Raw genomic sequence first — 57,671 nt, forward strand, 5'->3', positions numbered from 1 at the left:
CTGCTGTAAACCAAAGCCAAGCCCCACGCCAAGTGCCGCGACTAACCACTGTAGTTTGGACCAATCGACACCAATCATTGAGAAAGCCACCATGCCGCCAATTAGCATCAGAATATATTTGGTGATGGTCGTAATGGCATAACCGGTGCCAGGAGCCAGATCTAAATGCTGAAGGATTGCCAGCTCCAGCAGTGCCGGTAAGTTACGTACTAGCTGGGCGGTAACAATAAATACCAATATGGCAATCAGCACAGAACCTAAGGTAATTGCCTGAATGCTCTCCGTTCCTTGTACTGACGAGGTGACATCCCATAACCGGATATTTTCAAGGAAGGCGAATGCTGAATGAATTTCTGACCAGAGAATGATCAAAGAAACCAGCGCAATCATGGTCAGAATGGAACGTACTAATTGTAGCGATTGGGCGCTAATGGCATCCAGATCGACCACCACGGAATCATCGTTATCCAATAGTCCTTCTGAGCTGGTGGGAAGGCTCTCTTCTTCACCTTTAGCTCGCTGTGCCAGCCGTTCTGCACGCCGCTGTTTAGCGCGATCGAACTCTATGCGACGTCGTTGAATCAGCATCCAACGGCGGATGATATGGTAAATAACCAACAGACCGAACCAAATGGCGACTGAAGCTTCCAGTCGTAATAGCAGCGCTTGTGCGGTAGCTAAATAGCCAAAGCAGGCTGACAAGGCAGCGGCAATAGGGGCGCAAATCAGAAAGGTCCACAGTGCTTGATTAACCATATTATCACCGGAACCTTTACGATCGAGATAGAGCGGTATACCGGCTCGCTTCAGGTTGGTGGTCATCATGACTAACGCGCCACATAGCAGAAGAAAACAAATGCGGCCCAATGTGCCGGAGAACTCACGATCGTTAAAGTTATCAAAACTGATTGACGCAATAATCAACGGTACGACCAGCCAAAGTGACAGGCGATAATAGCGCATCGCACGTGCGACTCGTGTTTGCGACCAGCGGAAGTGGGCGATAAATAGCCCTTGAGGTTGGGCAAAGCTGGCGCTGATCATAAATACCCACATCAGCGGTACAGTCGCGTTAACCCCTTCACCAATGGCTACGGCAATAGGATACTGCCAAGCATGTTGTAGGCCATAAGCCAGCGCCCACCAGAGCACAGGCAGAGGAACCGCAACAATCACTGACCAAAATACGGTACGAATGGTTGATGAAAATTGGTCTTGGGTAACCTTACCAATGCGTGATGCGACTCGTTCTAAAAATGCCTGATAGTGGCGACGGGAGCTAAAGCCAAAACCCACTAACATCAGTGCAGCCAAAATCAGCACAACGGATTCTTTAGTAATTAGCATGGTGCCAAAGGCACCGCTAAGTTCGGAAAGGGTATCCAGCGATACTAACTTGTTCAGGTCCTGTAGAACTTGAATTGGGGTGCTCAAGTTGAGTGAATTAACGTCAGCTACCCAGAATAGATAGCGGTGAGATGCATCTTTTATTTCTACCAGTGCATCTATTAGCTGATTATTCGAAACTTTCAGCTTAGTTATTTCAAGGATTAATGAGTCATCACCGGCGAGTAATGATGACAGAAGCTCTTGCTGCATTTTGGCCTGCTGCTTTGCGAGTTCTTGTTGCGAAGCGGTGAGCGGTTGTCCGTCATCCTGTAGCAGGAGGTCCATATGGGTCAATTTGTCACGTTGTTCGTCCAGACTTAGACGCTGTACCCGAATTTCAGCCATTTCGCTATCCAATGGCTGAGGTTTTGGCATTTCTGGCAGGCGAGAAACCTGCATTCTCAAACTTTCACCTAATGCGGTAGACATTCCTAGCCATTGGGCTTGTTCACTAAGGGAGGTTAGCGCCTGACGAACCTGTAAAATTTTAGAGATTGTGGCCCGTTGTTCAGTGGAGATCTCATCCAGACGTACTGCCTGCCGGCTCAAGCGTTCAGACAGTTCCTGATTTTCCTGTAATAACTTACGAATAGAAAGCGGCAGATCGCCATGCTGTTCAGCCAACTGAGTGGTGTGCTCCAGCGTTTGCTTGGTTTCCAACTGGCGTCGAGTATTTAACTGATGATTTATGAGCTGCAACAGGCTGTCAGTTTTAGCCTGCTTTTTCTTCACCACTTCAATTTGTAAGCGGGAAATTTCTTGTCGGTTGCTGGCGGATAGCTGTTCTAACTCCAGCTCATCGACTTTGGCTTTGTAGAAAGCTAGCTCGGCTTGAAATTGTAGTAACTTGGCCTGATTAAGCGGTGTATTTTGGTTATTTTGCTCTGGCAGGCGACGTTCAAGATCGCCAAGTGCTTTACGCGTCGATGCTTGTTGTAGCGGGAGTTGGGTTAGTGAATTGCTGATTTCACGTGCGCGATCCTGCTCTTGCTGAAGCTGACGGCTGAGTTCCAGCAGTTGGCTGTTGGTTTGAATTGACAGTTGTTCCAGTTCAGTCAACGTCAGATTTTCAGACGGTGGTTGTGCTTCACCATTGTCGGCTTCCAACTGAGAACGCAGATTTTTGGTGAGTTTAGGAAACTCATCAATCGCGTTGCGGTATTGTTGACCGCGTGAAAGAGACTCGGAACGTTCAGTTACCCAATTCAGGGCATTTTGATAGGCGTCCTGAATCTCTTTCTGATTTTGCATGTCCTTATCGGCTTCGACCAGTTTTATTTCTTGCTTGATCTGTTCGGCATCAAGCTGTGGTGCAGCCTGAAGTGGAGCCAGATACAGCAGGCTTATTAACAGTGCTAATAATAAACGGGTCAGCTTCATCATCTACTCAGCTATTGGTTAAGTTACAGTGGCTAGTGACGTTCACCTCTATTATTCACGGATTATTCACGGGCTTCCGCAAATAACTCCCCCATTCGGGTTGGCGTTTTGCACTGCAATGCCGGTGAAAAGGTGATGCTGTTTTCAGCAAATAGGTTAATAACCGTAGAGCCTAATTTAAATCGGCCCATTTCATCGCCTTTTTTCAGTATGACCGATCCTTCACCTTCAGTTGGATAAGTCCAGCGTTGCAGCACGCCCTGACGAGGCGGTGTAATGGTGCCGGCCCAAACGGTCTCAATACTGCCAACAATCGTGGCACCAACCAGAATTTGTACCATCGGGCCAAAATCTGTATCAAATAGACAAATGACCCGTTCGTTACGGGCAAACAGGTTAGGTACATTTTCTGCCGTTAGCGGATTTACCGAGAACAAATCGCCAGGAACATACAGCATTTCACGCAGCACGCCATTGCAGGGCATATGTACTCGGTGGTAGTCGCGAGGTGAAAGATAGATCGTGGCAAATTGACCATTGCGAAATTTTTCTACCATCGGCATGTTGCAGGCCAATAGGGCTTCTAGCGTGTAGTCATGGCCCTTGGCCTGAAGTAACTTACCTTCGGAGATAGGGCCTAACTGGCTGACTGCACCATCGGCAGGTAATGCCAGTTGATGTTCACCTTCAACAACAGGGCGCGCACCGTCTCGCAGTGGGCGAACGAAGAAATCATTAAATGTCGCATATGATTCAGGGTCTGGCTGTTGAGCTTCCTGCATATCGACACGGTAATATTTGGCAAACCCTTTTACCACCAGACGGGTCAGCCATCCAGCCTGCTTACTGGCTCCCCAACCCGCTAGTTGAGTAAGCCCCTGCTTGGGGAGTAAATATTGTAACTGTACTTTTATACGATCCAGCACGGGGTATCCTCTTTGCGTTATCTGTCTGACTATTAAATCAAAGTTGCGCATTGTAGCGGGGCTGAAATATAAAGTCATTCACCTGTCGCATGCGGCTATTAATTGTTGTTCATCTTGATTATGACCATCGCCAACTGGCAATGTTTCAGGCGATCAATTCCCAGATGCTACTAATAGGCTGATTCTGAGAATAATATGTCATTAATCTTTGGTTTCTAATGTGTTTTTACGAACTTTCACATCCGCCATACTATCCAGAATTCTCATATAGTTATCATAGCGTTCTTCGGCAATTTTTCCCTGTTCTACGGCTTGGCGAATAGCACAACCGGGATCGTCAATATGCTTACAGTCGCGGAATTTGCAGTGGCCGAGATAGTCGCGAAATTCAATATATCCTTCTGTCACCTGCACGGGTTCGAGGTGCCAAAGCCCAAATTCACGCACGCCGGGTGAGTCAATAATGTCACCACCATCAGGCAGGTGATACAGACGAGATGCGGTAGTCGTATGTTGCCCAAGACCCGAGTTATCAGATACTTCACCCACATGAATATTGGCTTTGTCAATTGGCAGCAGCGCGTTTAGCAGGCTGGATTTCCCCACCCCAGACTGACCGGCAAAAATGCTAATGTGGTTATCGAGGTGAGACTTTAATTCAGCCATTCCTTCACCGGTATAGCTGGAAACCTGAAGTACGGTATAGCCGATATGCTGATAAATTTGCATGGTTTGATTAATAAACTCACGGCCCTCTTCATCCAGTAAGTCGACTTTATTCAACACAATGATCGGTTCAACGGACAGGGTTTCGCAAGCTACCAAGTAGCGATCGATAATATTCAGGGAAAGTTCAGGCAAGATTGCTGAAACAATAATAATTTGGTCGATATTGGCAGCGATGGGTTTAACGCCATCATAAAAATCAGGTCGAGTAAGTACCGAAATGCGCTCGTGTACCGCTTCTATAATACCTTTAGCCTGTGCAGTGACGGCCGCTCGCCATACCACACGATCGCCAGTGACCAGTGAGCCAATAGTACGGCGAATATTACAGCGGTGTAGGCTGGCATCCGGTGCTTCAACATCGGCGTGTTTACCAAAGCGGCTAATGACGATGCCTTCCTGAGACTCGCCAAACAGCGAATCGTCAGGCTCTGGTCTTTGATTCGTTGTCTGTAAACGTCGCTGATGGTTTTCAGCAACGCGCCGTTGTTGACCTTTAGACAGTTTATTCTTACTCACAAAAATACCTTTTAGCAGCAGTGACAGTCGCCGGAAACGCGTCAAACGGCTATGATACACTGATGTTCAGTTAATCACGCAGGAAACATCATGTCCGGGAATGAGAATAACCTGATTTGGATCGATCTGGAAATGACCGGTTTAAATCCTGAAATCAATCGCATCATCGAAATCGCCACTATTGTGACCGATGCTAACTTGAATATTCTGGCGGAAGGGCCGGTTTTTGCGATTCATCAAACGGATGAACATATGGCATTGATGGATGAGTGGAACACCACTACTCATACCGCAAGTGGGCTGGTGACGCGGGTAAAGCAGAGTGCTTTTGATGAACAGGCCGCCGAGCAAAAAACCATTGAATTTTTACAGCAATGGGTGCCCCAAGGGTGTTCACCTATTTGTGGTAACAGTATCGGTCAGGATCGCCGCTTTCTTTATCGTTATATGCCAGAGCTGGAACGTTATTTCCACTATCGCTATTTGGATGTCAGTACGTTGAAAGAGCTGGCTCGTCGCTGGAAGCCGGAGATATTGTCTGGTATTACCAAGCAGAGTACTCACCAAGCGCTGGATGATATACGCGATTCAATTGCGGAGCTGGCTTACTACCGTGAGAACTTTATTAAGCTGTAATATTGGCGAAAGTTCGGGCGGGATCTGGATAGTTAATGTCTGCTGCTTATTAGTGCATTTTGTTGCTTTAATAAGCAGACGAAAAATAATGTGCAATTTTTTCAGCAGCAGGTCTTGCAGGGGCGATTAGTTTTCGTATAATGCGCTCCCGTTACATTGTTATATGTACAATGTAACGACCTTCCAAATGCGGGAATAGCTCAGTTGGTAGAGCACGACCTTGCCAAGGTCGGGGTCGCGAGTTCGAGTCTCGTTTCCCGCTCCAAGTTTTTCTAATTGCTTAGTCATTAATCTTTTTTACTTCTGCTTTTTAAACGTTGAACTACCTCTTCTATAGGTGTTAGCCGATTGGCTTCAACTTGCTGCTGGCTGAGGGCGAGTATCTTTAATAACGTTGATACTTCCTGCTTTTGCCTATAAGAAGCCATATCATGTATTACCACCTTGGCTTTCTCGTTTTGGGTGGTAACCGCTGGTAAGTGTGATTCTTTAGGTTTTATCATTACTTCAGTCTCGTTAGATTTCAGACAGGGCATCAGTCTGCATTTTTTGAAAAAAATAAAGCCTATATATGTTAATTGGAATAGAGGGCATAAACGGTGATGTACTACTTTCAGGCAAAGTAGCATCAGTTGGGCAATTAAAACAACGGATGATGATAGTGTTAGGTGAAGTTAGCGAAAATGACTTTGTCTCCGTTTTTTGTGCTCGTTATGGCTATGATATTTATACTTATGATCAAAATATTAAAGTGGATTATGTTATTGATTTAGGTGCTTCCATCGTTTATAAGCCAGTCTATTAGCAATGAATTTCCAACACAGGTTAAACTTAGTGAAGAGTTAAAGCGTCAGCCAGTGTACATACCTGAGTAGTGATGACTTACCAATACAAATGATGCGATGGCGCTTTTGGTCTATCCTGTAATAGTTAGGGAAAACGAGGTCTAAACTCAGATAGCCTTTATGGGCCGATTTTGACCAATTGATGAAAAAATCGTCTGCATTGGTTGCTACAGTGGGCTTTGCGGTTATTTTGACCAGTAAATTTTTTCGTTAAAAGTCTTGCCAGCGTTATGAGTTTAGTACATAATGCAGCGCATCCAAACGCAGGGTTTAGTTATTTTGTTTTTATAATCATAACGTTATAATAACAAGCTGCTTTGCGTAAGGGGTTATCTGCATAGCGATGCGGGAATAGCTCAGTTGGTAGAGCACGACCTTGCCAAGGTCGGGGTCGCGAGTTCGAGTCTCGTTTCCCGCTCCAAATTTCAGATAACAGCAGTAGAAGTATCAGATTTACCTCTCTAATGCGGGAATAGCTCAGTTGGTAGAGCACGACCTTGCCAAGGTCGGGGTCGCGAGTTCGAGTCTCGTTTCCCGCTCCAAGTTTTTTGTCAGACAATCCTCAAAATTTACCGTCCACACAACAATTTCTGTTGATGTTTCGTCATACCTAATTCGCTATATATTTCATATTTCCCAGATCAAACTGATTGGCGAAGGAATATTACGTGCCCTAATTGCTCCCGACATCCCTCATAACCAGAATCTAACGCCCATCCTTGTCATGGAAGGATTTCTTTTATCAGCGATTCAGCCTGATACAGAAATGAGAGATAAATCGATTTATAGCAAGACAGGTTTTTTCGAATAAAATATTTTGATAGATATTAAGAATAATAATCGTAAGATAATGATTAATATAAAATTTGTTATTTTTGGGATTTACTATTTTATTGGCATAGAAGTACAGGAATGGTATAACATCCGGCAGTTCAGATTGCTGACATGGTACTGGGAAACTCGCTCCGATAATGTACTGAAAGGGATACTTCGGGGAGCAGTCGTAAAAACACATACTGTTAGCGTACTTATATCGCACTAAAGCAAGGATAACCTGATGACTTCTATCGTTTCATATACTGACCGCGCGGTTCAAAAGCTTAAACAATTAGGCATTGTTGTTGCCGGCGAGCCAGAAGCACCGGTCATGACGCTGTTGGATGCTATTTCCAACCTTGATAATAATCGCGTTGTAGCCATTGCCCGTACCCTGCAGCAACAAAGCAGCTTCAACGCCATCGTGCGTGACAATATTATGGGAATGGATATTGCTAACCGTCAGGGCACGATTGTGTCGGCATTCGATTCGATTCGCACCGATGCACAAAATATGGTGACCTGGCTGGATGACGGTAAACTGGATCTGTTGGAACGGGTTAAAAATGGCTGGGTGGTATTAGTCAGAGGCTCAATTCCGGATCGTTTCAACAAAATTAAAGAAACCTATATGGAGGTTGCGAAAGCTTCATCCGAACAGATTACCCGTGAACGTACCATTCTGGATGCTTATCAGGATTTCCGTTTTGGTTTGAAACAGGCTCAGATTGACGCTCAGGAACTGCTGGTTTTGGCGGACAAGAATCTGGAACAGTGTAAGACCCAGCTTCAAACTGCCCATGAGGCCAGAGAGAAGGCGACCACCACTGATGCAGTAGAGCTGGCTCGTTTAGAGCTGAGCCGCGATGAAGCGCTGCGCGTGATGCAAAAAGAAGATGAACGCTACCAGATCGTTAAAGATCTTACTGAAAACTTATTGGTAGCTTATAACTCGGCAGAAGCGGTATTCGCCCGTTTACAGCAAACTTCATCAGTAAAAGAGCGTGTTTATCGCCAGAGCGTGGTGTTTTTCTCCACCAATGAAATCGTATTTACTGCACTGTCAGCCTCGATGACCTCATTAAGCGGCCTGTCTGAAAGCACCAAAACGCTGGAAGCCATGAAAGACGGTATCAATAAAGGCCTAGAAACCATTGCTGAAGCCGGTAACAAGCATCTGGAAGCGGGTCTGCGTGCTGGCTACGGCTCCACTATTAAAGCGGAATCTATTCGTTCACTGGTTAACGCCATCACTAGCTATCAGGAATCCAGCCATAAGCTAATTGAAGAGTTGAGGGTTGAGTCAACCAACAATTCTAAAGAGCTGGAAAATATCGTAGAAGACGGAAAACGTCGCTTCTCTGAAATTGTGTTAAAGGCTGCCGTTGAATGAGTGAAGTAAAGCTTAGCGATCAGTTAGGTGCAATGGCGATTATTGATGACCTTTATCAGCAGCAGATCGCGTTAGAAGAGCAGCTTAATCCTGCCGGATTACGCCGCAAAATTGCCGGAAAAATCAAAGAGTATTACCAGTCGAAAGGCATGGACATTCAAGACGAACTGATAGAGCAGGGCGTGAATGAATGGTTCTCCGATCGATTGCGTTTTCAGATGATTAAGCCTGCATGGCATCAGCGCCTACTGGCTAAGCTTTACCTTAAGCGTCGAATATTTATCTACCTGTTTATCGCCGCATTAATTGCGGCGGGTGTTTATTTCAGCGCCAATTACATGATGACCAAGGTAGTAAAAGATTCGATTGTTAAACAGCGAGAAGCCGAAGCGCAACTTGTCAAGAATGCTGCGGGCTATCAGCGTGAGTTCGATACACTGAGCCAGAAGCCATTGCGTTATGCGATACCTGAAGGTCAATCCCTGAAGGATGAGAGCACTAAACTGCTTGCGCAACTGCATGAGAAGCAGGGCGCTTTTGATCGCACGCTGAATCTGAGCGAGTATTCTCGCCCTGCGCTACAGGATCAGAAAGAGTTTCTAACCTCCATTTACCAGATGATGGAGAAAGACTATCGCTCACTGGGCGATATACTGACTCGTTATCAATTGGTTGCGAATAACGATTGGCGTATTCAGCAGGTTGCCGATACTAAGAATTTCGAGCAACTATATCAAAAATATCAGCCAGTTCGTAAAGCGTTTGATACCGCAACCTATGCGGTAGCCAACAACTCACCAACCCTCAGCAGTGATATAACTGCACTGGAAGTCAGTTATAGGGATGCGCTCGATATTCATAAAATAGCGTTACAGGCCGATAGTCTGGTTAACGCATTGAACAGTCTGGTTAAGCCGCAGCAGGATAAAGCAATCGTTAAAGACTATGCGGATACGATTCAGAACGATCTGAGCCTGTTCCACGTTACGCAAGCTAAAGAAGCGCTGCAACAGTTAGAGTATTTGAAGCAGCTAGCTCAGACTAACCTGACCCTAACCATTGTTGATCGCGTTGGTGAAAAATCCGGCGTGGAAAGAACCTATGACGACAGCGGTGGTAAAACTTGGTATGTGGTGGTTGAAGCATTGACTCCGCAGGGAAGAGCATTCCCTTTATGGCTGACAGATTCTGAAACGGGCAAACTCCGGCAAGTGACCATTTTTGGGCTACAGGTACCACAAAGTGAATATTTGAAAGTCAGAAAAGATAAGACGGATGACGGCCATATTCAAAATAATTTGGCAGGTAAAAAAGCAGTTGGTTCTCTGAGTTTCAGCTATGCTCGTTCCAGTAACGGCAAAATCATCATGGAGTGGTAAGTTATGAAAGCTTCTGAAGTATCAAGCCTTATATATGACCGTGAGATTGCGCTGGAAAGACGAGCTCGTAAGTTGAATACTGACATCATGTCCAGCCGCGAAAAGATCGTAGAGTTGAAAAAAGAACAGATGCGTATCTACCAGCAGATGGCTAAAGTACTGCTGCTGGAGAGCCCGAATGTTCAGGACCTGAGTCAGATTAATCAATTGATTGATCAACTTAAAAGCCAAATCGCAGACTTGAATAATCGGCTGAGTACCTTAAAACAAAAAGCCGAAAAAGATCGGCAGAAATATGACGAGCTGACAGCCGAAGCCGGGGCGTTAGAAAAACGCCGCGACGATCTACTATCTCAAAATCCGGCCTTTGTGTCCCTAAACGAGAAATATATCCAGCTTGATAATGAAGCCTTATCGATTGATGAACTGAACCATCAAATACAGGAAGAGGCCAACAGCAAGCTGGCTGACTATGAGACAAACTCTTCCTTTCATTATTTAATTCAGCGCAAGTTTGGTCAGCCTGATTATCGGGGAAGATGGATTTTCCGCAATCTTGATAGCTGGCTGGCCCGTCAGGTTGATTTTCCGCGTAATTTCCGTAACTACAATATGCTGCATGCGATGAAACAGGAGATTGTTAAACGCCAATTGGCTGTGAATCAGCAATTAAACGTGTTATCTGCCGAACGTGACTCGATGATTGCCGGTGCTGAGCAAAGGGTAGGATTGACGGAGCTAAACCGGCAGTTGGCTCGGTTAGAAAAAGTGCTTGATGAAGATAATATTAATATTAAAAATCTGCATGAAGAGCTGCGTAAAAATATCACCGGAGACGGTGTGCTATTTGAATCTGTCACCGCTAAAATTGCGGAGGTTATGCAGACACTGCCGCTTGATAAATTAAATGAGTTGACCTTAAAAACAGAATCATCTTTAGATGATGAATTGTTGCAAAGAGCATTGGCAACTAAGAATAGTATTGCTTCGTTTGAAAATGATATTGCTACGCTCTATCCAGAATGGGTAAGGGTGGGTACGGAATACGATCGTATTCATGCTATGGCGCAGAGTTTTATTAACAGCGATTTGAATCGTAGCCAATATCGCTATGATATCGGTATGAATCAAATCGAAACTATTTTGGTTTCAATTTTTAGCGGTGATTTTGGTTCCCGTCATCTGTTAGAAATATTAAAAAGCGTCAGATATATACCGAGCAATAATAGCTCCAGTTCTTCCAGTTACGGCTCGAGTTCAAGCTCCAGCTCTTCTGGTGGTTTTTGGTCTACATCCAGCTCCAGCTCAAGTTCAAGCTCTGGTAGTTCATCCTCTTACCGAAGCAGCTCCAGTAGTTCGTCTTCATCTCGTAGTGGGGGATATAGTTCCTCTTCTTCATCCGGTGGTGGGAGTTTTAGTTCTTCCTCCTCAAGCGGTGGTGGTAAATTCACTACAACCGATAGTTTTTAAATTAAAGTCGGCAGAGAATAATTCTATCTTTTGGCTTTAATATTATTATCGATCTTTTCTTCGCGATTAGCAGGGGTATTTAAAATACCTCTGTGAGTCTTTATTTATATGCTTCTTAATTATTGTCAACAGAGTTATCCACAGATTGATTCTCTCAGGGGATAAAACTATTACGTAATAATCTAAAAATGCCAGAAGGTTTATAATATGAAATTAAAAGGGTTTTTAATTTTAAATTTGTCGTTTTGATCGCTTGACGTTTTTTTCGCGATTGATAGATAAAGCCTTTTGAATTTTTTATGCACAAACCACTGAGGTTTTATATTATGCTATTTTCTCTCTTTTATGAGGTTGATTATGCATCTCTGGGTAACCCTTTTTCTACGGAGCGAATAAGTCTTAGCTGTTTCGGTGCCCGTACTTCTACACCTCGCTGTTCTCGCTTTTCCCACTGACGAGTAAGTGCCCACTCTATGTGTTCATCAACGATGGCGTAGAGGTTTTTTCTTTGCTCTAAAGCTTCAATAATTTCAGCCTGATAAGGTGCATTTCCCAGCGCAACGCTGATGTTTCTTAGCCAACGAAAGTAGCCAATTCTGCGAACAGGAGAACCCTCTGTTTTAGATAGAAAAGTGGCCTCATCCCAGGCATATAGTTCTAAAAGTGCTGTGTGGTGTAGCGTCGATCGTGGCAGAAAATCTTGCTCTTCGGTGAGTGGCGCTATCCGATTCCAAGGGCATCCCATTTGGCAATCATCACAACCATATATTCGATTGCCCATCAGTGGGCGTAACTCCTCGGGAATCGATCCTTCCAGCTCTATGGTCAGATAAGATATACAGCGTCGGGCATCAACAATATAGGGTTCAACAATTGCGCCAGTTGGACATAGTGTCATACAGGCAATACAGCGCCCACATTCTTCTTCTACCGGCTGGTCAACGGGCAGCGGAATGTCTACCAGTAATTCCCCAAGAAAAAACCAAGAGCCGGCTTCGCGGTTAATAATCAGTGAGTGCTTACCTGTCCAGCCAATACCCGCTTTGGCTGCTAATGGGCGTTCCATCATCGGGGCTGAATCGACAAAAGGGCGGAAATGTAAGTTTTCGCAATGTTGCTGAATTTTCTCACCCAGATTTTTTAATCGTTGGCGTAATACTTTATGATAATCGCGGCCTAATGCGTAGCGGCTGATATAGCCAATATTGGGGTCGGCGAGGGATTTTGCGAACGATGCATGGGGTGGAAGATAATTCATGCGTACGCTGATGACGCGCAGTGTTCCTGGTTCCAGTTCATGGGGTCTGGCCCGCATCATGCCATAGCGAGCCATCCACGCCATATCACCGTGGTATTGCTTATCAAGCCACGCCTGCAATCTAGGTTCTTCCAACGACAGGTCAGTGTCGCAGATACCCACCTGTTGAAAACCTAGTGCTTGCCCCCATTGCTTGATATGTTGGGCTAATAGATTGAGATCGAGAGGATGTGACATGACAGACCATCAGCAGAAACGGAACATCATAAGTTTACCACATTCTGTCTTCAGCGCCGACTGGGTTCGTGAAAATGAAAAACAAGGTGCTCGTCAGATTGGCGTATCGCTCTATCAACTCATGGAACGAGCGGGTGAATCTGCATTTCTTTTATGTCGAAAACTCTATCCGGATGCCCGACATTGGCTGATTTTATGCGGGCACGGCAATAATGGTGGTGATGGCTATGTTATCGGGTGCTATGCCAGACAGTGTGGCATCGAGGTGACGTTGGTGGGTTGTGGTGACGAATTTACCTTGCCGCCAGAAGCGCGTCAGGCGAGGGAACATTGGAGCAATAACTATGGTCCCGTGTTGCCGGAGAATACCGCATGGCCAGAGCATTGCGATTTGATTGTTGATGGGTTGCTGGGTCCCGGAATTCAATCTGAACCGCGCGAACCTTATGCTTCTTTAATTCATAAAGCGAATCAGTATTCGGCTCCCATTGTTGCACTGGATATTCCTTCTGGTTTGAATGCCAATACTGGATCGGCAAGTGGGGCGGTTATTCAAGCCAGTCAAACATTAACTTTTGTTGCGCTAAAATCAGGATTACTGACCGGGCACGCCAGAAATGTGACCGGCACATTGTATTATGATGCTTTAGGACTATCTGACTGGGTTATGGAACAAAACTCATCGATTCAACGTGTTACCGTGACCAATCTTAAACAGTGGATTAAGCCCCGCAGCCCCTGTTCTCACAAAGGCGATCATGGCAAGTTACTGGTTATTGGTGGTGATATTGGAACGGGTGGTGCTATTCGAATGGCGGCCGAGGCTGCATTACGTACTGGTTCTGGATTAGTCCGGGTGTTGACCCGCGCAGAGCATATTGCGCCGATTCTAGCGGCTCGCCCTGAGTTGATGGTTCAGGAACTGACGGCAGAGCACTTGGATACCGGTATTGCTTGGGCGGATGCGATTGCTATCGGGCCAGGTTTAGGGACATCTGAATGGGCTAAAGCGGCAATAAAGCAAGTAAGTGCCAGTGAAAAGATAATGCTTTGGGATGCCGATGCGCTTAACTTGCTGGCAATCAGTCCGGATAAACGGCAAAATCGCATTATTACGCCCCATCCAGGGGAGGCCGCCCGCCTCTTGCAGTGTCAGATTCAACAAATTGAAAATGACCGCTTACTTTCAGCGCGAAAACTGGCTGAACGCTATGGCGGCGTGGTGGTACTAAAAGGGGCAGGAACGGTCATTGCTGATGAAAACCATCATCTGGCGATTGCTGATGTAGGTAATGCGGGTATGGCATCCGGCGGTATGGGGGATGTATTGTCCGGTATTATCGCCAGCCTGTGCGGACAAGGCCTTTCTCCATTTGATGCTGCCTGTGCTGGCTGTGTTATTCATGGCGGTGCAGCAGATATTGTCGCATGGCGGCAGGGGGAAAGAGGTATGATAGCCACGGATTTACTGCGGGAAATACCAACACTGGTGAACCCTTGATTAATTGAATGGTATTCAGGAATACATGAAAGAATTGGTTTTAACATTAGCCGACGAAGCAGCTACGGTTGCTTTTGGTGCCGCACTGGCGGGTGCCTGTGATAAATCAGGTGTGATTTTTTTACAGGGCGATCTTGGTGCAGGAAAAACGACCTTCAGCCGTGGTTTTCTACAGGCTTTAGGTCATAAGGGGAATGTGAAAAGCCCTACTTATACGTTGGTAGAACCTTATTGCTTAGGTGATTTCAACGTTTATCACTTTGACCTATATCGTCTGGCCGATCCGGAAGAACTCGAATTTATGGGGATCCGTGACTATTTTCAGTTAGACAGCCTGTGTCTGGTTGAATGGCCGCAGCGAGGAAGTGGCATGTTTCCTCAGCCCGATCTGGATTTGCATTTCAGTTATTATGATGAAGGCAGACGGGTTGTACTGTCAGCGGGTACTGCACAAGGTGAGCTGATATTGGCGCGTCTTAATGATATTCCCCCGTCTGGGTTACAGGGAAAGTAAAACAATGAAAAAAATCTGGATTGGGTTGATTTCTCTGCTGTGGTTAGCGATTGCTTGGCCTGCTGGAGCCGCATCTTTAATTGACGTACAGGTTAATAACAGCGCTTCACAGGCGAAAGTAACGCTGGCATTTGATAGCCAGCCGGTATATGCCTATACCAGTCAGAAAAGTCCAGCTCGAGTTGTGATTGATGTGCGCCAAAGCGGGCGAGCAGTTCAAGGATTGCCACTGAAGTTTAGCGGTCAAAATATTGTGAATCGTATTAGCGCCGGTACTCCAAAAGATAACGACAGTATTCAACTGATTTTTGAACTGAAACAAAATGCCACGGTAAAAGCCAGCTCGAGTAAGCAGGGGGCTCAATATTTGGTGGTGTTCACTATTCAGGCCGAAAAACAGGCGGCGCCAAAAACAGCGGCTACCAATAGCAGCAATAAGACGACAGCCACAACGGTTAAAGCGTCTACAACTAAAACCAACCAGTCTAAAACGACCAGTAGTACCACCGGTCGTAACCCTTTCTCTGGGGAGGCGGCCGCATCGCAAGATGATGTGATTGTTAAAACCGAGCGTCGCTCTGCACGGGCTAAAAACAGCAGCAGCGAAAAAATAGTGATTGCTATTGATGCCGGTCACGGTGGGAAAGATTCAGGGGCTATTGGTTTGAATGGTTTGCAGGAAAAAACCGTTACGCTGGCCGTTGCCCGTAAGCTAAAGGTGTTGCTTGATAACGATCCTGAGTACAAAGCGGTGTTAACCCGCGATGGTGATTATTTTATTTCTGTTATGGGGCGTTCCGACGTTGCTCGTAATAAAAATGCCCATTTGCTGGTTTCTATTCACGCAGATGCTGCGCCTAACCGTAATGCAACCGGGGCCTCCGTTTGGGTGCTGTCTAATCGTCGGGCCAATACCGAACTGGGCCGCTGGTTGGAGCAGCATGAGAAACAATCAGAGTTATTGGGTGGCGCAGGGGATGTATTGGCAAACAGCGAAGATAACCCGTATTTAAGCCAAGCAGTACTGGATTTACAATTTGGTCATTCACAGCGCGTAGGTTATGACGTAGCGGTAAAAGTACTGTCCGAGATGAGGCGTATCGGCGCATTACATAAACGTAGCCCTGAACATGCCAGCTTAGGGGTATTGCGCTCGCCGGATATTCCTTCTCTGTTGGTGGAAACTGGCTTTATCTCTAATACTGGTGAAGAAAGTTTGTTAGGTAGTGCCGATTTTCAGAATAAGTTGGCCCAAGCTATTTATAAAGGTATTCGCAGCTATTTTGAGGCGCATCCATTTGATTCTGTCACGCCATCGAAAAAGACCAGCGCTTTCCAGAAAGGTAAAGTGCCCGATGAGCAGACAAAAGTGCTGGTAAGCAACGGAAATAAGAGCAAAACATCAGTTCATCAGGTTAAACGTGGCGAGACGTTATCACAAATTGCAGTAAGCTATGGTTCAACCACGAAAACGCTGACAGCGCTAAATGCATTGAAAAAAGAAGGTATTTGGGTTGGTCAGCGCTTGAAAGTACCTACAATGGCCCCCATAACTAATCAACTAACGACTGCCGTGGGTAAAAAAGAGAGCAAACCGGTTAAAAATGCTGCTGATAACCGCAAGCATAAAGTGGTTCTCGGAGATACTCTGTCAGGAATCAGTAGTCGATATGGCGTTAGCATCGCAGAATTGAAGCAGAATAATAAAATGATGTCAGATGAGGTTCGTTTAGGGCAGGTTCTGACGATATCACGTTCATAAATACCGGATTTATTATCAGGAGTCGTCATGCCGATCCAGGTCTTGCCACCGCAGCTAGCAAACCAAATTGCCGCCGGAGAAGTTGTCGAGCGGCCGGCGTCCGTGGTGAAAGAACTGGTGGAAAACAGCTTGGATGCAGGGGCAACTCGCATTGATATCGATATTGAGAAAGGTGGCGCGAAACTTATTCGCATCCGCGATAACGGCTGTGGAATCAATAAAGATGAGCTTGCTTTGGCACTGGCTCGCCATGCGACCAGCAAAATTGCGACCCTTGATGATTTAGAGGCGATTATCAGCCTCGGGTTTCGTGGTGAAGCGCTGGCCAGTATCAGCTCGGTTTCTCGTTTAACGCTGACCTCCCGTATCGCAGAACAAAATGAAGCTTGGCAAGCCTACGCAGAAGGCCGGGATATGGAGGTTGCGCTAAAACCAGCCGCCCATCCTGTAGGGACTACGCTTGAAGTCCTCGATCTTTTTTATAATACGCCCGCACGCCGCAAATTTTTACGCACTGAAAAAACAGAATTCAACCATATTGACGAAATTATTCGTCGTATTGCACTGGCGCGTTTTGATGTCAGTATTAACCTGCAGCACAATGGCAAAATGGTGCGTCAATATCGGGCAATAAAAGAGAATGAGCCACGTGAACGCAGGTTGGGCAGCATTTGTGGTACCCAGTTCTTACAACATGCATTAGCCATATCATGGCAGCACGGCGACCTGAAAATTGACGGATGGGTTGTCGACCCGGTTGGCGCTCGGGCACTGACCGATATGCAATATTGTTATGTTAATGGCCGTATGATGCGGGATCGTTTATTGAACCATGCGATACGTCAGGCATATCAGACTCAGTTGGCAGATGATCAGGCTCCTGCCTATGTTTTATATCTGGAAGTTGACCCGCATCAGGTGGATGTTAACGTTCATCCCGCTAAACATGAAGTTAGGTTCCATCAATCCCGACTGGTGCATGATTTTATCTATCAGGCCGTTGTGACGGTTTTACAGCAGTCAGGTGCTCCGGTTTTGCCGCTCAATGATGGTCCCGCCGAGGATGGGCGAGAAATCCACTGGCAGCCAGAGAATCGCTCCTCTGCCGGAGAGAATCAATTTAACCGTCCGGCAAGCGATCGCGTTTCACAGAATGAAGCTAAACGTTCATCGGTGGATAAGCCTTCTGCGGGGCATGGTGACGGGAGTGGGGGGGCGGCTTATACTCCGGGAGCGACGCGCGCTCCTACGCTGGTGGCGCGCGAGAATGAGCTTTATCGTCGCTTGTTGCAAACCGATATTACCTCTGATGGCAACGTATCTGACGCGGGTTCTGGCCCGGCTAAACCGTCACTGTTTCCGGAAAAAAGTGAGCCACTACCTGATGTGACGACGGTACTGAAAACGCCACAGTTTTCTTCTCGTCCACAATCAACATCACCGATTCCTGCTTCCATGCTGGATAAAGGGGCTACTCATAGCTTTGGAAGAGTGCTGTCAATATGGCAATCCTGTCATGCTATCGTCGAACGAGGCACGGTACTGGCTTTACTGTCACTGCCGGTAGCCGAGCATTATTTGCGACAGTCTCAGCTACTTCCATCGTCCGAACCGCTTAAACCACAGCCTCTGCTGATTCCACTGGCACTAACCGTCGGTGATAAAGAGAAGCAGGGAATGACCAATCATAAAGTATTACTGAATTATTTTGGTATCGATCTGTCTCTTGAACGTAATCGTCTTCAGGTTCATGGCGTGCCTTTGCCGCTACGCCAACAGAATTTGCAACAGTTGCTGCCAGCGTTGTTAGGTTATCTGGGGGAAAATGAGGCGGTAGATAAGCAAATGTTAACGCACTGGCTGGCGGATAAACTCACCAGTGAGAATACCCAGTGGACGCAGGCCCATGCGATACAGTTATTGGCCGATCTGGAACGGTTGTGCCCCGCGTTGATTGCTAATCCTCCGACAAATATGTTGCAACCGATTAACTTGCTGTCCGCCCTAGAGGCCTTACAGGGTGAATAGTGATATGAATATATTACCTACAGCGCTCTTTCTAATGGGGCCAACGGCGTCGGGAAAAACCGCTTTAGCAGCAGAGCTTTACAGACATTTACCCGTCGAAGTCGTCAGCGTTGACTCAGCGTTGATATATCGTGGTATGGATATTGGCACTGCCAAACCGACCCGACAAGAGCTGGGTGAGACACCACATCGGTTGATTGATATTCGCGATCCATCGGAAGCTTATTCCGCAGCAGATTTTCGTGCTGATGCGTTAAAAGAGATGGCTGATATTGTTAGTCGCGGACGTATTCCCCTGTTGGTTGGTGGAACGATGTTGTATTTTAAGGCACTGTTGGAAGGATTATCGCCTTTGCCCTCTGCCGATCCTGAAGTGCGTGAACGCATAGAAAGTGAAGCGGTACAACTGGGGTGGGCGAGTTTGCACCAACGATTACAACAGATTGATCCGATAGCGGCAGCCAGAATACATCAAAATGACCCGCAACGATTAAGTCGAGCACTGGAAGTTTTTTACATTTCAGGTAAAACTTTAACAGAGTTAACGCAAATTGCTGGTGAAACGTTACCATATCGTGTACACCAATTTGCTATAGCACCCGCATCCCGTGAATTGCTACATCAGAGAATTGAAGCACGTTTTCATCAGATGATTGCGGTGGGTTTTGAAGATGAAGTCCGACAATTAATGTTGCGTGGCGACTTACATACTGACCTTCCCTCCATGCGCTGCGTGGGTTACAGGCAGATGTGGATGTACCTGAATGGAGAGATAGACCACGACGAAATGGTCTATCGGGGAATTTGCGCAACTCGACAACTTTCTAAACGGCAAATGACATGGTTGCGGGGTTGGGAAAGCGTTGATTGGTTGGATAGTGAGCAACTGAAAAATGCGATGGAAAGAGTTATACGTGCTATTAGTGTATAGGCTAATGATTGTGTACAATTAATAGGTTATATACTTTAATGTACTCAATGGCTTTATTTTGTACGAAATGTATCATTTTTATGCAGTTTATTTTAGGGCCTCTGGCTCTTGGTAACAAACAACAAATACATACAAAGAGATAAGGAAAAGAAAAATGGCTAAGGGGCAATCTTTACAAGACCCGTTTTTAAACGCACTTCGGCGTGAACGTGTTCCAGTTTCTATTTATCTGGTAAACGGTATTAAGTTACAAGGCCAAATCGAATCTTTCGATCAATTCGTTATCCTGTTGAAAAATACGGTTAGCCAAATGGTATATAAGCACGCTATCTCCACTGTGGTTCCTTCTCGTCCAGTTTCGCATCATAGTAATGCACCAACTGGAAGTGTGGGTAACTACCAAGGTGGTATGCCATCACAACAGGAAGATGATGTATCTGAATAAGTTACTCAGTTATTTCTTTTTGAGGAGTCATGCACTTGTTTGACCGATATGAGGCTGGTGAGCAAGCGGTACTGGTGCATGTTTATTTCTCCCAGGAAAAAGATACGGAAGATCTCAGTGAGTTTGAATCTCTGGTTTCTTCTGCGGGAGTGGAGGCGTTGCTGGTCGTTACCGGTAGCCGTAAAGCCCCACAAGCCAAATACTTTGTTGGCGAAGGTAAAGCGCAGGAAATTGCTGATGCTGTACGGGCCTCAGGGGCTTCGGTAGTGCTGTTTAACCACTCCCTTTCACCTGCTCAGGAACGTAACCTTGAGCGGCTTTGTGAGTGTCGGGTAATTGACCGTACCGGGTTGATTCTCGATATTTTTGCTCAACGGGCAAGAACGCATGAAGGTAAGTTGCAGGTTGAGTTGGCGCAGTTACGCCATTTGGCAACCCGCTTAGTCCGTGGCTGGACTCACCTTGAGCGTCAAAAAGGTGGGATAGGCTTACGTGGCCCGGGGGAAACGCAGTTAGAAACTGACCGTCGTTTGCTTCGAGACCGGATACGCCAGATTCTTGCTCGACTTGAAAAAGTTGAAAAGCAGCGTGAGCAAGGAAGGCGGGCTCGCATGCGAGCCGATATTCCAACCGTATCGCTGGTGGGCTATACCAACGCAGGGAAATCTACCCTTTTCAATCGTATTACGACTGCCGGTGTTTATGCAGCCGATCAGCTATTTGCGACACTGGATCCAACCTTACGCCGTATTGAGGTGGATGATGTAGGCGCAACCGTTTTGGCTGATACCGTTGGTTTTATTCGCCATTTGCCCCACGATTTAGTGGCAGCGTTTAAAGCAACTCTGCAGGAAACACGTCAGGCTTCTTTATTGTTGCATGTGATTGATGCAGCAGATAGTCGGGTCGATGAGAATATTGAAGCGGTCAATGAAGTTTTAACTGAAATTGAAGCCCATGAAATACCGGTTCTGCTGGTAATGAATAAGATTGATATGCTGGAGGATTTTGCTCCGCGTATTGATAGAGATGAAAACAATTTACCCGTCCGGGTTTGGCTTTCTGCCGAGTCTGGTGATGGTATTGAATTATTGTTCCGTGCATTGACGGAACGTCTTTCCGGTGAGATTGCGCAATACAAACTGAGATTGCCTGTAGAACAGGGTCGGTTACGCAGTCGTTTTTATCAACTTCAGGCCATTGTTAAAGAGTGGATTGAAGAGGATGGAAGCATCGGTTTGGTGATTAGGATGCCAATTGTTGACTGGCGTCGCCTTTGTAAACAAGAGCAGGCTCTGGAAAACTTTATTGTTGAATGAGACCTGTTAGATTGTGCCCGATAAAACGATCGTAAATGAGTGGAGCAAAAACATGGCGTGGAATCAGCCCGGTAATAATGGCCAGGACCGCGATCCGTGGGGGAGTGGTAACAACAACCCCGGGGGCAACAACAGCGGTGGATCGAATAAAGGTCGCGGTCAGCAGTCGCTGAATCTGGACAATATTTTTAGTAAATTAGGTGGGTTACTGGGTAAATCCGGTAGCGGTGGTGGTAATAGCAGCAATTCTGGCGCACCGGTTATCGGTGGTCGTCTGTTCAGCATTCTTGCTGTCGTTGTCGTTATTATCTGGGCCGCGACTGGTTTCTATACCATTAAAGAAGGTGAACTGGGTGTAATCACCCGTTTTGGTCAGGTGCAACCAACCATGGTTGGGCCTGGTCTGAACTGGAAACCAACGTTTATCGACTCAGTTAAGCCTGTAAATACCAAGGCGGTTCGTGGGTTGGCGGCATCAGGCATTATGCTGACTTCTGACGAAAACGTAGTACGTGCCGAGATGAACGTACAGTATCAGGTTTCCGATCCGATTAAATATTTGTACCGCGTGACTGATGCTGATGACAGCTTGAGTCAGGCAACCGACAGCGCATTGCGTTCTGTTATTGGTAAGTACACCATGGACCGTATTCTGACTCAGGGTCGTACCATTGTTCGTGATGACACCAAACAAGAGCTGGAAAAAACCATTCAGATTTATGATATGGGTCTGAAAGTGCTGGACGTTAACTTCCAGGCAGCGCGCCCGCCGGAAGAGGTAAAAGCCGCGTTTGATGATGTGATTAACGCTCGTGAAGATGAACAGCGTTATATCCGTGAGGCGGAAGCCTATGCTAACGCAGCACAGCCAATCGCTAACGGTAAAGCTCAGCGTCTGATTGAAGATGCAAAAGCTTATGAGGCCCGTACCGTACTGGAAGCAGAAGGTGAAGTCTCTCGTTTTGCCAAGCTATTACCTGAATATAAGGCCGCCCCGGATATCACCCGTGAACGTCTGTATATTGAAACCATGGAAAAAGTATTGGGTAAAACCAACAAAGTATTGGTGGATGATAAGAGTAATAACCTGATGGTTTTACCGCTAGACCAACTGATGCGTGGTAAAGGCGGCGCAGTACAACAACCTGTAGCTCCACAGGCAAGTACTGAAACGCCACCTGAAGCACCTCAGGCAGTTACGGTGACTGACAGTAAGCCAGAAACGACGAAGCGTTCAACGGCATCACAAAGCACCAATAAAGTTACGCAAGAGCGTAACGATGCTTACAACGAGCGTCTTAATTCATTTGGCTTAGGAAGAGGATAATCACCGATGCGTAAATTACTTATTCCTATTATCGTTATTGTTATTGTCGGTATCTTTACTTCCCTGTTCGTGGTGGAGGAAGGGAGCCGCGGTATCGTGCTGCGTTTCGGTAAAGTGTTACGTGATTCTCAGGATAATCCAAAGGTTTACCAACCCGGTCTGCATTTTAAAATGCCTCTGATTGACTCGGTAAAACTGCTGGATGCGCGTATTCAAACGATGAACAATCAGGCCGATCGCTTTGTAACCAAAGAGACCAAAGACCTGATCGTTGACTCATACGTTAAGTGGAAAATCATTGATTTCAGCCGCTACTATCTGGCAACGGGTGATGGTAACCGTGCCAATGCGGAGCGTATTCTGAATAGTAAGCTGAGTGACCGCTTACGTTCTGAAATTGGTCAGCGTGATATTAAAGATTTGGTAACTGACTCTCGTGGTCAATTAATGCAAGACGTTCGTAATGCATTAAACAACGGATATGAAGATAAGCCATCTGAAGTTGCGCCAGCGGCTACTCAAGCTTCTGTTTCTTCGCAAGAGGAAAGAAAAGTGCCAGCAACTGCGGACACATTACCGGCAGATAATAAGTTGCCTTTAGTTAATGCTAACAGTATGGCTGAACTGGGTATTCAGGTTATCGACGTGCGAATCAAACAAATCAACCTGCCAACGGAAGTGTCGGACGCGATTTATCAGCGTATGCGCGCAGAGCGTGAAGCTGTTGCCCGCCGTCATCGTTCACAAGGTCAGGAAGAAGCTGAAAAGATCCGCGCTCTGGCTGACTATCGTGTTACCAAGACTATTGCGGAAGCAGAACGTGAAGCTCGTATGACTCGGGGTTCGGGTGATGCTATTGCGGCTAAGTTGTTTGCTGATGCTTTCAGTCAGAATCCTGACTTCTACGCTTTCATTCGTAGTTTACGTGCGTATGAGACTAGCTTTAATAGCGGCAATGATGTGATGGTACTTCGTCCGGATAGCGAGTTTTTCCGGTATATGAAGTCACCGTCGGTTGGATTGAAGCAGTAAGTTTTGTTTTTGGATTGAGAAGGGCCCGGGGGAACTCCGGGCCCTTTTTGTTGTTGGGGGGGGTATTGGGCTTTGTGCCAGTTTCGTTGCTTTAAATATTTGGTCCAGTGTAGGTTTCGCCGCCTCAGGTACTGAGCCTGACCCAGCATCGGTGTTTGCGTCGAGCAAAGGGGCGTGGGGCGAACGCCCCTCTGCACTCCCCGCGCCTGCGCAGCCGACTGTTGACCGCCGCTTTGCGGCGGCAACCTCAGTCAGCAAAAAAATGACGCACCGGCGCAGAGCCGCTCCCGACGTCGCTGCGCCTCAACCCGCATCCTTGCGGGTCGTGCTATTTTTTTGCTTCCTTCGGCAACATTCGGATGCTTTAACCTAAAAAGACAAAAGACAAAAGACAAAAGACAAAAGACAAAAGACAAAAGACAAAAGACAAAGTTTTTTTAATACTTCTCAGAAAAGCAAACTAAAGCACAAGTCGCCACCTCGAATCACTGTGGCCCATATAGGCAGTGACTAATGTACTGACACAGAACCAGTCTGCGAACGCAGCGGCGATTAAAAAGGGCGGGGGGTTGTCAGGGGTGTTCGCCCCTCAACACCCCTGACTCGACGCGTACTGCGGGGGCAAGTTGTGCTCAGTACTTGAGGCGGTGAAATGTGTACCGAACTAAAAAGAACCCATCTCAGAAAAGCACAAGTCGACACCTCGAAACACCGCAGCCCATATAGGCAGTGACTAATGTATTGACACAGAACCAGTCTGCGAACGCAGCGGTGATTAAAAAGGGCGTGGGGTTGTCAGGGGTGTTAGCCCTGTAACATCCCCTACTCGACGCGTGCTGCGGGGGCAAGTTGTGCTCAGTACTTGAGGCGGCGAAATGTGTACCGAACTAAAAAGAACCCATCTCAGAAAAGCAAACTAAAGCACAAGTCGACACCTCGAAACACCGCAGCCCATATAGGCAGTGACCAATGTACTGACACAGAACCAGTCTGCGAATGCAGCGGTGATTAAAAAGGGCGCGGGGTTGTCAGGGGTGTTCGCCCCTCAACACCCCTGACTCGACGCGTGCTGCGGGTGTAGTGGTCAAGTATTCCCGGACTCCAACTTAAGTTGTTCTGCAATCATTGGCGGTAATCCACCATTAAAAGCATGTGGTCGCCTTTGATTATAATATTCTAACAAGTAACGGCTTATATCTGATTTCGCTTGCATCAGATTGTGATAACCCGTTTCCGGAACCCATTCTGTTTTTAAACTTCTGAATAAGCGTTCTGTCGGCGCATTATCCCAACAGTTACCCCGACGACTCATACTTTGCGTTATCTGATAACGCCACAACCTTTGTCTGAAGGCCCGTGCTGTGTACTGGCAACCCTGATCTGAGTGGAGCATCACTCCTTTAGGTTTGCCACGATGTTGCCAGGCCATATCCAGAGCTTTAATCGCTAACCCTGCATCCGCTTTATCTGATAAAGCATAACCAATAACCTTTCGGGCATATAAATCAAGTACCACTGCAAGGTAAATCCAGCACCCAGACCAGATATAAGTAATGTCGCTCGTCCATACCTGATTAGGTCTGGACGGGATAAAATCACGACCCAGTATATTACTTATCTCCGGACGTTCTATTGTCACAGGCTTATAGCGATGTGAACCCGGCTGTTTACTTTGTAACTGCGCTTCTGCCATCAGTCGTCTCACTTTAAAGCGACCAATCACTATCTTTTCCTGACGCAGCATGCCAACAATAGTTCGACTACCGGCTGAGCCCCGACTCTGTTTAAAAAGACTGACAACATGCTGACGAAGCCGCCCCCGCTCCTTATTCACCGTTCTGGATTGGGTGTCATAGAAAGTCGATTTGGAGATATCAAATAATGAGCAGAGCAGCCGGGTTGAGTAACGCTCACTTAATTGGGCTGTCAGCTCATATTTTTGAATTCGTCCGACATTAAGAGAGCGGTAGCCTTTTTTAAGATTTCCTTTTCTAATTCAAGGTGTTTTATTCGTTTCTCCAGAGCCTGAATACGTTGTTGCTCCGCGGTTAAGGCTTGGGTAGTTGGAGTGGCACCTTGCTGCTCATATTTCAGTTGTCTTACCCAGCGACGCATCGCTGTTTCACCAACCCCCATTGCTCTGCAAGCTTCAGTCGTGCTATAGCCATGCTCAACAACCAGTGCAGCTGCTTCACGTTTAAACTCTGGGGTAAAATGTCGACGTTCTTTTATCATTATTCACCTCTCTTGATGGTTTGAGTTTACCACCTTAATTGGTGTCCGAGTTTATTAGACCACTACAGGGGGCAAGTTGTGCTCAGCATTTGAGACGGCAAAATGTGTACCGAACTAAAAAGAACCCATCACAGAAAAGCACAAGTCGCCACCTCGAATCACTGTGGCCCATATAGGCAGTGACTAATGTACTGACACAGAACCAGTCTGCGAATGCAGCGGTGATTAAAAAGGGCGCGGGGTTGTCAGGGGTGTTCGCCCCTCAACGCCCCTGACTACCTCAAAAACGAATCAGCTACGCTGCCTGAATCACCCCTTCCGACACTACAACATCCCGACGTTTTATCACCGCATACGTGACACCCGTTACCACCGCTCCAGAGATAATCGCTATCAGGTAACCCACGACAGGATGAACCGCACCAGGAATTAGCAGTACAAACAGGCCACCATGCGGTGCAGTTAGCTCGGCACCGAACATCATCGATAGAGCGCCAGTCAGAGCTCCGCCTGCCATACAACAAGGGATAACGCGCATTGGGTCTTTGGCTGCAAAAGGGATTGCGCCTTCAGTGATAAAGCTCAACCCCAATACCAGAGCGGCTTTACCACCATCCTGTTCATTTTTAGTAAATTTGTGAGCGGCTAACAGCGTTGCTAATCCCATGGCCAATGGTGGAACCATTCCAGCAGCCATAATCGCTGCCATAGGCGCATAAATTTTGGTGCTTAAGAGAGTAACGCCAAAAGCATAAGAGGCTTTATTGATTGGGCCTCCCATGTCGGTACACATCATGGCACCCAGAATGGCACCTAACATAACGGCGTCAGCGGTTCCTAAATCTTTCAGCCATTGGGTTAAGGCGGCCAGCACTTTTGCTACTGGCGTACCCACCACATAAATCATCACCAAACCCGTCACTAGGCTGGCGACCAGTGGAATAATCAGAATCGGTTTCAGTGCTGACAAACTTTTCGGTAGATATAGCTTGTTGCTGATAAATAGGGCGACATAGCCTGCAAGAAAGCCTGCAATAATACCACCAAGAAAACCTGCTCCAGTACTGACCGCCAACATACCACCAATCAAACCTGGCGTTAGCCCAGGGCGATCGGCAATAGAGAAGGCAATGTAACCCGCTAATACTGGAACCATCAGGGCAAAAGCAGATTTACCGCCAATATCCATCAGCGCTGCAGCCAACGTACCTTGCTGTTCAAAGGCGGTGATACCAAAAACAAACGAAAGGGCAATACAGAGCCCGCCAGCCACCACCATCGGTAGCATATAAGAAACGCCCGTCAGAAGATGACGATAAGGGCCAGCGGACTCTTTTTTATCACTGACTGTGCTATTGTTTTGTTGTTGTGGGGTGAAAATTTGCGCCTGTTGAACGGCTTTATCCAGTTCCTGATCGGTTTTCTTGAGGGCTAATCCGGTCGATGTGCGATACATCGGTTTGCCAGCAAACTTACTTAAATCTACTTCGATATCCGCAGCAACGACCACCAGATCGGCCCGTTCTATTTCTTCTGGCGTAATGGTATTGCCTGCACCAACGGAGCCGCGTGTTTCAACTTTTACCTCCCAACCGCGTTTTTTAGCTTCGACTTCGATAGCCTCTGCGGCCATAAAAGTGTGGGCAACGCCGGTAGGACAGGCGGTTATGGCGACGATTCGCTTAGTCTGGGTTGGAATACTGTGGGTTGTCTGGCTGCAGTGATAGGAATGTGCATTGTTTATCGCTTGATGAATGAATTCCTCGGGGTGGCTAATAGCGGACTGTGCGTTTCCCAGCCAGATTTTTTTATTTTCCAGTGAGTATTGTTCAGGTATGGAGTCGCCAACAATAATTGCCAGTTCGGCTTCATCCACGGTTTCTACTTGGATTAATCCGGCCTTTTCCATATTTGCAGCCAGTGTAAATTTAGCCAGATGACTGACGGCCTGACCCAGTGAATTATCTGAAAGAATTAATGTTTTCATTATGCATCCTGCCTCTAATTAAACGGTATCAAATTAACTCGCGACATCATGGCGGCTAATTCAAGTCGATTTCCTACGCCTACGCTGGTTTGGCCAACCGCCAGAGCTGCAACCGCAGTCGCTAAACGTAAGGTATGTTCACTGGATTCACGCATCAGCAAACCATAAATCAGACCGGCAACCATTGAATCACCTGCGCCAACAGTGCTGACTACTTCGCAAATTGGAGGTTTAGCCAGCCAAGCTCCAGAGTTATTAACCCATAACGCGCCTTCTGCACCGAGTGAAATAACCACATGCGCAATACCTAGCGCCCGAAGCTCATGGGCAGCATTAACGATATCGTGCATGGTGGGTAATGGGCGATTTGCCCAGATTTCCAGTTCACGGCGGTTAGGTTTGACTAACCATGGTGCGGCTTTAAGACCCGCAACCAAAGCCTCACGGCTACTGTCAAAAATGATGCAGGAACATAGACTACGTAGTCGCAGCATCCATTCAGTAAATGCATCTGGAGAAACGCCAGTCGGTAGGCTGCCGCTGACGGTGATCATATCGAATTGGCCTAGCCAAGAGAGGGAATCAGTAACGAAACGATCCCAATCTTGTGGTGGAACATCAAAACCAGAAAAATTCAGATCGGTCACTTCACTCGATTTTTCCGTTAGTTTGACGTTAATTCGAGTGCGACCGGGCACGACCATAAAGCGGTTGGCAATACCTGACTCACTGAATAGCTGCTGGAAACCATCCTGATTGTCCCGCCCGATAAAACCACCAACGGTGACATCGATCCCCAGGTTCTTCAGAACTTTGGCAACGTTTACCCCTTTTCCTGCGGCGTGTAGCCCGGTGGTTTGAATATGATTCACTTCACCTAACTCCAGCGCGGAGCAGCTTCCTACTAAGTCGTAGGCAGGATTGAGGGTAATGGTGGCGACTTTTCTGCTCATACGCCTTCCCCTAAACCAGTAGAGATAGCATTACCAATAGCGGAGAGTGCCATTTGTGCATCTTTGCCCGTGGCGGTAAAACGTAACCGATGGCCTTTTTGAACACCTAGAGAAACCAGTTTCATCATGCTGCGTCCATTGACCGGTTTACCGCTACCGTTGAGATTGGTGACGGTCACTTCGGTATTAAATTGTTTGATGGTATTAAGTAGCACCGTGCTCGGGCGAGCATGTAATCCATGCTGATTGTGGATAACAAATTCAGCACTGATGGCTTGTTCATCAGGAATGGTATCGCTGGTTAACAGCGCTAATAGTGTTGCTGTATCTGCGGTTAGCAGGCGTTCTGCTTGTTGTGCGATGAGCAGGCTACCTAAACGGTTTAGTAATGGGTTGGGTTGTCGATCGGCAACGGAGATTGTCAGTAGTAGCCCGACGGGTTCACCGTTGATGTTAAAAGCACGGGTAGGGCGGCTGATGGTTGCCGCGCTGAGCAGATTGCCCTTAAGGCTATCGCATAGCCAAATGCCTTGCCCTAAATTGACCGGAGGACGGCTGAGGATATCGGCAATAAACGGGTGGTCAACGGCATTGATTTGCTGTAATCGCCCGGCATTGAGTGCTTGTAGAGTCACTATATTATCCACATCAAGATCCAGAACGATCATTGAGGCATCAAAAAAGAATTCAGCCGATTGCTTCTCTCCCATTAACAAACTGCGAAGTTGTTCTGCCGAATCTGTGTTGGCAAGTTGGTATGCCAGACTTTCATCACTCAGTACATGCGCTAATTGACGAAGCAGTGATAGATGTTCATCCGAGCAGGCCGCAATACCAATGACAACATACGCTGTTTGGCCGTCACCCCATTCGATCCCTTGAGGAAACTGAAAAACTTGGATACCGGTATTTAACACCAGATGGCGGGTATCCGTTGTACCGTGGGGAATAGCAATGCCATTACCTAGGTAGGTTGATGTTTGCTGTTCCCGTTGTAACATGCCGTTAAGATAGCCAGAATTGACATAGCCCGATTGAGCCAATGCTGATGCAACTTGCTCAATTGCCTGCTGTTTATTAGCTGCCGATGCATTCAAATGGATATTCTGAATCGGTAATTGATACATAATTTCCCTCCTAAATAACTGAATCGTTTCAGCTTTTGATAGAAAAATAAGCACAGACTTAACTTAACTTGTTGGTTTATCTGTGCTGAATCGTTTCGTGAGAATATGTTCACTGTTCGCTATTTATGCAAGTTTTCTTTGCTATCTGATTTCATTTTTTTGACATTACGCACGTTTTTTAACTTATTGCTAACGAAAATGAGGGGGATAAATGAGGTTTGCTGACATAAAGCACACCTTATTCATTTTAGGTATTAAAAGGAAAAACCTCATGGAAGACGCTCATCAGGCAATCGATTACTTGCGCCGGAACAAAGAAATGATGATTTTTTCATCTATTCAGGTTTTTATCTGGTCCGAGTTCGATTAAGTGTGTTAAAAAATACTGAAAGCAACGAAATGTAATGGTAGAATTCTTTTTTAACTGACTTGGTGAATCGTGAGATGGGCAAAAACGTCGTCGTACTGGGCACTCAATGGGGTGACGAAGGTAAAGGTAAGGTCGTTGACCTGCTGACTGAACGGGCTAAGTATGTTGTACGCTATCAGGGCGGACACAATGCGGGCCATACTCTGGTTATCAACGGTGAAAAAACCGTTCTTCATTTGATTCCTTCCGGCATTCTTCGTGAAAACGTTATCAGCGTTATTGGTAACGGCGTGGTGTTATCTCCAGAAGCTTTAATGAAAGAGATGCGTGAATTGGAAGATCGCGGTATCCCTGTGCGTGAGCGCTTGCTCCTGTCAGGTGCGTGTCCGCTGATCCTGCCTTATCATGTGGCTCTGGATGTAGCTCGTGAGAAAGCGCGCGGTTCAAAAGCGATTGGCACCACTGGCCGCGGTATCGGACCTGCTTATGAAGATAAAGCAGCGCGTCGTGCTCTGCGCGTCAGCGACTTATTTAACAAAGAGACGTTCGCCGCTAAGCTCAAAGAAGTGGTGGAGTATCACAACTTCCAATTAGTGAATTACTACAAAGTTGATGCCGTTGATTATCAGACCGTTCTGGATGATGTCATGGCGATTGCAGATATCTTGACTTCAATGGTGGTTGACGTATCCGATCTGCTAGACAACGCACGCAAGAAAGGCGAGTTAATGATGTTTGAAGGGGCTCAGGGTACACTGCTGGATATTGACCACGGTTCATTCCCATATGTGACCTCTTCAAATACTACCGCTGGTGGTGTTGCGACGGGTTCTGGCTTAGGCCCTCGCTATGTCGACTATGTATTAGGTATTGTAAAAGCCTATTCGACTCGCGTTGGTGCGGGCCCCTTCCCGACAGAACTGTTTGATGATGTGGGTGAATTCCTTTGCCAGAAAGGTAATGAATTTGGTGCAACCACGGGTCGTCGTCGTCGTACTGGCTGGTTAGATGCTATTGCCGTTCGTCGTGCGGTCTTGCTGAATTCTCTCTCCGGTTTCTGTATGACCAAACTGGACGTGTTGGATGGCCTGAAAGAAGTGAAAATCTGCGTTGGTTATCGCATGCCCGATGGCCGAGTTGTTGAAACCACGCCGTTAGATGCAGATGCTTGGGAAGGTATCGAACCCGTATATGAGAGTATGCCGGGTTGGCCTGAAACCACCTTTGGTGTTAAAGAGTTTGATAAACTGCCTCAGGCCGCGCGTAACTACATTAAGCGCGTAGAGGAGTTAACCGGTGTGCCTGTAGATATCGTTTCTACCGGTCCTGACCGTACTGAAACCATGATTCTGCGCGATCCATTTGACGCGTAAGTTTCATTGTTGATGTACAGGTAAAAACCGGGCTAATCAGCCCGGTTTTTTTATAAGGAAAGTTATCCGCTTTGTTCGCTATCGTTTACTATATACCTACAATGGATAGTGACATTTGTATGTATAATGTGCAAACCGGATAATTTTCAAGCGCATAGTCAACATGTTTGCTATTCTGAATAGATAAATGTGAGTTTTTTTATTCGGTGCAGGGATATTAATGCGCCGAAAATGCGGGTGAATCGTTGAGCTCGCGATATACAGCCGGCAGGATGGTAATGGCTGTTTGGAACGTAATTATTGTTATGAGGTGTTTGTGCAATTAACCAGTTTTACCGATTATGGCCTGCGGGCTCTAATTTATATGGCATCGTTACCAGAGAGTGAGTTGACCAGTATTTCAGAGGTCACAGAAGTCTATGGGGTTTCACGTAACCATATGGTGAAGATTATTAATCAGTTGAGTCGAGTCGGCCTGGTGGACGCCGTGCGCGGAAAAAATGGTGGTATTCGTTTAGGTAAGGCCGCAGAAGATATCCGAATTGGTGATGTGGTCCGAGCGATGGAGCCGTTAGCTCTGGTAAACTGTAGCCCACAATTTTGTCATATCACCCCTTCCTGCCGCTTAAAAATAGTATTGGATAATGCGGTGAAAGCTTTTTTACACGAACTCGATAGTCATACCCTTGCTGATATGGTGGTTGATAACACTGGACTTCAAACCCTGCTGTTTATGGAGCATCCTGCCATATCGGTCAATAAATAATAAGGATAAATAATGACAAAAGATCCTTTCTTAGCCCGTGAAGCTGAAAAGTACGGGGATCCCATTCCCAGCCGCGAATATATTCTCGATTTATTATCAAAGCGCCAGACGCCAGCCAGTCGTGATGAACTGGTAGAAGCGCTGGGACTGGAAAGCGAAGAACAACAAGAGGCGCTACGTCGTCGTTTAAGAGCGATGGAGCGTGATGGTCAACTGGTTTTCACCCGTCGCCAATGCTATGCACTACCGGAACGTCTGGATATGGTGAAAGGCACGGTAATCGGCCATCGTGATGGCTATGGATTCCTGCGGGTTGAAGGCAGTAAAGATGATTTATACCTTTCACCTGAACAGATGAAATTGGCCATTCATGGGGATGTTATTTTAGCCCAACCGATGGAATTAGATCGTAAAGGTCGTCGCGAAGCTCGCGTAGTACGAGTTTTAGTACCTAAAACCAGTCATATTGTCGGACGCTATTTTACTGATGCCGGAATTGGTTTTGTGGTGCCGGACGACAGTCGCTTGAACTTCGATATCTTGATCCCACCAGAGAGCATTATGGGTGCCCGCATGGGTTATGTGGTGGTGGTTGAACTGACGCAACGCCCAACTCGCCGAACCAAAGCTATCGGTAACATTATTGAAGTGCTGGGCGATAACATGGGAACCTCAATGGCGGTAGATATCGCATTGCGTACCCATGAAATCCCTTACGTCTGGCCGGAAGCGGTGCTGAATGAGGTTCATGACCTGAAAGAACAGGTACCGGAGAAAGCCAAAAAAGGGCGGGTTGATCTGCGTGATTTACCGCTGGTCACCATTGATGGCGAAGATGCCCGCGACTTTGACGATGCGGTATGCTGTGAGAAAAAAAGCGGCGGCGGCTGGCGCCTGTGGGTTGCTATTGCCGATGTTAGCTATTATGTTCGGCCGGGAACGTCGTTGGATGCTGAAGCACGCAGTCGTGGTAACTCAGTTTATTTCCCGTCGCAGGTTATTCCTATGCTGCCGGAAGTGTTATCTAACGGTCTTTGTTCGCTAAATCCTCAGGTCGATCGCCTGTGTATGGTTTGCGAAATGGTGATATCTAAAACCGGTAAGCTGACTTCATTTGAATTCTATGAAGCTGTGATGAACTCCCATGCTCGCCTGACCTACACCAAGGTCGCGCATATTCTGGACGGTGATGCCGAGCTGCGTCAGCACTACCAGCCACTGGTACCCATGCTGGAAGAACTACATACGTTGTATAAAGTGCTGGATAAATCCCGCGAGCAGCGCGGTGGTATTTCGTTTGAAACCGAAGAGCCGAAGTTTATCTTCAATGCCGAGCGCCGTATTGAACGAATTGAACCGCTAGTACGTAATGATGCACATAAGATCATTGAAGAGTGTATGATTCTGGCGAATATCTCTGCCGCTCGTTTTGTTGAGCGGGCAGAAGAGCCTGCGGTGTTCCGCGTTCACGATCGTCCTAAGGGTGATAATCTGGCTTCGCTGCGTAGCGTATTGTCTGAACTGGGATTAACGCTGGGTGGTGGTTTAGAGCCTGCGCCAAAAGATTACGCGAAACTGATGGATGCGGTTGCCGATCGTCCCGATCGTGAAATGCTACAAACCATGCTGCTGCGCTCAATGAAGCAAGCGGTTTATGACCCAGAAAATCGAGGTCACTTTGGTTTAGCGTTGGATGCCTACGCGCACTTTACCTCACCGATTCGCCGTTATCCGGATCTCTCTTTACATCGGGCGATCAAGTTCGTACTGTCCGGTAAGAAAGGCGGTTCCACTTCCAGCGGCGGTTGGCACTACTCTACGGAAGAGATGCTGCAATTGGGTGAGCACTGCTCTATGACCGAGCGCCGCGCTGATGAAGCAACGCGTGACGTAGCGGACTGGCTGAAGTGTGACTTCATGCAAGATCACGTAGGTGAAGTATTCAAAGGTACTATATCCAGCGTGACGGGTTTTGGCTTCTTTGTTCGTCTGGATGATTTGTATATTGATGGTTTAGTCCATGTTTCAACGCTGGAAAATGATTACTACCGGTTTGATAATGTCGGTCAGCGCTTGATTGGTGAGTCTTCTGGTCAAGCTTTCCGGCTCGGTGATAAAGTTGAGATAAAAGTTGAGGCTGTTCATCTGGATGAACGTAAAATAGATTTTGCACTGGTTTCCAGTGAGCGTCGTCCGCGCGGTGAAGGTAAAACTGAAAAAGAAAGGGGCAAAAAAGGTGCCCGTTCTAAAGCAGATAACTTTGTTGCTGACAGTAATGTGCGTGTAAAAGCGCCAAGAAGAAGCAAAACCAAGCAGGATGAAGCGGGAAGTAAAGCTAAAGCGCCTGCTAAATCTAAAACCAAAGAGAAGGCTAAACCTTCAGCTAAAACTAAAAAGATAACAGCAGCATTAAAGAGTAAACGGGCTAAAAAAGCCGCTGACCTTTAATCTGTCCGGTCATTATCGCAGGGCGGCCACGGTGTCGCCCTGCTTTTATATTGTATTGAAGAAGAACTGAGACATGAGTGAAATTATTTACGGGATCCACGCGGTTCAATCACTATTAGAGAGCGATCCTCAACGTTTTATTGAAGTGTTTATTCTTAAAGGTCGTGAAGACCGCCGTTTGCTACCGTTGATTCAACAAATTGAACAAAACGGTATTTCGGTACAGGTCGCTAATCGCCAATGGCTGGATAATAAGGCCGAGGGTGCGGTGCATCAGGGGATTGTTGCTCGAGTTAAAGAAGGGCGTCAGTATCAGGAAAACGATCTGCCTAGTTTGATTGAGGGGCTGGAAAAACCATTCCTGTTAGTGTTGGATGGCGTAACCGATCCTCATAATTTGGGTGCCTGTTTACGCAGTGCTGATGCGGCCGGCGTTCATGCGGTGATTGTACCTCGCGATCGATCGGCTCAGTTGAACGCAACGGCGAAGAAAGTCGCCAGCGGCGCGGCAGAAACTGTCCCCTTGATTCGTGTGACTAACTTAGCTCGCACCCTACGCTATCTGCAAGAACAGAATATTTGGGTGGTAGGTACTGCGGGAGAAGCTGATCATACACTGTATCAGACTAAGTTTAGCGGTCCGGTTGCGCTAGTGATGGGCGCGGAAGGTGAGGGGATGCGTCGTCTCACTCGTGAACATTGCGATGAGTTGATTAGTATTCCAATGGCGGGGAGTGTGTCATCACTAAACGTATCGGTAGCGACCGGCATTTGCCTGTTTGAGATGGTGCGCCAGCGCGGAGAGTAATGCTTAATTTCGCGACATTACCTTTATTAAGACCCGCATTTGTGCGGGTCTTATCATCTCTAAATCTATTCGGCCCTTAAGTCATTTAACAGTACGCCAATTGCCAGCGCTTCCTGTTCATGACCCTCTTCCCGCCAGACCTCTTTTAACGCCTCTTCTTCCCACTCCATCATGGACTGAAGGTTTAATAGTCGTTCAGCGTAGGCTTTAGCGGCTGGAGAAACCGGTAAATCATAGCTTTGAATTCTGAAAGCGACGGGAGCGAAAAAAGCATCCACGGCAGTAAACTTTTTACCTGCCAGAAAAGGGCCACCAAATTGATTTAGCCCTTGTTCCCACAGTTCACTTAGTCGTGTCAGTTCGGTGAGTAATTGCTCGGGTAGCTGATGGGGACGGATTCGTACCCCAACGCTCATGGGGCATCTGTTACGTAATACGCTGAATCCAGAGTGCATTTCTGCGCTGGCGCAGCGGGCCCAAGCTCGCGCTTCTCGGGAGTCCGGCCAGACGGCAGGATAAGACTCCGCCAGATACTCAGTAATGGCCAGAGAGTCCCAGACAATGATTTGATCGTCGGCCAGACAAGGAACTTTTCCTGATGGAGAGAAGCTGCGAAACTTCTCCCAGTTGGAGCCGGTATTGAATGGAACGATATGTTCCTCGAAAGGAATACCTAACTGACTGAGTAAAATCCAAGGGCGAAGTGACCATGAAGAGTAATTTTTATTGGCAATATACAACTGATACATGATGAGCCTCTCCTGATTATTAATGGATAATGAAATACTTCAGTATTTCATTGTAGGTTAAAATTTTTTCAGGTAGTTAAACGCGAACGCCAATCAGGGTTAGAATCAGCGGTGTGGTTATGGCTGATAGAATCGTTGATATCACCATGCTGGATGCTGCCGGACCAACAATCACGTTAAATTGACGCGCCATCAGATAGACATTGACGCCGACCGCCATTGATCCCAGTAAAACTACGACCTGAGTCTCCATCGGGGGGAGATTGAGCGCGATAGCTAACAGCCAAACAATCAAAGGCTGAACGATAAGCTTTAGGGTACAAATCACGGAGCTTATTTGCCAGCCATCACGAATACGATATTCCGCTAGCCCCATACCCAGGGCTACCAATGACATCGGGGCCGCAATTTGCCCAAGCATACTTACCGGTTGGTCGACAACGGCAGGTAAATCATAACCCGTTAAACTAAACAGTGTTCCGGAGATAATGCCGATAATCAGTGGGTTTTTCAGCACGTTGGCAGCGGTTTTGGCAAAACCATTGATAGAGAGAGAGCCGTTGCGTGACCATTCAACCGACACGGTAACCAGCGTCCAAAGGATTAAACCATTGAACACTAATACCAGCGCAACAGAAGGTAGAGAAGCTTGCCCAAGGGCGACGGTTGCCACCGGAATACCCAGCATAACGTTGTTAGAGAATATCCCTCCCAGCGCCAATACGGAGCCTGATGTTCCATCCAGCTTAAGCATCTTTGCTGCCAGTATTCGGCCAATAACAAAAACAATCAGGCAGCTACCAAAAAAGGCAATCAGTAAGCGTGCATCCACCGGCGGCTGTTTGGAGAAATTGCACATCATGCGAAACAGCATGGCTGGCAGCGCTACAGAGAAGACGAATTTGGTTAAACCTTCCGCTACGTTTTGGCTCCATTTTGCCCAGCGAATTAAGGTATACCCCAATATAGCCAGAATAAACAACGGTGCAGAAAGTACGATTTGATGCCATAAAGGAAGAAGGAAGCTATACATGGGAGCCCTGCTTGATTTTGAAAAGTTTTATTAATTAATATATTAGTTAGACGCTGTTTTTTTATCCAAATTAGTTCTTCAAAGCATTATAGATGGAGACTCTTGAAATACCTAAAGCATCCGCTGCCGCCGTAGCTGCGCCACGCAGTTGCAGCATTCCCTGATCGGATAAGTGACGGATGAGCTTTTGTCGCTGTTGAGAGGAGAGGGCGCGGGGCTGGGTGTTCAGTGTGGCGGCGTATTGGTTGATCTCTGTTCTGATATCATCCAGTTTCCATGACTTTAGCGGCTCATTTAGCGAAGCTTCATGGTTATTTATCGCAGTAAGCTGGCTAAGTACTTGTTGCATGGTATTAAATAGGGAAATGTCTAAATTTAGGCACAGGGCCGCCACATACTCTCCTTGGCTATTTCTCAGCCCTATTGAGGTGCTTTTAGCGGGCCTGCCGTCGGGGAATTGGCTTTCGTAGTTTTGTATCACATCAGGAAATTGATCGTCCTGAATTCTTGCCAAACCCATCTCCGTTGCCGGATCGCCAATTTTCCGCCCGGAAAGGGGGTTTTCCATCGCGATAATGGCATGTTGGGCGTGTGTCAGATCGTGCAATACCACTTCGCAACTGGGCGTAAACATTTTGCCCAGTGCCGTCGCTATTTTTTTTGCTTCACGTAGCAATAGTTGATTTTCGTTTTCAGCAGGTGAAGATGAGGGGGTATTTGATGGCATCAGTCAGTTATCCGGTTTTACTTTCTGTTGACTCTTATACAGTATGATAAGAAGTTTATCGCATATTTGGCGGGAGAACGAGTATGCTTTCTGGCATCTTGCAGGCTACAACAGGGAGATATTATGTCATCAGTTATCTTTAACCAGCTTATTACTTTATTAGATGGCGGGCAGGCTCGCTACCGGATCGTTGAGCATGTCAGTGCCGGGCGTTCCGAAGAGGCGGCTAAAGCCAGAGGAACGCAAATTGAGCAGGGAGCTAAAGCGCTGGTTTGCCATGTAAAAGGCAACGGTATGAAACAGCATGTTCTGGCGGTACTTCCTGCTCATCGTAAGGCCAATTTGTTGATGCTGGCTCAGAAACTGGGTGGAACACGGGCATCACTGGCCAGCCCACAAGAGGTAATGACACTGACACAGTGTGTATTCGGTGCAATTCCCCCTTTTAGCTTTCATCCTGATCTTAAGCTGGTGGTTGATCCTTTGCTATTTCAGCAATTGGACGAGATGGTTTTTAATGCCGGATCGTTAGAAAAATCGCTGTTGCTTAATGTGGAGGACTACCTACGTATTGTAAAACCAGAGCAAGTTGAATTTTCAGAATCAGCCTGATATTGGGCCATCAATCATGTGGTGATAACCCATAAATAATATGATAAAAGACGGTGAATAGATTTAGTGATGACAGGGAGTTGGTGCGAGTGAAAACGTTCTTTTTAGCAGCATGCCTTACCGGGTTATTGTGTCAGCCAGTGCAGGCCTCTTTTGATGGCGATGGATGTGATTTTTGGTTAGCTCCGTGCACGCTTCCCCTAGGCAGCTATCCCTTTTTGTGGATAGATAATGATACCCGTGCAAACTTGCTGCTGCTGGAATCAGACAAGCATCAATTTGCTTCCGTGTATGCACCCTTGGCGGCAGAACCGGGCCGCAGCCGTGAATTACCTTTTAGTATCCCTCGGATAGCACCACTGTCAGGCACTAATGAATATGGTTTTGTTATCACCGAGGTTGATATACCGGCGATTAAAAAGTTAGCCGATCAGTTAGGCGTTGATATTAGCGCTCTTGATTTGTCGGATAAGATGCTGTTAGGAGGCCGTGGCCGAATGGTTTCTAACACGCCAGCAGCTTTAGCTCAGTTTTTTCAGCTACTTATTGATGATAAAGCGCTTACGCCGGAACAACGTAAAGATTTAGCCCACCAACGCGTGAATCTCTTGGTTAATCCTGAATTGGCTGATGTTTCAACCGCTGTTTTTCCTGAAAAATCACATGCCGCCGATCTACATAATTACTTATTGAGCGCCGCTTATTTTTACAATGGGAACTTTAGCGAGGCCACCACGGGTTTTCAGAATCTACTAAAGGCGAACCAACCGTGGGTCGCGGAAACCGCGACTTACATGCTGTTTCGCGTGGCGTTAAATCAGTCGATTGAACATGCCTTAGATGAATATGAGATGTTTGACGTAACCAAGAGCGATAAAAACCTGACCTCATTGGCTGCTCAGAAGGCGAAGGAATACCTTGCTGCTTATCCTACAGGGCGTTATGCCGCATCAACTCAAGACCTGTATCGCCGCATTCACTGGTTTGCTTCTGATTGGAATGAATTGGCTAAAAGCTCCGAACAGGCCTTGGGGCGGGCTGCTAATTTGGAAATGCTACAGACGTTGATTAATGAAGTTGATACCAAATTATTGAGTAGTGACGCATGGCAATCCTCAGAGAACCAATTTGTTTCTGCGCCAGATACGCCGATGTTAACCCTGACTCAAACCCTGCGCCGTTTACGGGAAGGCTATCAGTCTCGTCCTAATGCCATTCTGGTAACTGAAGCAGAAATTAATGGCTATAAACCGATGTTTGAAAAGGCCGGCATGGCCTCAGCATGGAACTATTTGCATAGCGTCTGGCTGTTTTATCTACCAAAAGATTATGCCAAAGTAGAGTCTTCTATTCCTGCCGCAACAACACAGGCGCTGACGGATACCGTGGATTTCAGCCTTCAGGTTCTTTTAGGTCAGGCGTTGCAGGCTGAGAAAAAATGGCCTCAGGCGGAAGCGCACTGGCGTCACTTATTGACGTTGAAAACCACTGCGATTCAACAGCAATTTCTGCAGTTGATGCTGACTAATTCACTGGCCTATCAGGGGAAACCTGAGCTGGTATTTGCCGCGAACAGTCCCGTTACCTCACTTCGTTTCCGCTCTTTAGTGCTAAAAGACGTGGCGGATGCTTCGCTATTGCGTCAACAAGTGACTTCTGGTGTAAATAATGAAGAGCGCGTTATTGCTCTACATACTTTACTCACACGTGATTTGATTACCGGAAATTATTCGGATTACCTGAAAGACCGTGCATTAGGAAAAGATTCCGTATCACTGAAGTTTGATAAATCGACGCTGGGTGATGTGAATATCACGGTATTTGACTGGGACGGCAGCAATACCGAGAAAGGATATCATTGTGCTTCACTGGACAAGACGGCTGAAATACTGGCTCAGCAACCTAAAGATGGCCATGCGCTGAACTGTATGGGGGAATTTTTTCGCCTGACGGAAACGCGGGTCAATACCGAGAGGGAATATGGTTTACAGTGGCAGCTAAACGATGCACCAGCCATGTTTAAAGGTAAAGAGCAGAGCCGTTTGACTCATTATCAACAAGTTATCGCTAATGCGAATGCAGAGCCGGAAGATAAAAGCTACGCCCTTTACCGAGCGATAATGTGTTATTCCCCTTCTGGCTACAACCGCTGTGATGGGCAGGAAATTGACAACAGTGTGCGTAAGTCCTGGTTCCAGCAATTGAAGCGTGATTACAAAGGATCGGTGTGGGCAGAGAAACTGCGTTACTACTGGTAACTAAACGCGTTCTGCTGGTACTGAGCCTGCTATTGAGTCCGATTGTTTGTGTGGCTCAAACCGGTGTTGATGCCAGTCAGTACCAGATGTTTTGGCTGTGGGCTGGGGTTCGTCCTCAGCCTGTGTTGCACCAGATGTCCGAGCTTTATCTCTATCAGGGCGAAATTGTTCGTCAGCAGGGGAAGGCCCGGCTGTGGAGCAAAGGGATCCCGGTTAGCAGGCTGAAAGTCCCTAAGCTTTGGTTATCAATACGTGTCACGACGCTAGATATTCCAGAGCCGATGCTGGACGCCATGTTAACGCTAAGGGAAAAGTGGGTTGCCGCAGGCAATCAGCACGTTGGCATTCAAATTGATTTTGATGCTGCTAGCTATCAGATTGATAAATATTCGGAATTCTTAAGTCGATTACGGAACAAATTGCCAAAAGATTGTCCCTTAAGCGTTACCGGCCTGTTGGATTGGGCTAAAACGGGTAATGTTAATCAGCTTAATCAACTGCCGGTGGATGAGCTGGTGGTGCAGACCTATCAGGGGCGTAAGACCGTCACCCATTATGATGCCTATTTGCCTGCTCTGCTTGATTTAACTATTCCTTTTCGCGTTGGTTTAGTTCAGTACGGTGAGTGGGATAAGCAGTGGCAGCAGCGGTTATCACAATCGCCTTACTATGACGGCGAGGTGGTTTTTCTGTTAAATCCGGGGTGATTTACCTGATGTCGTTGAAATGCCCGCTTAAAAAGCCGGGCATTTTTTTAACAGAAATTTATTTCTCCGTGCGGCTTAGAAACGCCAGTTCACTGAGGCATTCCCCGAAATAGAGCTATAGCCAGAGCGGAACAGATCGCTGGATGCACCGATACTAACTGTCACATTTTTATTAATCTGATAACCTAGGTCGCCCTGTACGCCAAGAGAATCACGGCCTGTGATACGATTTTTACTGCTAAACGAAACGTTATCGTATCCGCTGAAATTAGCATTTTGTACTAAATCAGTATCCAGATATTCATGATTCCAGATGAGACGCAAGCCAGCTTTAACGCCCTGACCCGTTGCCTTCGATAGATCGAGGGTGCTACCGACACCGATACTGGAACGTAGTGAATTAAAGGTTTGGGAATCAAGTTCCAGACAAGCGCTGCCACAGCCGTTTTCACTAATACTCGGGCGAGATAGAACGGTATAGTTTAGTGCAGCTACCGGCCCGGCACTGAGTTCTGATGTTAGTGCCCAGTTATAGCCTCCGCCGGCCATGAGCGATCCACTTAGGCCAGTCCAGTCGGATTGATTATTGGTATGGTAATTGCCTATTCTTACGCTGTGATCCATGGATCCATCTTCAATACCAATACGGCCGTTACCAAACAGATAGATACCGGACATGGGATCTTGTGCATAACGAGTATGCAGGCCTAAATTGAACGCGGTGGTTTTTCCAGTTCCGTTTTCAGGCGATTTAACCTTTACCGTTTGACCGCTAACTGCACCGTGGAAGCCGAATGTCCAATCAGGCTCCGTTTCGCTTGGTTTCTCGGCACCAAAGATAATACCGTAGCTGGAGGCGTTATATCCTACGCTGTTATCCTGACGGTTTTGCCAGAAGCCTCCGCCAAACGGAATGGCAAACGCTCGTGGCCCGGGTTCAGACCGGTCAGAGGCTGAGGTATTTCGAGTGCTGATAATATCCGTAATCTGCTGTTCACGGTTTAGCGAACTGGCAAACATCGCGCTGTAATTAGCTGGGGAAAGTTGGCTTAGCGTATTGGCGATGGCATCACTATTAGCAAAGTCCAGCGAGCTAAATAACGGTTGCAGATCTGCCTGAGCATTCGCCACGATTTGGTCTAACGCGCGGCCTGCCCGGCGAGCATTATCATCCAAAGCATATTGGCTGTAGGCATTGTTATCTCGCAGCATGGTTAATTGATACAAACCGTTGCCCTGAGGCGTAATTTGTAACCTTAGGGTCGATGATTCAAATTGGCTGTTGGCCTCACTAAATTCACCCGTGGTAGAACCGAAGACCAACATATCATGAGTATCTTGTGTCCAACCGCTCGGATACCAACCAACTTGAGGTGCAAAGGTTAACTGACCATTTAAGTCGGCAGTACCACTGACGGTGAAGATATCGCTGGAACCATCGCTGGAAATTTCAAGCAATAGTTGCCCATTCTGACCCTGTTGGTAATTACCCTGAATATCAATTCGGCCCATTGAGTTGCCGGGGGCGATAATACCGTGGTTGCTGAACAATCCGTTGTTGTTGAGTGTATATTGGCTGTTTCCTCCCAGTTTGGCACCTGAGGCAACATTCACGCTATAAACTTGATGTGTACCGTTGAGGGAGGTCTGACCACCCGACAGATTCAGTGCCAGATTGTTAATACCATCAATATTACCGTCATAACGTAAATTGAAGCTGGCATCAGCCTCATTGCTAGCCCGGCCACGATTGTCAGCCAATTTGCCAAAAGTAAGCTGGGTCAGACGTTGCTGACCATTATCATCTTTTTGATCGTAATCAGAATAGATGTCGCCTTCCAAACGAGCACCGTTCATTATATTAATATTGTTAACCAACGCATTTGGCGAAATATAAATGGCGGCATCTTTCCCTGACAGGCGACCGCTGATATCGGCATTATTAACCAATGCACCTTCTAGTTCTGGCAATAAATCGGCTTCTTTATCATCGATGCTGTGGATAAAGGAACCCCGATATTCCGTTGAGTTACCTAACAGGTTATTACCAAAATCAAAGAGGGCGGCGATCCCCTTTTCACCATTAGCCTGAATATCACCCTGATGAATAAGGTTGTGGTCTTTACCATAGGTGAACATCACGCCACGGCCGTTGAGTCCATCAGCGTAGACACGAGTATTAGGTTCAATTATCAGGGTGTTATTTTCTCCATCTACTCGTATACCAGCGGCACCTGCTCCAGAGGTCAGAATGTCAGCAGCCTGATGCAATTGATTGTGACTGCCATAAATATGTAACCCTAATCCGAGAGTAGAGGTATTGTACTGGTTGGCAATATAGGCCTGAGAAGCAGTATCCCATAGTGAATAACCATGCTGATTGATGATTGTCTGGTTATCACCATAAACCGAAAAGCCAAAGAAGTTACGGCGTTCAATTTGATAGCCCATGTCCTGTAACACCGCCATTTCCGCTTCCATGAACGTAGTATAATTTCGGTAGTTCTGATGGCTCATAAGGCTATTTTTTAGCTCTATGTGGCTCAGGTAATCAGTATCAAGCTTGCCATCTTCCCCCATAATTTTTATTGGCACTCCCGGCATGGCCCCTGCTAGGACTTCATTAACATATTGTCCTGCAAAATAGCCTTTGTCCTGACGTACATCGAATGCGTTGTCAGAGTAGGCATTATCACAGCTTGAGCATAGAACGGCCTGACCGGGTAGCAGAGGACGGCCATTATCATCACGCAGATGCTCAGCCCAACTGCCATAAGTTGTTGAGGCATAGGGTTTGCTGTCCGATGGTGTGGGAGTATTTGCGGTATCAGGCGTAGGAAGGGATGGGGTATCGCTGGTATTGGATGCCGGTGTGTCTGGCACGTTATCTGCTATGGTTTCTTCTTCATCCGTTTCATCACTCTGTTCATCCTCTTGGTCATTTTGATCAATCAGCGAGTTTTGCCCTGCGATATTGCTATTGATACCTAACCCATGGGCCATTTCATGAAGTGCGATACTAAACGTATCTGCCTGAGTCGTAGAACGAGGTAACAACGAAGGAACATAAGCCAGAGTGTCGTAATCCATTTTCCCTAGAGTGAGTTGAGCGTGGGAGCCTAATGGTAATGAGCCGGGATCCTGACCCAGTAATGCAGCCTGTAATTCGGTAAGACTAAACTGGCCTTGATGTACAAATTCACTGCTGCCGACGGCATTCTCATCATCAAACGTAGTGATGTGGATCAGCGCCGGAAGTTGCCCGGTACGAGGGGTGATGACTTCAGCCCAATAATCGATACTGTTAAGGACTTTTGTTTTTTGCAGATTATCGAGCGTCCAAGTCGATGCAGTGATAGGGTCAACATCCGGGTGTGTTTCCGGTGCTTCACCCTGATTAAAAAAGGTAACTTGAAATACAGAGGTACCCTGTGGGCCGGAAACTCGGTAGCTATCGGCAGCCAGAGCCAATGGCCCAAGCAATAATACTGGCAAAGATAAGGGGATTATTAATTTTTTCATATTACATTCCTTTGTGCTAAGTAATAGACAGAATGGATGATTTCTAAGTGAAATTATTAATGTTGTAATCAACATAAAAAAGTTTAAAGATTAAAAAAAACTTTATAATATTAATTATTGCTTATGGAATGGTTTCAGATTGTTTTCTAGATAAGGCCAAATTAACGTTTTGTATAATTTTTTATTATTCGTTTATTGAGGCGAAAGTATAAAAGAGTCTGTGTTGAGCTAATATGGATTGGCGATCATCGCCCCGTCAGGATGGTCGCTGGTACCTCCTGTCTACATTTTAGTTCTGACCTTGAAATGGCGGCGGTTGTACAGTCTTGAATCAGTTTAACTTCAAGATATTCAGAAGATTACTAAACCAACGCTGAATCTCCTTGAAGTTCCCCCGCCATAAACGTACAATTCAGCGTCATTTTTTCAGCCGTACACATAAACACGTTCCTTGCTTCCATGGGCCACGGCTGACCCTGACAGGAGGCTGAATAATCCGTAAGGAGCAATTGATGCGTCATTACGAAATCGTCTTTATGGTCCATCCCGACCAAAGCGAACAAGTTCCAGGTATGATCGAACGTTACACCGGTGCGATCAAAACTGCAGGTGGTGAAATTCACCGTTTAGAAGATTGGGGTCGTCGTCAACTGGCTTACCCAATTAACAAACTGCATAAAGCTCACTACGTTCTGCTGAACGTTGAAGCACCGCAGGAAGCGATCGATGAACTGGAAACTAACTTCCGCTTCAACGATGCCGTTATCCGTAGCATGGTAATGCGTACTAAGCATGCCGTAACTGAAGCCTCTCCAATGGTTAAAGCAAAAGATGAACGTCGCGAGCGTCGTGAAGATTTTGCTGAAGAGCTAATGGATGATGACTCAGATGATGCTGAGGATTCTGAAGAGTAATTGCCGGTGCAGACTGCAAATCGGTTGGTGTTGTCGGGTATTGTAACCAAGACCCCCATCCGTAAAGTAAGTCCATCTGGGGTCCCGCATTGTCAGTTTGTGCTAGAGCACAGCTCACAACAGCAGGAAGCCGGATTTAACCGACAAGCATGGTGCAGAATGCCCGTGATTGTCAGTGGACAGCAGTCTCAAGCATTAACTCACAGTATAACGGTCGGCAGTAACCTGAGAGTATCCGGTTTTGTCAGTAGCCATCAAGGCCGCAACGGACTCAATAAATTAGTGTTACATGCCGAGCAGATTGAATTGATAGATTCTGGAGACTAGCCATATGGCACGTTATTTCCGTCGTCGCAAGTTCTGCCGTTTCACCGCGGAAGGCGTTCAAGAGATCGACTATAAAGATATCGCAACGCTGAAAAATTATATCACCGAGAGCGGGAAGATTGTCCCGAGCCGTATCACCGGTACCCGTGCTAAGTACCAGCGTCAGCTGGCACGTGCTATTAAGCGCGCACGTTACCTGTCTTTGTTACCGTATACTGATCGTCATCAGTAATCGGCAACGATCCACGAACTTAAAGAGGATACGGTAATGCAAGTTATTCTGCTTGATAAAGTAGCTAACCTGGGCAGCCTGGGTGATCAAGTTAACGTTAAATCGGGCTATGCTCGTAACTATCTGGTACCGCAAGGTAAAGCGGTTCCGGCAACCAAGAAAAACATTGAGTTTTTCGAAGCTCGTCGTGCTGAGTTAGAAGCCAAATTGGCTGATACTCTGACTGCTGCAGAAGCTCGTGCCGCTAAGATCACTGGTCTGGGCAGCGTGACTATCGCTTCTAAAGCGGGTGACGAAGGTAAACTGTTTGGTTCTATCGGTACTCGCGACATTTCTGATGCAGTAACTGCAGCTGGTGTCGAAGTGGCTAAGAGCGAAGTTCGTCTGCCAGAAGGCGTTTTACGCCATCTGGGTGAGTTCGAAGTAAGCTTCCAAGTTCACAGTGAAGTATTTGCTAAACTGAACGTTATCGTGGTTGCTGAAGACTAATTTTAGTTTTCTTACCATGTTTAAAACGCCGGCTTATGTCGGCGTTTTGCTTTTCTGCGATACTGATATCAGTGCGATGGAGGATATGATGGTCAATATTCATCTGGTGAGGGTATATGAGATTACCCCTCCAACAGCAGACAATTGCTTTCTTATCGATCGTTTATGGCCCCGAGGAGTAACCAAAGAACGTTTGTCTGGCATTATTTGGTTGAAGCAAGTTGCGCCAAGTACCGAGCTACGTCAGCGTTTTCATGCGAACCCAACGAAATGGGATGATTTTTGTCATGATTATCGTGCAGAGCTTAGTGCCGGGGAGTATTGGTTACCATTGCTACAGTTATTACAGCACAATCAGTCGGTGACTTTACTTTTTAGCAATAAGGATATTGAGCATAACCACGGTGTGGTGTTGCGTGATTTTTTACTGCAAAAGATTAATGCTCCCGCCGAAAACGCCCATCACTCTGGCGAGTAAACAACGCCGATTTATTGGCTGAGAGCTCGACTTCCAGTGCCATAACTTGTTTATCCTGAGTTAACTGTACTTTGATTTTTTGTCCAACCTTTAAGGCATTAACCGGTTTTCCCGGGCCTTCAACCTTTGCCAGTAAAAATGCATCACTAACAATAAAGTGATTCTCTCGGAACAGCTGTGTCAGCGTATGACCTTTTTGGATAGTAAACGCTTTCCATTCATGGTGAGTGGGTTGCTCTGACGATGGTATCACTGGAGGTTGAAGCGGAGAGGCGGAGGGCGGTGTTTCGGTAGTTTGCTGGTGGGAAGCCAATGGTGGCGGTTGAGTTGGCGTGGGTGTATTTAAGGCCCGAGATGGCTCAGGCGGTGGCCCATTTGGCTGCGTAGTGCTCGCCTCCGGCGCAGAAAGCTCAATGGGAGTATTGCTGCTACTGGTGGTTTCCCCTTTATCACTGGGCCACAAGAAAGCACCAAGAATGATTAAAGTAGCGAGTACCACGCCACGGCGATGAGCATAAGGAAGTGGTTCCATCCAACTGAAACGGTCAGGCAAGTGCCATAATTTAGATAATAGGATCTTCAGCGGATTGTTACCGCCTTCTGATCGCCGTTTGACATTATTTACCTGCATCACAACACCTCATGTGGAACTCCGTCAGACATGAACTGGCTGTCTGGTAGTCGTGTGATTTTAACCATAATAGATCGAATAAAATAGATTAAGTAAATAATATAAACAGATAGGCCTATCTGTTGTGGGATAATTCGCCGTTATTTATTCATCATGACGGATTTTCTGGATTTTTTCCAATAGTGGATTGTACTGTTTGTAAAAACGGTTGGTGACGTTGGATGGCGTAGCACACCATGTTCAGTATCCTTTTATGCCCAACCTTTGCTGGAAAATATCGTAAGAAGCGGTGCAACATGAAGAACGACAGGCATAATTCAAGCAATGCTTTTGTCGTTGTCGTTTATTCTGCTGGATTTCCTGTGTTATGCTTCGCCCCTATTTATCTTTCCAGATCTATTTTCTAAGGCTATTTTCTGAGGAAACATAATGACAAAGCCATCTTTTGACAGCGTAGAATCACAGGCCAGCTACGGTATTGGACTGCAAGTTGGGCAACAGCTCCAGGAGTCTGGTTTAGAAGGGCTGGTACCAGAAGCGCTGTTAGCCGGTTTAACCGATGCTTTGCATGGCAACCATCCTTCGGTGCCAGTCGACGTTGTTCATCGCGCATTGCGTGAAATCCATGAGCGTGCCGATGAGGTTCGTCGTGAGAAGCAGGAAAAAATGGCCGAAGAAGGTGTTCGTTACTTAGAAGATAATGCTAAGCGTAGCGAAGTGAACAGCACCGAGTCTGGCCTACAGTTTGAAGTTCTGACTCAGGGTGAGGGTACGATCCCTTCTCGTCAGGATCGCGTTCGGGTTCATTATACCGGTAGCCTGATTGACGGTACGGTATTTGACAGTTCGGTTAAGCGCGGTGAACCTGCAGAGTTCCCGGTAAGCGGTGTGATCCCTGGTTGGATTGAAGCATTAACTCTGATGCCGGTGGGTTCCAAGTGGAAGTTAACGATTCCTCAGCATTTGGCCTACGGCGAGCGTGGTGCTGGGGCTTCTATTCCGCCATTCAGTACGTTGGTGTTTGAAGTGGAATTACTGGATATCCTGTAATCGATTCTGATTTATTCATGCGATGAGAAATGGCCGGGGCAATATGCTCCGGCCATTTTGTTTATGGTAACAAACTGGCAATTATGTAAAAAATCGCTAATCTGAATAGCCAGAATTATCGTCAGGAATGGGTGTTAGTTATGTTGCAGGTATCTGAAACATTAGAAGCGATTTGCCTTTTGTCTCGTCAGGCTGGCGAGGCTATTTTACAGGTTTATCAGGGGGAGCAGCCGCTGGAAGCCCACATTAAGGCGGATAGCTCGCCGGTAACAGCCGCCGATCTGGCTGCCCATCGTGTTATTGTTGATGGCCTAACTTTGCTAACGCCGGATATCCCGGTACTTTCTGAAGAATCCCCTCAGGAATGGGAAGAGCGATGCCACTGGCAGCGTTATTGGCTAGTTGATCCACTGGACGGTACCAAAGAGTTCTTAAACCGGAATGGTGAGTTTACCGTCAATATTGCGTTAATTGAACAGGGTATTCCGGTGATGGGTGTGGTGTATGCCCCGGTACCTGATGTGCTTTATGCGGCAGAGAACGCGTGTGCTTGGAAAGAGATTAAGGGAAGTCGGCAGGTGATTAAGCCTAAGTCGGCTTATCCACCCAAAGTAGTTTGTAGTCGCTCACATCGGGATGAGCAATTGGAGCAATTTCTGACGTCATTAGGTGATTATGAGACAACTGCCGTTGGCTCTTCACTGAAGTTCTGCCTGATAGCGGAAGGACATGCTCAAATCTATCCCCGTTTTGGACCAACCTGTATTTGGGATACGGCGGCAGGTCATGCGGTAGTTTTAGCGGTAGGGCTTCAAGTGAATAATTGGGATAATATTCCGCTTAACTATGCGCCAGCTCATACATTTCTTAATCCCGGGTTTTATGTATCAGCTAACCCCCGAAATAAATTAAGTTAGTAAGAGTTAAATTTTACATAATTTATATTTTGTAGTTTTTAATTCGTATAATTTTGGTTTCTATCTTACAGTTATTGGTACTCATCGGTTTATTGCTATTTGAGCATGTTATGTAAATAACGTTAAAGAGTCTATGAGTATCAAGAATAGTCGTGTTAACTAAGTGTGATAGCTAGCGCCACTAATGTGTTGTTCGGGTGGCCGGGCTATAGTGGCGTTAAGTCTCAATAATGATGGAGGACATGAAATGAAAATCTTCCCTAGCTACAATCCACAACGGATTGCGCTATATGTGAAGGCTCTCTTCCGTGGCAGGCTCTACATCAAGGGTATTGGTGCATTTGAGTTTGATATGGGGAAAATTCTGCTTCCAAAAGTATGTGATAAAATTCACTTCAATGTTATGGCGGAAGTCAATCGGGAAGTTCAGGAGCTACGCGCTGAATTTGCCTGAGATTGAATGAACATTCACATTTTGTGTTAACTTTGATGGCCATCCTGAACGGTGGCCATCTTGTTTTCTGAATAATGAATTTTTATTCAGTTTCTTTTGATTGCTTCTCTTTATTATCTTCCGATTGTGCCGCCAGATTGTCTTGCAAACGCGTCACTAAAAGCTGATCGATTTTGTAGCTATCGATATCAACCACTTCAAATTTATAGCCAAAGAATTTTACCGAGTCGGTACGCTTTGGAATCTTACGCAACATATACATCATGAAACCACCGATAGTTTCATAATTTTCTGACTGCGGAAATTCATCAATTGATAGTGCCCGCATGACATCATCGATAGGCGTTACGCCGTCAACCAGCCATGAGCTTTCGTCACGCGCAACGATCTGTTCTTCCTGCCCTGGGCCAATCAGATCGCCCATTAGTGTGGTCATCACATCTTTTAGGGTGATGATGCCAACCACCAGTGCATATTCGTTAAGGATGACCGCAAAGTCTTCACCGGCAACTTTAAAGCTTTCCAGCGTTTCTGACAGCGTTAAGGTATCCGGGACAATCAGCGGGGTATGAATTTGAACGCCGCCTTTCAGCGTTAGGCTCTGATTACTCAGTACCCGAATCAGTAAGTCTTTGGAATCGACATAACCAATAATCTGATCGATGGAGCCATTACAGACTAAAAATTTTGAGTGAGGGTAGTTGGCAATTTTATCTTTAATTTCCGCCTCTTGTTCATCCAGCTCAAAATAGACTACGTGTTCACGAGCGGTCATGGAAGAAGGAACTGTTCTGGATTCCAGTTCGAACACATTCTCAATCAGTTCATGTTCTTGTTTACGTAATACCCCAGCCAGAGCACCGGCTTCGAATACGGCATATACATCGTCAGAGGTAATATTATCATTGCGGATCATTGGAACTTTAAATAGGCGGCAAATTAGCGTCGCCATGCCATTAAAGAACCAAACCAGTGGGCGAAATAAGGCAATACAGAAGCGCATTGGATTGATAATCCGGATTGCGACTGCCTCCGGTGATGTCATGCCAATGCGTTTTGGCGTTAGGTCAGCAAACAGAATGAATAAGCTAGTAACAATAGAGAATGAAACGATAAATCCAAGTTGTTCTGAAAGTACGGGCTCCATAAAGCGGCTGAGGAAAGCGGCAACATAAGGTGAGAAAATAGAATCACCCACAATACCGCCCAGAATGGCTACGGCATTAATGCCTATTTGCACCACGGTAAAGAAAACGCCAGGGGTTGCCTGTAGTTCCAGTACGCGAGCTGCATTAATATTGCCTTCATCTACCAGCATTTTCAGCCTCATTTTTCTTGAGGCGGCGAGAGAGATCTCGGCAAAAGAGAAGAACGCACTTATCGCGATCAACAAAATAATCAGTAATAGACTGTTTAACATAATTTATCCGCAGTTATATCGGAAATAGACTTTAACGTTGAGTACTCTGAACGAGTAAAAAGGGTAACGAATGACATGGACCGACGGGCTTTAGTCCATCATCATTAGTTAGTATAACAGTTGGTTAACGCTTGTCATATGCCTTTAAATTTCGGGTGGCAGACAAACACCAATACCTCCTAGGTTACAATAACCGTTAGGGTGCTTCGCCAGATACTGTTGGTGTTCATCTTCAGCAAAATAGAAAGGCTTAGCCATAGTGATTTCAGTAGTGATATGTCGAGTGTCCTTGGCGTCGCTCATGGCTTTAGTAAACGTTTTTTCGCTATCCAACGCCTGCTGCAATTGCTCAGGTGTGGTTGCATAGATAGCTGAACGGTATTGGGTACCGATATCATTTCCCTGTCGCATTCCCTGAGCCGGGTCGTGATTTTCCCAAAACAGTTTGAGTAAATCGGTATAGCTGATAATCGATGGATCAAAAACGATGTTTACTGCTTCAGCATGTCCGGTTTGCCCACTGCAAACTTCGCGATAGGTTGGATTAGGCGTGATGCCACCGCTATATCCTGCCGCGGTGCTATATACCCCCGCTTGTTGCCAAAACAAACGCTCTGCTCCCCAAAAGCAACCCATTGCGAAAATTGCTACGGACATACTTTTCGGCATATCGGTCATGGATGAGTTTAAAACCAAATGCTTAGAGGCAACTTTCATTGATATATCTCTACCGGGAAGGGCATTTTCTGGCGAGATTAGCGCCAATATATTCGTCGGTAACATAATTTTTCTCCGAGTGTTTTTATCAAGATGAGTTAAGCCAGTTGTATCTGAATCAATCTTTACCGACAATATACAAGTAATTAACAGGGTATGAGATAAAGCATACCTAGTCTAAACTTTTACTACGTTGTTAATCATTGTAGTAAATCAGATAGATTCTTTTAGGAGTTGTAGTGCCTCAATCACGATACAAAGTATTTTACCTATTGTTGCCCTTTATGCTGGTGGTGTCATCGGCAAAAACGGCGGGACTGAGTCTGGAGGTAAAAGGGTTAAGTGGTGATTTGGAGGCAAATGTCGAGGCGTTACTTTCAACTATTCCCGAAGAAGAAATATCCGACAATCCCCGTTTTACCCGTCAGGTAGAAGAAACTATCCGTAAAGGGCTACGGGCTAAAGGCTACTACGATCCTGAAATTAAATTTGATGTTATTCCGTCTGGCCTAGCACTAAAACCCACACTGACCGCCACCGTAACACCGGGAGAACCGGTACTTATTGAACAAACTAATATAAATATCACTGGTCAGGCGAAAAGCGATGAGTTCTATATCGATCTGTTGAAAAAGGATGTTCCTGCAAAAGGAACGATTCTCGATCATGGTACTTATGACGGCTTTAAGGATTCGCTCTCTGGGCTGGCCATCCGCCGAGGTTTTTTCGATGCTAGCATTGAGCGAAGTCAATTAGGGGTAGCGGCCGAGCTCCATCAGGCTTTCTGGGATATCGATTTTAATAGTGGCGATCGTTATCGCTTTGGTAAAGTCACCTTTATAGGTTCACAGATTCGTGATGACTACCTGCAGAATCTGATCCCGTTCAAAGAGGGGGAATATTATACTTCTGCCCAGCTTTCTGAACTGAATCGTCGCCTGTCATCAACCAACTGGTTTAACAGTGTGGTGGTCTCACCTAATTTTGACGGGATATATGGCGATAAGCTATTACCGCTGGAAGGTGTTCTTTCTCCAAGAACACAAAATATTATTGAGCTCGGTGGCGGTTATTCCACTGATATCGGCCCCCGAGTTAAAGCCAACTGGAAGAAGCCGTGGATTAACGATCGCGGTCATAGTTTGGATACCGGTATCAGCCTGTCGGCGCCAGAGCAAGTTCTTGATTTTAGTTATAAGATTCCATTACAGAAAAGCCCGTTAGAGCAGTATTACCTGTTGCAATCGGGCTATAAACATGAAGATCAAAACGATACTAAATCCAGTTCAGGGATGTTTAACGTCGCCCGATATTGGGACAGCACTGACGGTTGGCAGCGTTCAGTGAACTTGCGTTGGAGTTTAGACAACTTTACTCAGGGTTCCGTCACTAATACCACTATGCTGCTCTATCCCGGCGTTAGTCTTAACCGAACTCGCCAACGAGGCGGCCTAATGCCCATGTGGGGCGATAGCCAACGTTATTCCTTAGACGTGTCGGAAACCATCTGGGGCTCTGATGTGGATTTTGCGGTGGTTCAGGCGCAAAACGTTTGGATCCGTTCTTTGTGGGATAAGCACCGTTTTATTGCCAGAGGTAATTTGGGTTGGATAGAAACGGGTGATTTCAGCAAAGTGCCTCCTTCATTACGCTTTTTTGCCGGTGGCGATCGCAGTATCCGAGGTTATAAGTATAAATCTCTCTCGCCAAAAGACGATGATGGCAAACTGACTGGGGCATCCAAGCTGGCGACCGGATCGTTGGAATATCAGTACAACGTCAGTGGAAACTGGTGGGCCGCTGCCTTTGCTGATGGCGGTGATGCAGTGAATAAACTGGATGATTACACCTTTAAGAAAGGGGCCGGTGTTGGAGTTCGCTGGGCTTCTCCGATAGGGCCGATTAAGTTGGATGTCGCGACCCCTATTGGGGATAGCGATAAGCATGGTATGCAAATTTACATCGGTTTAGGGCCAGAACTATGAGGATGAAGTGGATTAAACGAGTTCTGATTGCTCTGTTACTGTTAATCTTGCTGCTGTGTGGCGCGCTGGCCTGGCTCTTGGGAACCCAGAACGGATTGCATTTTGTACTTAATCAGGCACCCCGGCTGGTATCAGGATTGCAAATTGGCAACGTTGAGGGTGGATGGCGTGATTTGACGTTGTCGAAAGTGAGTTATGTCATGCCCGGTATCGATGTTGGTGTCGGTGAATTTCATTTGTCGGTGAATCTGGATTGTATCTCCGAGAAGAAAATTTGTGTTAATGCCATTACCGCCACAGACGTTGATGTTAAGGTTAATACCAGCCAGATCCCATTGTCTGATGTTCTTGACGATCCAGCAAGCCAACCGGTTACGGATATTCAGACGCCTTATCCCATTGCGCTTAACCTGCTTCGTTTAAATAACGTCAAGGTTACCGTTGATGATATTGCCATTAGCTTGAATGAGTTCCGCAGCGCAGCTAACTGGCAGCAGCGTGAAGTATCTATCCTTCCAACCACGATTCGCCAATTATTGGTGGTGTTACCGACGTCGTCTGAACCGGCACCTGCTCCGACTGGTACACAGCAAACCACCGGAGAGATGCTGAAGCAACTGTTCGCCGAGCCTCTACTGGCATCATTGCCGGAAGTACCTTTGCCGATGGATTTCAATCTGCCAAGTTTGATTGGTGAAGATTTGCGCCTGGCTGGAAGTACACCAATACAGATAGATCGTTTGGCGCTACAGGCCGTTAGCAAAGAGTCCCATATTCAGATTCAGTCATTAAAAGTGAATGCACCAGAGGGCATTGCTGCACTGGTGGGTGACGTCACAATGCATGGTAACTGGCCGGTGAATCTTACGCTCAACGGTACGGTAAATGACCCTTCCCTAAAAGGCGAGAAAGTTAAGTTAGTTGTGAGTGGCGAAGTTACTGACCGGTTAACTGTCTATCTCAATGCGTCTGGCCCGGTTAGTGCCCAGCTAAAAGCAGAAACCGAGTTAGCAACCGCAGGATTACCGCTTGCACTAACGTTGGAAAGTAAGCAGGTACGTTGGCCGCTGATGGGAAAAACCGATTATAAAGTTAATGATACTCGCTTACGCTTGACAGGAAAGGCAACTGATTACGCGCTGTCTTTACGTTCAGCCGTTGAAGGAACCGATATTCCTCCTGCTAATGTGCAGGTTGATGGTAAAGGCAATATTCAACAGTTCAATTTATCGCGTTTGCGTTTGAATGCTTTACAAGGCAAGGCCGAGATGAATGGCGTTGTTGACTGGAGTAACGCCATAAGTTGGCGCTCATTGTTAACCCTTGATGGTATCAATACGGTAAAACAATGGCCCGAATGGCCAGTCAGCCTCAACGGGAAAGTGAGCACTAAAGGCAGCTTGAATGGTGGAAGCTGGCAGGTTGATGTGTCGGAGCTTAATCTGAATGGTCAGGTGAAGCAAAACCGCCTGAGTGCCTCGGGATCGTTAAAAGGGAATGACGCCGGTCAGTGGGTTATTCCTGGTATTAATCTGGTACTGGGTCCTAATACACTCGATGTTAAAGGGGATCTGGCTGACAAATGGGTGTTAGATGCTGATATTGATGCACCTAAGCTGACAGGAATGCTACCGGGATTAAGCGGTGTCGCTAAGGGTACAGTGAAACTCAGAGGAAATGCCAAAGCCCCTCAACTGTTGGCCGATGTAACAGCAAATGGTTTAGGCTGGCAGGATATGCAGATCGCTAAGGTTACTTTGAACAGCGATATCACCTCAGAATCACAGGTAAAAGGAATTCTGACATTAGCCATAAGCGGTTTGAAACAGGGCGACTTAAATGTCAGCCAACTGAATCTTGATGCAGAGGGGAGTGAAACTAAGCATCATCTTAAGCTGAATATTGATGGTAAACCGGTCTCTGGTCAGTTGGCATTATCCGGTAGTTTTGATCGGGCCAGCGAGCATTGGAAAGGCGTGTTGGGTAATACCCGATTCGATACCCCTGTTGGTGAATGGAAAACTTCGCAAGATGTTGCGTTGGATTATCGTAACGCACAGCAAACCATCAGTATTGGTTCTCACTGCTGGCGTAACCCGAATGCTGAACTTTGTGTACCAAAAACCATAGAAGCAGGGCCAACGGGTCAGGCTTCCATTGTGCTTAGCCGTTTTGACTTAGCCATGTTGTCCCCATTACTGGATAGAGACACTAAAGCCAAAGGGGTATTTAGCGGTAATGCTGATATCAGTTGGAAAGCAAACGGTGGATTGCCTCAGGCAAAAGTACAGTTGAAAGGGGATGGGGTAGCCGTAACCCAAATTGTTAATGGCCGTCCATTGCCTATGGTGTTGGATGATATGAAGCTGGATGCTAACCTGACGGGGAATCGTGCTCAGCTTAACTGGCTGATGAAAATAGCGAATAACGGCAGCTTTAACGGCAATATTCAGGTGAATGACCCGCAAAACAGCCGCAGCTTGTCCGGTAATGTGAAAATTGATGCACTTTCTCTCGCATTGTTAAAGCCGGTACTGCTGAGTAGTGAA

47 protein-coding genes and 3 tRNA genes (2 of these 50 running past the window's edge) are annotated in these 57,671 nt (G+C 46.5%); 34 read left to right on the plus strand and 16 right to left on the minus strand.

Annotated elements, in window-relative coordinates; genetic code table 11:
* The 3 genes from mscM to rsgA form a co-directional block, all read right to left on the minus strand.
* Positions 1–2,769, minus strand: the 5' portion of a protein-coding gene (gene mscM / locus HYN51_RS01515) for a miniconductance mechanosensitive channel MscM (RefSeq protein WP_108901229.1). 552 nt of this gene lie to the left of the window's left edge; only the first 2,769 of its 3,321 coding nucleotides appear in the window; the start codon lies at positions 2,767–2,769; the stop codon falls past the left edge of the window.
* Between the two features lie 62 nt (positions 2,770–2,831).
* Complete coding sequence (gene asd, locus HYN51_RS01520; RefSeq protein WP_108901230.1) at positions 2,832–3,695, minus strand: archaetidylserine decarboxylase; 864 nt, start codon at positions 3,693–3,695, stop codon at positions 2,832–2,834.
* Positions 3,696–3,896: 201 nt separating this feature from the next.
* Positions 3,897–4,940 (minus strand): small ribosomal subunit biogenesis GTPase RsgA, encoded by a 1,044-nt coding sequence (rsgA, locus tag HYN51_RS01525; RefSeq protein WP_108902115.1) that lies wholly within the window; start codon positions 4,938–4,940, stop codon positions 3,897–3,899.
* A gap of 90 nt (positions 4,941–5,030) precedes the next feature.
* On the opposite strand from rsgA, the gene orn reads away from it, so the two are divergent.
* Complete coding sequence (gene orn, locus HYN51_RS01530) at positions 5,031–5,576, plus strand: oligoribonuclease (protein WP_108901231.1); 546 nt, start codon at positions 5,031–5,033, stop codon at positions 5,574–5,576.
* Positions 5,577–5,765: 189 nt separating this feature from the next.
* A tRNA-Gly gene (locus tag HYN51_RS01535) sits at positions 5,766–5,841 on the plus strand.
* Positions 5,842–5,863: 22 nt separating this feature from the next.
* Here HYN51_RS01535 and HYN51_RS01540 read toward each other — a convergent pair.
* Entirely contained in the window at positions 5,864–6,079 is a 216-nt protein-coding gene (locus HYN51_RS01540) for an antitoxin, Phd family protein (RefSeq protein WP_157952951.1), read from the minus strand.
* 68 nt (positions 6,080–6,147) lie between these two features.
* Here HYN51_RS01540 and HYN51_RS16230 point away from each other — a divergent pair, with 68 nt between their 5' ends.
* The 6 genes from HYN51_RS16230 (at position 6,148) to HYN51_RS16440 (ending at position 11,479) form a co-directional block, all read left to right on the plus strand.
* The gene (locus tag HYN51_RS16230; RefSeq protein ID WP_157952952.1) at positions 6,148–6,381 is read left to right on the plus strand and encodes a hypothetical protein; all 234 of its coding nucleotides are present in this window, start codon (positions 6,148–6,150) and stop codon (positions 6,379–6,381) included.
* 385 nt (positions 6,382–6,766) lie between these two features.
* Positions 6,767–6,842 (plus strand) — tRNA-Gly (locus tag HYN51_RS01545).
* Between the two features lie 45 nt (positions 6,843–6,887).
* A tRNA-Gly gene (locus tag HYN51_RS01550) sits at positions 6,888–6,963 on the plus strand.
* 515 nt (positions 6,964–7,478) lie between these two features.
* Complete coding sequence (locus HYN51_RS01555; RefSeq protein ID WP_230514003.1) at positions 7,479–8,630, plus strand: merozoite surface protein 3b; 1,152 nt, start codon at positions 7,479–7,481, stop codon at positions 8,628–8,630.
* Positions 8,627–10,009 carry a DUF6384 family protein gene (locus HYN51_RS01560; RefSeq protein WP_108901234.1) on the plus strand — a complete coding sequence of 461 codons (1,383 nt, stop codon included), beginning with the start codon at positions 8,627–8,629 and terminating at the stop codon, positions 10,007–10,009. Before HYN51_RS01555 ends, HYN51_RS01560 begins: the two co-directional genes overlap by 4 nt.
* Before the next feature lie 3 nt (positions 10,010–10,012).
* On the plus strand, positions 10,013–11,479 hold the full coding sequence (locus HYN51_RS16440; RefSeq protein ID WP_192878432.1) for a hypothetical protein: 1,467 nt from the start codon (positions 10,013–10,015) through the stop codon (positions 11,477–11,479).
* Positions 11,480–11,834: 355 nt separating this feature from the next.
* On the opposite strand, the gene queG is transcribed toward HYN51_RS16440, so the two are convergent.
* On the minus strand, positions 11,835–12,974 hold the full coding sequence (gene queG / locus HYN51_RS01570) for a tRNA epoxyqueuosine(34) reductase QueG (protein ID WP_108901235.1): 1,140 nt from the start codon (positions 12,972–12,974) through the stop codon (positions 11,835–11,837).
* On the opposite strand from queG, the gene nnr reads away from it, so the two are divergent.
* The 9 genes from nnr to hflC all read left to right on the plus strand — a co-directional run bounded on the left by nnr (position 12,973) and on the right by hflC (position 23,833).
* Positions 12,973–14,475 carry a bifunctional ADP-dependent NAD(P)H-hydrate dehydratase/NAD(P)H-hydrate epimerase gene (gene nnr / locus HYN51_RS01575; protein WP_108901236.1) on the plus strand — a complete coding sequence of 501 codons (1,503 nt, stop codon included), beginning with the start codon at positions 12,973–12,975 and terminating at the stop codon, positions 14,473–14,475. The genes queG and nnr overlap by 2 nt on opposite strands.
* 25 nt (positions 14,476–14,500) lie before the next feature.
* The gene (gene tsaE / locus HYN51_RS01580; protein WP_108901237.1) at positions 14,501–14,989 is read left to right on the plus strand and encodes a tRNA (adenosine(37)-N6)-threonylcarbamoyltransferase complex ATPase subunit type 1 TsaE; all 489 of its coding nucleotides are present in this window, start codon (positions 14,501–14,503) and stop codon (positions 14,987–14,989) included.
* 4 nt (positions 14,990–14,993) lie between these two features.
* A complete protein-coding gene (gene amiB / locus HYN51_RS01585) occupies positions 14,994–16,751 on the plus strand; it encodes an N-acetylmuramoyl-L-alanine amidase AmiB (protein ID WP_230514004.1) in 1,758 nt (585 codons plus the stop codon).
* A gap of 27 nt (positions 16,752–16,778) precedes the next feature.
* Positions 16,779–18,779, plus strand: coding sequence for a DNA mismatch repair endonuclease MutL (gene mutL, locus HYN51_RS01590; RefSeq protein ID WP_108901238.1), 2,001 nt, complete (start codon positions 16,779–16,781; stop codon positions 18,777–18,779).
* A gap of 4 nt (positions 18,780–18,783) precedes the next feature.
* A complete protein-coding gene (gene miaA / locus HYN51_RS01595; RefSeq protein ID WP_108901239.1) occupies positions 18,784–19,710 on the plus strand; it encodes a tRNA (adenosine(37)-N6)-dimethylallyltransferase MiaA in 927 nt (308 codons plus the stop codon).
* 154 nt (positions 19,711–19,864) lie between these two features.
* Positions 19,865–20,155 (plus strand): RNA chaperone Hfq, encoded by a 291-nt coding sequence (gene hfq / locus HYN51_RS01600; RefSeq protein ID WP_108901240.1) that lies wholly within the window; start codon positions 19,865–19,867, stop codon positions 20,153–20,155.
* A 35-nt stretch (positions 20,156–20,190) separates the two neighbouring features.
* Entirely contained in the window at positions 20,191–21,474 is a 1,284-nt protein-coding gene (gene hflX, locus HYN51_RS01605) for a ribosome rescue GTPase HflX (protein ID WP_108902117.1), read from the plus strand.
* A gap of 52 nt (positions 21,475–21,526) precedes the next feature.
* Positions 21,527–22,801 carry an FtsH protease activity modulator HflK gene (gene hflK / locus HYN51_RS01610; RefSeq protein ID WP_108901241.1) on the plus strand — a complete coding sequence of 425 codons (1,275 nt, stop codon included), beginning with the start codon at positions 21,527–21,529 and terminating at the stop codon, positions 22,799–22,801.
* 6 nt (positions 22,802–22,807) lie between these two features.
* Positions 22,808–23,833 carry a protease modulator HflC gene (hflC, locus tag HYN51_RS01615; protein WP_108901242.1) on the plus strand — a complete coding sequence of 342 codons (1,026 nt, stop codon included), beginning with the start codon at positions 22,808–22,810 and terminating at the stop codon, positions 23,831–23,833.
* 1,084 nt (positions 23,834–24,917) lie between these two features.
* Here the strand turns inward: hflC and HYN51_RS01620 are convergent.
* The 4 genes from HYN51_RS01620 to fruB form a co-directional block, all read right to left on the minus strand.
* A protein-coding gene (locus HYN51_RS01620; protein ID WP_108901243.1) for an IS3 family transposase occupies positions 24,918–26,068 on the minus strand; the annotation gives its coding sequence in 2 pieces (ribosomal slippage) (positions 24,918–25,816 and positions 25,816–26,068; 1,152 coding nt in all).
* Positions 26,069–26,363: 295 nt separating this feature from the next.
* Positions 26,364–28,055: a PTS fructose transporter subunit IIBC gene (fruA, locus tag HYN51_RS01625; RefSeq protein WP_108901244.1), complete on the minus strand. Its 1,692-nt coding sequence runs from the start codon at positions 28,053–28,055 to the stop codon at positions 26,364–26,366.
* A 14-nt stretch (positions 28,056–28,069) separates the two neighbouring features.
* Positions 28,070–29,008 carry a 1-phosphofructokinase gene (fruK, locus tag HYN51_RS01630; RefSeq protein WP_108901245.1) on the minus strand — a complete coding sequence of 313 codons (939 nt, stop codon included), beginning with the start codon at positions 29,006–29,008 and terminating at the stop codon, positions 28,070–28,072.
* Positions 29,005–30,135 carry a fused PTS fructose transporter subunit IIA/HPr protein gene (fruB, locus tag HYN51_RS01635; protein WP_108901246.1) on the minus strand — a complete coding sequence of 377 codons (1,131 nt, stop codon included), beginning with the start codon at positions 30,133–30,135 and terminating at the stop codon, positions 29,005–29,007. The genes fruK and fruB overlap by 4 nt, the downstream gene beginning before the upstream one ends.
* A gap of 444 nt (positions 30,136–30,579) precedes the next feature.
* On the opposite strand from fruB, the gene HYN51_RS01640 reads away from it, so the two are divergent.
* From HYN51_RS01640 to rlmB, 4 genes are all read left to right on the plus strand, one after another.
* A complete protein-coding gene (locus HYN51_RS01640) occupies positions 30,580–31,878 on the plus strand; it encodes an adenylosuccinate synthase (RefSeq protein ID WP_108901247.1) in 1,299 nt (432 codons plus the stop codon).
* Between the two features lie 316 nt (positions 31,879–32,194).
* A complete protein-coding gene (gene nsrR, locus HYN51_RS01645; RefSeq protein WP_108902118.1) occupies positions 32,195–32,644 on the plus strand; it encodes a nitric oxide-sensing transcriptional repressor NsrR in 450 nt (149 codons plus the stop codon).
* Between the two features lie 12 nt (positions 32,645–32,656).
* On the plus strand, positions 32,657–35,092 hold the full coding sequence (rnr, locus tag HYN51_RS01650) for a ribonuclease R (RefSeq protein ID WP_108901248.1): 2,436 nt from the start codon (positions 32,657–32,659) through the stop codon (positions 35,090–35,092).
* 73 nt (positions 35,093–35,165) lie between these two features.
* Entirely contained in the window at positions 35,166–35,900 is a 735-nt protein-coding gene (gene rlmB, locus HYN51_RS01655; protein WP_108901249.1) for a 23S rRNA (guanosine(2251)-2'-O)-methyltransferase RlmB, read from the plus strand.
* A gap of 65 nt (positions 35,901–35,965) precedes the next feature.
* Here the strand turns inward: rlmB and HYN51_RS01660 are convergent, their stop codons facing one another.
* From HYN51_RS01660 to HYN51_RS01670, 3 genes are all read right to left on the minus strand, one after another.
* A complete protein-coding gene (locus tag HYN51_RS01660) occupies positions 35,966–36,649 on the minus strand; it encodes a glutathione S-transferase family protein (protein WP_108901250.1) in 684 nt (227 codons plus the stop codon).
* Between the two features lie 76 nt (positions 36,650–36,725).
* Complete coding sequence (locus tag HYN51_RS01665; RefSeq protein ID WP_108901251.1) at positions 36,726–37,682, minus strand: AEC family transporter; 957 nt, start codon at positions 37,680–37,682, stop codon at positions 36,726–36,728.
* Between the two features lie 70 nt (positions 37,683–37,752).
* On the minus strand, positions 37,753–38,409 hold the full coding sequence (locus HYN51_RS01670) for a helix-turn-helix transcriptional regulator (RefSeq protein ID WP_108901252.1): 657 nt from the start codon (positions 38,407–38,409) through the stop codon (positions 37,753–37,755).
* A 123-nt stretch (positions 38,410–38,532) separates the two neighbouring features.
* On the opposite strand from HYN51_RS01670, the gene HYN51_RS01675 reads away from it, so the two are divergent.
* The 3 genes from HYN51_RS01675 (at position 38,533) to HYN51_RS01685 (ending at position 41,986) form a co-directional block, all read left to right on the plus strand.
* Complete coding sequence (locus HYN51_RS01675) at positions 38,533–39,021, plus strand: YbaK/EbsC family protein (protein ID WP_108901253.1); 489 nt, start codon at positions 38,533–38,535, stop codon at positions 39,019–39,021.
* Positions 39,022–39,110: 89 nt separating this feature from the next.
* On the plus strand, positions 39,111–41,279 hold the full coding sequence (locus HYN51_RS01680; RefSeq protein WP_108901254.1) for a hypothetical protein: 2,169 nt from the start codon (positions 39,111–39,113) through the stop codon (positions 41,277–41,279).
* Positions 41,249–41,986: a DUF3142 domain-containing protein gene (locus tag HYN51_RS01685; protein ID WP_108901255.1), complete on the plus strand. Its 738-nt coding sequence runs from the start codon at positions 41,249–41,251 to the stop codon at positions 41,984–41,986. The genes HYN51_RS01680 and HYN51_RS01685 overlap by 31 nt, the downstream gene beginning before the upstream one ends.
* Positions 41,987–42,061: 75 nt before the next feature.
* Here the strand turns inward: HYN51_RS01685 and HYN51_RS01690 are convergent, their stop codons facing one another.
* Positions 42,062–45,508 carry an autotransporter outer membrane beta-barrel domain-containing protein gene (locus tag HYN51_RS01690; RefSeq protein ID WP_108901256.1) on the minus strand — a complete coding sequence of 1,149 codons (3,447 nt, stop codon included), beginning with the start codon at positions 45,506–45,508 and terminating at the stop codon, positions 42,062–42,064.
* Positions 45,509–46,020: 512 nt separating this feature from the next.
* Here HYN51_RS01690 and rpsF point away from each other — a divergent pair.
* From rpsF to HYN51_RS01715, 5 genes are read left to right on the plus strand one after another with little or no spacing between them, the layout of a single operon-like run.
* The gene (rpsF, locus tag HYN51_RS01695; protein ID WP_108901257.1) at positions 46,021–46,422 is read left to right on the plus strand and encodes a 30S ribosomal protein S6; all 402 of its coding nucleotides are present in this window, start codon (positions 46,021–46,023) and stop codon (positions 46,420–46,422) included.
* 6 nt (positions 46,423–46,428) lie between these two features.
* Positions 46,429–46,749, plus strand: coding sequence for a primosomal replication protein N (gene priB / locus HYN51_RS01700; RefSeq protein ID WP_108902119.1), 321 nt, complete (start codon positions 46,429–46,431; stop codon positions 46,747–46,749).
* Between the two features lie 4 nt (positions 46,750–46,753).
* The gene (rpsR, locus tag HYN51_RS01705) at positions 46,754–46,981 is read left to right on the plus strand and encodes a 30S ribosomal protein S18 (protein WP_000135199.1); all 228 of its coding nucleotides are present in this window, start codon (positions 46,754–46,756) and stop codon (positions 46,979–46,981) included.
* 36 nt (positions 46,982–47,017) lie between these two features.
* A complete protein-coding gene (gene rplI, locus HYN51_RS01710) occupies positions 47,018–47,470 on the plus strand; it encodes a 50S ribosomal protein L9 (RefSeq protein ID WP_108901258.1) in 453 nt (150 codons plus the stop codon).
* Positions 47,471–47,486: 16 nt separating this feature from the next.
* Positions 47,487–47,948, plus strand: a complete 462-nt coding sequence (locus HYN51_RS01715; protein WP_329958624.1) for a DUF488 domain-containing protein — start codon at positions 47,487–47,489, stop codon at positions 47,946–47,948.
* Here HYN51_RS01715 and HYN51_RS01720 read toward each other — a convergent pair.
* Positions 47,908–48,579 (minus strand): LysM-like peptidoglycan-binding domain-containing protein, encoded by a 672-nt coding sequence (locus HYN51_RS01720; RefSeq protein WP_108901259.1) that lies wholly within the window; start codon positions 48,577–48,579, stop codon positions 47,908–47,910. The two genes, HYN51_RS01715 and HYN51_RS01720, sit on opposite strands and share 41 nt — an antisense overlap.
* 429 nt (positions 48,580–49,008) lie before the next feature.
* Here HYN51_RS01720 and fklB point away from each other — a divergent pair, with 429 nt between their 5' ends.
* The 3 genes from fklB to HYN51_RS01735 all read left to right on the plus strand — a co-directional run bounded on the left by fklB (position 49,009) and on the right by HYN51_RS01735 (position 51,000).
* Entirely contained in the window at positions 49,009–49,629 is a 621-nt protein-coding gene (fklB, locus tag HYN51_RS01725; RefSeq protein ID WP_108901260.1) for an FKBP-type peptidyl-prolyl cis-trans isomerase, read from the plus strand.
* Positions 49,630–49,769: 140 nt separating this feature from the next.
* Positions 49,770–50,546 carry a 3'(2'),5'-bisphosphate nucleotidase CysQ gene (cysQ, locus tag HYN51_RS01730; protein ID WP_108901261.1) on the plus strand — a complete coding sequence of 259 codons (777 nt, stop codon included), beginning with the start codon at positions 49,770–49,772 and terminating at the stop codon, positions 50,544–50,546.
* Positions 50,547–50,793: 247 nt separating this feature from the next.
* Positions 50,794–51,000: a DUF1107 domain-containing protein gene (locus HYN51_RS01735; RefSeq protein WP_108901262.1), complete on the plus strand. Its 207-nt coding sequence runs from the start codon at positions 50,794–50,796 to the stop codon at positions 50,998–51,000.
* 82 nt (positions 51,001–51,082) lie between these two features.
* Here HYN51_RS01735 and HYN51_RS01740 read toward each other — a convergent pair whose 3' ends face one another.
* Positions 51,083–52,420, minus strand: a complete 1,338-nt coding sequence (locus HYN51_RS01740) for a hemolysin family protein (RefSeq protein ID WP_108901263.1) — start codon at positions 52,418–52,420, stop codon at positions 51,083–51,085.
* 144 nt (positions 52,421–52,564) lie between these two features.
* On the minus strand, positions 52,565–53,203 hold the full coding sequence (gene msrA / locus HYN51_RS01745) for a peptide-methionine (S)-S-oxide reductase MsrA (RefSeq protein ID WP_108901264.1): 639 nt from the start codon (positions 53,201–53,203) through the stop codon (positions 52,565–52,567).
* Between the two features lie 218 nt (positions 53,204–53,421).
* On the opposite strand from msrA, the gene tamA reads away from it, so the two are divergent.
* Together tamA and tamB are read left to right on the plus strand one after the other, a co-directional pair.
* The gene (gene tamA, locus HYN51_RS01750; protein WP_108901265.1) at positions 53,422–55,122 is read left to right on the plus strand and encodes an autotransporter assembly complex protein TamA; all 1,701 of its coding nucleotides are present in this window, start codon (positions 53,422–53,424) and stop codon (positions 55,120–55,122) included.
* A gap of 2 nt (positions 55,123–55,124) precedes the next feature.
* Positions 55,125–57,671, plus strand: partial view of an autotransporter assembly complex protein TamB gene (gene tamB, locus HYN51_RS01755; protein WP_108901266.1) — the 5' portion only. Its footprint extends 1,200 nt past the window's final position; the window shows 2,547 of its 3,747 coding nt (coding positions 1–2,547); its start codon is at positions 55,125–55,127; its stop codon lies off the right edge, out of view.

The organism is Limnobaculum parvum, from assembly GCF_003096015.2.
Classification (GTDB): Bacteria; Pseudomonadota; Gammaproteobacteria; order Enterobacterales; family Enterobacteriaceae; genus Limnobaculum; species Limnobaculum parvum.

Excerpts from the sequence above, each read along its gene's own strand:
- rpsF (WP_108901257.1), top strand. The coding sequence starts at position 46,021 with ATGCGTCATTACGAAATCGTCTTTATGGTCCATCCCGACCAAAGCGAA.
- rplI (WP_108901258.1), top strand. The coding sequence starts at position 47,018 with ATGCAAGTTATTCTGCTTGATAAAGTAGCTAACCTGGGCAGCCTGGGT.
- hflC (WP_108901242.1), top strand. The coding sequence starts at position 22,808 with ATGCGTAAATTACTTATTCCTATTATCGTTATTGTTATTGTCGGTATC.
- mutL (WP_108901238.1), top strand. The coding sequence starts at position 16,779 with ATGCCGATCCAGGTCTTGCCACCGCAGCTAGCAAACCAAATTGCCGCC.
- nnr (WP_108901236.1), top strand. The coding sequence starts at position 12,973 with ATGACAGACCATCAGCAGAAACGGAACATCATAAGTTTACCACATTCT.
- rnr (WP_108901248.1), top strand. The coding sequence starts at position 32,657 with ATGACAAAAGATCCTTTCTTAGCCCGTGAAGCTGAAAAGTACGGGGAT.
- tamA (WP_108901265.1), top strand. The coding sequence starts at position 53,422 with ATGCTGGTGGTGTCATCGGCAAAAACGGCGGGACTGAGTCTGGAGGTA.
- HYN51_RS01665 (WP_108901251.1), bottom strand. The coding sequence starts at position 37,682 with ATGTATAGCTTCCTTCTTCCTTTATGGCATCAAATCGTACTTTCTGCA.
- fklB (WP_108901260.1), top strand. The coding sequence starts at position 49,009 with ATGACAAAGCCATCTTTTGACAGCGTAGAATCACAGGCCAGCTACGGT.
- HYN51_RS01740 (WP_108901263.1), bottom strand. The coding sequence starts at position 52,420 with ATGTTAAACAGTCTATTACTGATTATTTTGTTGATCGCGATAAGTGCG.
- queG (WP_108901235.1), bottom strand. The coding sequence starts at position 12,974 with ATGTCACATCCTCTCGATCTCAATCTATTAGCCCAACATATCAAGCAA.
- HYN51_RS01735 (WP_108901262.1), top strand. The coding sequence starts at position 50,794 with ATGAAAATCTTCCCTAGCTACAATCCACAACGGATTGCGCTATATGTG.
- HYN51_RS01560 (WP_108901234.1), top strand. The coding sequence starts at position 8,627 with ATGAGTGAAGTAAAGCTTAGCGATCAGTTAGGTGCAATGGCGATTATT.
- miaA (WP_108901239.1), top strand. The coding sequence starts at position 18,784 with ATGAATATATTACCTACAGCGCTCTTTCTAATGGGGCCAACGGCGTCG.
- fruA (WP_108901244.1), bottom strand. The coding sequence starts at position 28,055 with ATGAAAACATTAATTCTTTCAGATAATTCACTGGGTCAGGCCGTCAGT.
- fruK (WP_108901245.1), bottom strand. The coding sequence starts at position 29,008 with ATGAGCAGAAAAGTCGCCACCATTACCCTCAATCCTGCCTACGACTTA.
- HYN51_RS01715 (WP_329958624.1), top strand. The coding sequence starts at position 47,487 with ATGTTTAAAACGCCGGCTTATGTCGGCGTTTTGCTTTTCTGCGATACT.
- HYN51_RS16440 (WP_192878432.1), top strand. The coding sequence starts at position 10,013 with ATGAAAGCTTCTGAAGTATCAAGCCTTATATATGACCGTGAGATTGCG.
- HYN51_RS16230 (WP_157952952.1), top strand. The coding sequence starts at position 6,148 with ATGTTAATTGGAATAGAGGGCATAAACGGTGATGTACTACTTTCAGGC.
- HYN51_RS01640 (WP_108901247.1), top strand. The coding sequence starts at position 30,580 with ATGGGCAAAAACGTCGTCGTACTGGGCACTCAATGGGGTGACGAAGGT.
- msrA (WP_108901264.1), bottom strand. The coding sequence starts at position 53,203 with ATGTTACCGACGAATATATTGGCGCTAATCTCGCCAGAAAATGCCCTT.
- orn (WP_108901231.1), top strand. The coding sequence starts at position 5,031 with ATGTCCGGGAATGAGAATAACCTGATTTGGATCGATCTGGAAATGACC.
- HYN51_RS01660 (WP_108901250.1), bottom strand. The coding sequence starts at position 36,649 with ATGTATCAGTTGTATATTGCCAATAAAAATTACTCTTCATGGTCACTT.
- HYN51_RS01690 (WP_108901256.1), bottom strand. The coding sequence starts at position 45,508 with ATGAAAAAATTAATAATCCCCTTATCTTTGCCAGTATTATTGCTTGGG.
- rlmB (WP_108901249.1), top strand. The coding sequence starts at position 35,166 with ATGAGTGAAATTATTTACGGGATCCACGCGGTTCAATCACTATTAGAG.
- HYN51_RS01540 (WP_157952951.1), bottom strand. The coding sequence starts at position 6,079 with ATGATAAAACCTAAAGAATCACACTTACCAGCGGTTACCACCCAAAAC.
- hflK (WP_108901241.1), top strand. The coding sequence starts at position 21,527 with ATGGCGTGGAATCAGCCCGGTAATAATGGCCAGGACCGCGATCCGTGG.
- HYN51_RS01555 (WP_230514003.1), top strand. The coding sequence starts at position 7,479 with ATGACTTCTATCGTTTCATATACTGACCGCGCGGTTCAAAAGCTTAAA.
- cysQ (WP_108901261.1), top strand. The coding sequence starts at position 49,770 with ATGTTGCAGGTATCTGAAACATTAGAAGCGATTTGCCTTTTGTCTCGT.
- HYN51_RS01670 (WP_108901252.1), bottom strand. The coding sequence starts at position 38,409 with ATGCCATCAAATACCCCCTCATCTTCACCTGCTGAAAACGAAAATCAA.
- amiB (WP_230514004.1), top strand. The coding sequence starts at position 14,994 with ATGAAAAAAATCTGGATTGGGTTGATTTCTCTGCTGTGGTTAGCGATT.
- HYN51_RS01675 (WP_108901253.1), top strand. The coding sequence starts at position 38,533 with ATGTCATCAGTTATCTTTAACCAGCTTATTACTTTATTAGATGGCGGG.
- hfq (WP_108901240.1), top strand. The coding sequence starts at position 19,865 with ATGGCTAAGGGGCAATCTTTACAAGACCCGTTTTTAAACGCACTTCGG.
- tsaE (WP_108901237.1), top strand. The coding sequence starts at position 14,501 with ATGAAAGAATTGGTTTTAACATTAGCCGACGAAGCAGCTACGGTTGCT.
- HYN51_RS01720 (WP_108901259.1), bottom strand. The coding sequence starts at position 48,579 with ATGCAGGTAAATAATGTCAAACGGCGATCAGAAGGCGGTAACAATCCG.
- fruB (WP_108901246.1), bottom strand. The coding sequence starts at position 30,135 with ATGTATCAATTACCGATTCAGAATATCCATTTGAATGCATCGGCAGCT.
- rpsR (WP_000135199.1), top strand. The coding sequence starts at position 46,754 with ATGGCACGTTATTTCCGTCGTCGCAAGTTCTGCCGTTTCACCGCGGAA.